Origin of the sequence: Arthrobacter sp. 18067 (assembly GCF_902706295.1) — a bacterium.
Taxonomy (GTDB): domain Bacteria; phylum Actinomycetota; class Actinomycetes; order Actinomycetales; family Micrococcaceae; genus Arthrobacter.
In genome coordinates, this window is the sequence record NZ_CACSJJ010000005.1 from 1 (window position 1) to 57,671 (window position 57,671).

Consider the following 57,671-nt stretch of genomic DNA (forward strand, 5'->3'; position numbering starts at 1 on the left):
GCCGTTGTCCCCGCACCCGTTGCCCCCGCACCCGCCGCTCCTGCGCCGGCACCTGTAGCTCCCGCGCCGGCTCCGGCAGCGCCTGCACCCGCGCCAGCTCCCGCGGCGCCCGCACCGGCACCCGGCGGTGGCGCGACAGCCCTGTGTAACGACGGGACACTTTCCTTCTCCGCAACACACCGCGGTACCTGCTCGCACCACGGCGGCGTAGCCGTCTGGTACAAATAGCTCCCGCACCTCGCCAACTACGGTCCACCATTGATGTTCAGCCTGCCTAGTGCGCTTAGGGCAGGCTGAACATCAAATTCGCTAATGATTCGTCGCGCCGTGGTACGACCTCAAACCCGTGCGCCAATGATTGGGCAGCCCACAAGGCCGAGCAACCGTCGTTGACCCAAGGGAACTCAGCGCGGGTCCTGTGATCCAAACAGGGTTCTCCACAACAATTTCCCTCTTATCGCTACACCGGGTGATCGGTGCCGCGCGGGTTTGACAGGAGAATGGACACCCACGCAAGGCGGTCTTCTGGATGGACTTCGATCGGAATGGGGTGCAGTTCCTTCCCAACGGGCTCAAGGGAACGTTCCGCGCGGTCGTCCCGTGCCTCTCGATGCAGCAGCACTGGACTCTCCCAAACCTGAAATCGGCGTCCAGACCAATCAAATAGTCTGCCTGGCTACTTCCTCAGTGTGGAGCTGGTGGTACGTCATCCACATGATCGTCACCTGTTCACTGACGGGAAAGCAGTGCTCACTCGGCCGTCGTCACTAACTATTATTCGGATGTTGGTCCGCCTTCTTGTTCCTACCATCTGGCCGACCGCATCCTTCCCGGTCGTTAACCTTGCGCGTAGCCAGCCCCACTGGCTCAAAGACCCCTTTCGAGGTGACTTCGTGTCCGACTCGATGTCAGTTGAGGCAGTAGCCGCTGTTGTCCTAAAAGGGATTCATCTGGTGGAAATTCGACTCAGTTTCCCTTCTGGTGGCTCAATCGACCCGCTTGACTGGCCGAGGTCAAGCTTGGTTGCACAAAAGTTTCTGGATCGATTCGATAGCGATCTTCTAGCATTGGGGCTTGATCCCGCGATCTGGTCCACCGCTAAAACAACTTTCCGACTCTTTCGACTCGAACCACACAGTTCTGGTCGCGAGAATCAACGACAACGAGAAATCCCTAGAACGCCGCCCCGAAACTCAACGGCCTCCCACGCAAAACGCTCGACTGGAAAACTCCAGCCGAGCGCTTACGTGACCTACTGCTAGCCACCTAACCAGCAGGTTTCGCAGCGGCCCCTCGAAACCTCCGCTATACATATGAAGTACTCGCAATCCCTGCATGGATGCACGAAGTCCACTCCTGTGATTCATTCTTCTGACGCCGCTGACTTCTCCAACAGCTCATTTAAGTAGTGGATGAGGAACTCATGTCTGTAGTGAAGTCCCATCCATGGTGAGGCGGCCAGTTCGTCAATGTTGAAAGCGTCCTGGTGTACTCGTGCTTCGTCTGCACAAGGGCCCCGCGCCAGCATCTCGGATTGGCTCGCCTCCTGAACATGGCCATTTGGAGCTGGGCGACTGAGCATGGGTCTCTTTCGTCTTCCTTAGAGTGGTTCTTTCAGAACGCGCGGAGGATGTCTTCGACGCGTTGTTTAGCGTCGCCGAACAGCATCTGGGAGTTGTCCCGGAAGAACAATGGGTTTTGCACGCCGGCGTAGCCCGCCGCCATGGACCGCTTGAACACCACAACGTTCTCAGCCTCCCAAACACGCAGGACGGGCATCCCGGCGATGGGGCTGCTGGGGTCCTCCGCAGCAGCGGGATTCACGGTGTCATTGGCCCCGATTACTAGGACGACTGAGGTTTCGCCGAGGTCTTCGTTGATCTCATCCATTTCCAAGACGATGTCGTAGGGGACTTTCGCCTCGGCGAGCAGCACATTCATGTGGCCCGGCAACCGTCCGGCAACGGGGTGGATACCGAACCGCACATCCACTCCTCTTTCGCGAAGTTGATGAGCGAGCTCGGCAACAGGGTATTGGGCTTGGGCGACCGCCATTCCGTAGCCGGGGGTGATGACCACGGACGAGGCGTTGGTCAGCATTTCGGCGGTGGCCTCGGCGGTGATTTCCCGGTGTTCGCCTTGGTCTGTGTCGTCCTTGCTGGCGGGGGCGACGATGCCGAAGCCGCCAGCGATCACGGAGATGAAGGAGCGGTTCATGGCCTTGCACATGATGTAGGACAGGTATGCGCCCGAGGAGCCGACGAGGGCGCCGGTGATGATGAGGAGATCGTTGTTGAGCAGGAACCCGGCCGCGGCGGCGGCCCAGCCGGAATAGCTGTTCAGCATGGAGACGACCACAGGCATGTCGCCGCCGCCGATCGAGGCCACAAGGTGCCAGCCCAGTCCGAGGGCGAGGACGGTGACCACGATGAGAAGCCAAAGCTGGGAGTCGTTGACGTACCAGACGGTCAGGGCAATGAACGCGGCGAGGGCGCCGAGGTTGATCGCATTTTTGCCCGGCAGCATCAGCGGCGTGGATTTCATTCGGGCGGAGAGTTTCAGGAACGCAACGATCGAGCCGGTGAAGGTGACCGCGCCGATAAAGACACCGATGAACACCTCCGCGTGGTGGATGGCTGTCAGGTCCGGGGACAGGGCGGGGGCTTCGAGGTGGCCGTTCCAGCCGACCAGGACGGCGGCGAGGCCCACGAAGCTGTGCAGCACGGCGATCAGCTCCGGCATGCCGGTCATTTCGACGACCCGGGCGCGCCAGAGCCCGATCGCCCCGCCAACCACCACGGCGGCTACGAGCAGGCCCAGGCCGGTGAGGGCGCGGCCGGTGCCCCAGGCGTCCTGGATTGTCAGCCAGATAGTGGCAGCGAGGGCGATGATCATGCCGGTGATGCCATAGATGACGCCAGCGCGGGCCTTCTCATGTTTGCTCAGCCCGGCGAGGCTGAGGATAAAGAGCAGGGCCGCGACAACATAGGCCGCCCCCGCGATGGAGTCGGCGGTAAACGGACCGGAGACGGTGTCAGACACGGTAAGGCTCCTCGTAAGTGTTGCTGCTGTTTCGGTGGCGGCGTTCATGAACGTGCCTTCCCGGCCGAGAACATCGCGAGCATGCGACGGGTGACGGCGAAGCCGCCGAAAATGTTGATGCTGGCCAGGAGAACCGCGACGGCGGCAAGGACCTGCATGATGATGTTGTCGGAAGTGACCTGCAGCAGGGCGCCGACGACGATGATTCCCGAGATCGCGTTGGTGACGGACATCAGCGGGGTGTGCAGGGCATGGTGAACTTTCCCGATCACGTAGAAGCCGACCACGATGGAAAGCATCAGGACCGTGAAGTGCTGGGGCAGCGGCGCCGGGGCAACGGCGTTAATCCCGAACAGCACTGCGGTCCCCGCAGCGAACAGACTCCCCTTGCCGGCAGGGCTGAGGCCCTGCTTCTTTTTCGGCGCAGTATTGTTGTCGATCGTCCCGGCTTCCGTCTTCGCTTGGGGTGCGGCGGAGACTTGGACCGGGGGCGGCGGCCAAGTCTTCTCACCCTCACGCACCACGGTCACCGACCGCTGGACGACGTCGTCGAAATCGATCCGCAGGACCCCGTCCTTGTCCGGCGTGAGGAGCTTAAGTAGGTTCAACATGTTCGTCCCGTATAACTGGGACGCCTGCGCCGGCAACCGGGCCGGGAGATCCGTGTAGCCCAGGATAACCACCCCGTTGTCAGTGACGATGCGTTCCCCGGCGACGGACCCCTCCACGTTCCCGCCCTGCCCGGCTGCCATGTCCACAATCACGCTGCCCGCCTTCATCCCGGCCACGTCCTCGGCGGTGAGCAGCTTCGGGGCCGCACGGCCGGGGATCAGGGCGGTGGTGATAATGATGTCCACATCAGCCGCCTGCTCGGTGTAAATCTCCGCGGCACGGGCGTCATACGCCTCGGACGTGGCCTTCGCGTACCCGTCGGAGGACTTCATCTCCTCCCCCACCTCGACCTTGAGATAGGTCCCGCCGATCGACTTTACTTGGTCAGCGACCTCCGGTCGCGGGTCCGTCGCTCGCACAATCGCGCCCAGACTAGACGCCGCACCGATCGCCGCCAGCCCTGCGACGCCGGCACCGGCCACCAGGACCTTAGCCGGCGGGACCTTGCCCGCCGCCGTGACCTGTCCTGTGAAAAACCGGCCAAATTCATGCGCGGCCTCAATCACGGCCCGGTACCCGGCAATGTTGGCCATCGAACTGAGCACGTCCATCGACTGCGCCCGCGAAATACGGGGCACCGCATCCAACGCCAGCGCCGTGATTGGCCGAACCGCCAACGCATCCACAAGCTCCGGCCGCAGTCCCGGGCTCAACGACCCGATCAGCGTCGCGCCCGGAGCCAGCCGGTTAATCTCCTCCTCGGTAGGCGGATTGACCCGCAGCACAACCTCACTGCCCCACGCCTCATCAGCCCCAACGATCAGGGCACCCGCAGCTTCATACGCCTCGTCACGGAAGGATGCGGATTCCCCAGCACCCTTTTCGACCACAAGCTCGTAGCCCAGCTCCGCCAGCTGCCTAACCGTTACGGGCGTCGCCGCCACCCTTGTCTCCTGGCCCATTTCGGCCACGATGCCAATACGTGTCACGTTTCCCTCTCTCGATCCATCTAAAGTCCCCGGCACGCCTCATGCTGCCCGGCACCATCTGGTATGTTCATTTCTCTTTTGAGGCTCACGTCGAGCTCTGCTTGCGGGTGACGAGCACATTGTCATGGTCTCCGACTACGTCTGGGCTCTTCTGTCTTCATGGATGAGGCAGCTGGCGGAAGCCGGCCACCCGCGAGCCCACCAAACCACGGCCACGCTAATCTCAGGAGCCCCAAGGGGAAGTTTGGCTGGGAGGAGGATTCCATGCGTAGCGTGTATAGACTTGTTTGCCGTCGGCTCGTTCGACCATTTCTCGGGGAAACGCGCCGTCAGCAGAAATCCAGAGAATTGAATTGTCCGGCATCACGGCTTCGACCACTCCAGTCCGGAGCGTCCGCCCGAATATCCGTATCTCCACAAACTGACCCAAAGCGCAATGCCAGTCTGATTGCAGATGTAGGTCCACAGACTCTTCCTTCCGATTGTCGGGTCTCGAACTATCCAGCCGCACGAGAGCCCAAGTAGAGACGTGGATCACGTGCGCGGCCAGCGGCGGGCACCCAATGCAGGTGTGACGCCCATCATGTTCCGCCCTCCCAGTATCAAGCATAATGTATACATTAATTACGGAAAAGACACGTTTTTTGTGTACGCTGAGCGCGTTCAACGATGAAAGGGGCGGAATGCGCGCCAGTGATCAGGCCTATATGACCCCGCGCGAAGACATAATTGGGTGGCGCCTCAGGCTCTCCATTGCCCTCGCCGAGAAGCAGTCCGACCGGGCCTGGGCGTCCGAAACGCCGGTCCGGGAGGCACTGAACCGGCTCACCACCGAAGTGCCGGAACGCTCGAAGCCCAAGCAGCCATCATTGCTGCAAACCGGTGAACGCTCTCTGTTCGCCGAACTTCACGCCCGGTTGCTGGGAAGCCCTGAGCTGCTCAGCGACAACGATCCTGCCCGCCATGACTACTACGGCCTGGTGAGTCACCTGGACGAGGCTATCGAGTCGGCGATCTCCAACTCGTGCATGGCTCAGGCGATACCCAGCCGCCGCGTCCAATTAGTCCGCGTCCGCCGGCCGGCGGTTGAGGCCCTCTGTCCGCAATCCCCGCTTGGCCGAAGCCGTCACCACACTTCATCTGAACCGCAGTCTTTTCCTCATCAAGGCAGCTAAGACGCCTCACTAGAAGGAGCACCATGGTCAAGAACAACCAAGTCCGCGTCTACAAGAGCGAAGAGAACCTCCCGCGCGAGGAGCAGTTGGCGCACAAGATCGCAGTGGTCGCCGCCGACCCCGTTCCCGTTACGGCCGAGGTCACCGACATGGTGATCAACCGGATCATCGACAACGCTTCGGTGGCCATCGCGTCGCTGAACCGGGCGCCGATCGTCGCAGCCCGCGCTCAGGCCCTGACCCACGCTCCGTCCGCGAACGGCAAGGGCGCCGCTGTTTTCGGCATCAGCGATCAGGTCTCCCCCGAGTGGGCTGCCTGGGCCAACGGTGTAGCCGTGCGCGAACTCGATTACCACGACACGTTCCTGGCCGCGGACTACTCCCACCCGGGCGACAACATCCCGCCGATCCTCGCCGTCGCCCAGCATGTGGGCTCCAACGGCGCCGACCTGGTCCGTGCCATCGCCACCGGGTACGAGATCCAGGTAAACCTCGTCAAAGCCATCTGCCTGCACAAGCACAAGATCGACCACGTGGCACACCTAGGCCCCTCCGCCGCAGCAGGCATCGGTACTCTTCTTGGTTTGGATGTTGAGGCGATCTTCCAGTCCGTGGGCCAAGCTCTCCACACCACTACCGCCACCCGGCAGTCCCGCAAGGGCGAGATCTCCACCTGGAAAGCCCACGCGCCGGCCTTCGCAGGCAAAATGGCCGTCGAAGCCGTAGACCGCTCCATGCGCGGCCAAACCTCACCGGTGCCGATCTACGAAGGCGAAGACGGCGTGATCGCCTGGATGCTGGATGGCCCGGACGCCTCCTACGAGGTCCCCTTGCCGCTGCCCGGTGAAGCCAAGCGCGCCATCCTGGACACCTACACCAAGGAACACTCCGCCGAGTACCAGGCCCAGGCGTGGATCGACCTCGCCCGCAAGCTCAACCGCGAGCACCCCGAAACCACCGATGCGGCCAACGTGAAGTCCGTGCTGATCAAGACCAGCCACCACACCCACTACGTGATCGGTTCCGGCGCGAACGATCCCCAGAAGTACTCCCCCACCGCATCGCGCGAAACCCTGGACCACTCCATCCCGTACATCTTCACGGTCGCCCTGCAGGACGGCGCCTGGCACCACGTGGATTCCTACGCCCCTGAGCGCGCCGCCCGTCCGGACACCGTGGAACTGTGGCACAAAGTCACCACCGTCGAAGACCCGGAATGGACACGGCGCTACCACTCCCTGGACATCGCAGAGAAGGCCTTCGGCGGTTCCGTGGAAATCACGCTCAATGACGGCACAGTCATTACCGACGAGATCGCCGTGGCCGACGCCCACCCGCTCGGTGCCCGGCCGTTCGCCCGCGAGCAATACATCAACAAGTTCCGCACCCTCGCTGCAGGTTTGGTTGAGGAAGCCGAAATCGAACGGTTCCTCGCCGCCGTCGAACGCGTCACCGAACTGGGCGAAGGCGAACTGGACCAGCTGAACATCACCGCAGCACCCGGCGTGATCGACCTCATCAACGCACCCAAGGGACTGTTCTAAATGCTGTACTCCAAAGTCACCCCCGAACAGAAACGCCTCAAACTGCGCGAGTTGCTCAACTCCGGGACCGTGCAGCAATTCCCTGGCGCGTTCAACCCGCTCTCGGCCCGGCTGATCGAAGAAAAGGGCTTCGCCGGGGTCTACATCTCCGGCGCGGTCCTGGCCAACGACCTCGGCCTGCCGGACATCGGCCTGACCACCCTGACCGAGGTAGCGACCCGGGCCGGGCAGATCGCCCGCATGACGGACCTGCCCTCCCTGGTGGACGCGGACACCGGCTTCGGCGAGCCCATGAATGTGGCCCGGTCCATCCAGGAACTCGAGAACGCGGGCCTCGCCGGCTGCCATATCGAGGACCAGTTCAACCCCAAACGCTGCGGCCACCTGGACGGCAAAAACGTGGTGGACCTCGACACCGCCACCAAACGCATCCGCGCCGCAGCGGATTCACGCCGTGACCCGAACTTCCTCATCATGGCCCGGACCGATGTCCGCGCCGTCGAAGGAATCCAGGCGGCCCAGGACCGCGCCAAAGCACTGGTAGACGCCGGTGCTGACGCGATCTTCCCTGAAGCCATGGCCACCCTGGACGAATTCCAAGCCATCCGCGACGCTGTGGACGTGCCCATCCTGGCCAACATGACCGAGTTCGGCAAAAGCGATCTCTTCACCGTGGACCAGCTCCAAACCGTCGGCGTGAACATGGTCATCTACCCGGTCACGCTCCTCCGCATTGCCATGGGCGCTGCAGAAGGCACTCTCGAGACAATCAAGAGGCTGGGCACCCAAGAGGTTCGCGTCGGCGCGATGCTCACCCGTTCCCGTCTCTATGACCTCGTGGATTACGAGGCATACAACCAGTTCGATACCGGCGTTTTCAACTTCGAAATACCCGGAACCCGCTAGGCCGTCAGGCCTCCATCAAGCTCAGACAAGGACGTCTTATGGACACCGAAACCTTCGAAATCCGCAAAGGCCTTGCCGGCGTCGTGGTGGACTACACCGCGATCTCGAAGGTCAACCCGGACACCAACTCGCTGCTGTACCGCGGGTACCCGGTCCAGGAACTGGCCGCCAAATGCAACTTCGAAGAAGTTGCCTACCTGCTCTGGCACGGCGAACTGCCCACCCAGAAGGAGTTGGAGCAATTCCGTGCGGCCGAGCGCGCAGGCCGCACCTTGAACCCCAGCCTGAAAGCTGTGATCGATGCCCTGCCCACCACTGCGCACCCCATGGACGTGTGCCGCACAGCCGCATCGGTGCTCGGTGCCCGGCATCCGCTGGCAGAAGATTCGTCGCCGGAGGCCAACCTGACCAAAGCAAAGGACCTGTTCGCTGCCTTCCCGGCGGTGGTGGCCTACGATCAGCGTCGCCGCCGCGGTCAGGCGGCGGTGGAACCCCGGGACGACCTCGGTTACTCCGCGAACTTCCTGTGGATGGCCTTCGGCGAAGAACCCGCGGACGAAGTCGTCGCAGCTTTCGACGTCTCAATGACCCTTTACGCCGAGCACTCCTTCAACGCCTCCACCTTCACAGCGCGCGTGGTCACGTCCACACTGTCGGACCTGCACTCGGCCGTCACTGCGGCCATCGGTGCCCTCAAGGGCCCGCTGCACGGCGGAGCCAACGAGGCCGTCATGCACACCTTTGACGAGATCGGCATCCGCAGCGAAGAATCCCTTGAGGAAGCTGCCACGCGAGCCCGTGCCTGGATGGAAGACGCTTTGGCCCACAAGAAGAAAGTCATGGGCTTCGGGCACCGCGTCTACAAGCACGGGGACTCCCGCGTGCCCACCATGAAGGCCGCCCTGGACAAGATGATCGCCCACTACGGACGCCCGGAACTGTTGGGCCTGTACAACGGCCTTGAGCAGGCCATGGACGAGGCCAAGGCCATCAAGCCGAACCTCGACTATCCCGCAGGGCCCACGTACCACCTCATGGGCTTCGATACCCAGACCTTCACCCCGTTGTTCGTCGCAAGCCGGATTACCGGCTGGACAGCCCACATCATGGAGCAGGTGGCTTCCAACTCCCTGATCCGTCCGCTGAGTGAATACAACGGCCCAGAGCAACGCTCCATCTGATTCCACTTCAAGCCCCATGAACCGGCGGTGGGGCACCAGATGATCAAACGGATCATCGACTATCGCAACGACTCGGTGCCCTACCGCCATCTTTGATCCAACTGCCGAGAAACACCCAAATCGGACTGAGCCGTATTTGATTAAATATGCGCAAAAGGCGATCCAAACGTTTGCGTGAACCTCCGCAATCAATGCAAAGATGCCGCGTCGTTCCGGATCTTTGGCCCCACACCTGCGTGCGCTGGCCGTGAGAAGAGAATGAGAAGTCGGGCAGCAAGGATGTCCCTACTCATTATGAGTCATTACGAGGGAGATACGTCCGGATCATTAGTCCCATGGTGTGCACCGCAAATACTCTTGTAAGGACGAATTGAATGAGATTGTTAATCATTGGCCCGCCAAGATCGGCGAAGGGTATACAGACCACCCGAATCACAGAAGGTTTAATTCTGTTGACAACCCGCCCACATCCCGGAGGACTAACTCAGGCCGCGACTTCGGAACTGCGATTCGGATGGAGAGATGGCCGAAAACAGCAGGCTCCCCGTAGTGACGATCACCGCCTGCTTCATCGCCACGGCGGACGCACCCGCAGCCACGAAGCATCTCGGCACCGAGTGTGCCATCGGCATTGGTTTTTCGTAAGTCGGGAGACCCAACTGAGCCCGTTGACGCTCAAAGCCCGGGCATGGCAGCAGTGCCTGTCACTAGCAGGAAAATCCAGCACCAGGACTGACGCGGCTGGTAGGAAGCTGTAGTGGGTAACAGAATGCCCAAGGATTCGGCGGCACCTAAAGGGGTTTGGACCCCAGAGACCCACATGGTCTGGGCTGCCACCCGACCAAGAGTCGGTGATGCGCTTACGACAGACGAGTGGGTGTGGCTTAATCCAAACGACAGGGTGAAAGTACAGCGCGGAAATGGTCCCATCGCGGCCGGTTTCATCGATGTTGTTGCTCCGGATGCATCCATATTCTGGATCTGGCTCGACGACGGTCGCGGACGTGTGGCACTCCACATGGGCGATATTGTCAGCGTCTGGCTCGAGAAGCGAGCATGACTAATCAAGTAAAATCAATCGCCCAGCGGAGGCGAAACCAGCGGCTTATGAGGACAAGAATACAAAAAGCAAGCAAAAGCCGTGGCATTTTTGGTTTTGAAGGAATAAATTATCGAGAAGTTGAGCGGAGTAAGTTTTTGTCGACAACATCACCAAAGTTCACTATCAGAATCGAGGGCCCGGCATCAAGGGACCGGCAACTTGAACAGGCCTGTACCAAACTCAGCAAGGAAGCCGTAGATTGCGGCATCCTGCTCATCAGAGTCAATCACGATACTTTCGAGGTCGCTTTCAGCCCCGAGGTTCCGTTCGGCCTAACCCATGAACTCGATTTGCTCTGATCCAGGAACGGCACTCATGGCCTGAGTACCCCGCTCATCAATCACACAAGAGGTCCTGCCCCTCGAAGTCGGGCTTAGCAAAGACCAAGACACTAGATCGGGGGATCCGCTAGGTCCGGAATCAGACAAGAAGATGGGCCTTGTCAGGGATGCGACGACATCTATTCACGGAGTTTCTCACGGAGACGGTCCTGCAGCGCTGAGCGCCTTCTGACGTTAAGAAATGAAGTGTGGAGGTTGAGCAACTATCGAAAGCCCCCGCCGGCATGAAAAGCAACATCAAGTCTTACGGTACCGAACGACGATGGCCGCAAGTCTCAAGCAGACAAATGGACCAGGCTGCGCCGATGACAAAGGCCGCCCACTCACGCGCTGCTCCCTCAGGTCCAGGGGCGGGCCGGACTGGTTTGCTCTCCCCCGGCCACCACACACTGGGCCCGAACTCCGCCTAACCGGCGCCAATTTGAAAGGAAACCTCGGTGACTCTTGCACCTGAATCCCCCACGACTGGCCATGTAGTCAATGTCCGATTCAGCCCCGACGGAACGCCCTTGGCGATCCGTCACGATGGCCGGATCTGGATGGTCGATCCCGACGTCCACACCGCTCACTGGTTCACTAGAGACACATGGTGGGAAACCGGAAACCGGGCAGCAAGCGGCACCGATGATCTTGTCGGCGTTGAACACTGGCGGGTTCAGGCCACACTCTCCGCCAATGCGGCCCTGCGGACTTTTCTGCTGCGCCTCGATCCCGCCGCCGACCGGTGGGTGCTGGAATCCATCAGCTGATGCCCGCCAGCTTGTACCGCTCGCCCGTTCCGGACCAGCTATGGGAGCGGATCCGTGCCGAGTTCACGCTCCCCAGCTTGGCGTAGGTCAAAGGACGACGACTATCCGCTGTGCATGAGGACCCATGGCCGGGCGCCCGGCAGCTCGTCCGGGTCTTCATTGGCTAGGAGACTTACTGTCCCATGTTCCAGTTCCAGTCCCTTCGTCGTAGCGGCCCCTCGAGTTGGACCGGTGCGCCATGGTCGAAGCTCCTTCCGCCCCCAGCACGACGGGACGGCAGCCGCTCTGGCCTAGAATCAGCGATGTGAACCAGGTACTAAAACAACCAACTCAACGCCATGCCTTTATTTCCTACGTCCATGAGGACAAGGAGAGAGTCGACCGACTCCAGGAAGCACTCGAGGCCGCTGGCGTTGCGGTATGGCGCGACACCAAGGACCTTTGGCCTGGGCAGAACTGGGAAGACCAGATTCGTTCAGCAATTAAGTCGGGGAGCCTGGCCTTTATTGCCTGTTTCTCTGAAAACTCGGAGGCCAGGGAAACGACGTACCAGAACCTCGAGCTGGCGTTGGCGGCAGACGAGTACCGCCTTCGACCGCCAACTACTCAATGGTTGCTGCCGGTTCGATTTAGCGAGTGTGAGGTCCCGGATTACGATCTCGGAGCTGGACGCCGGCTCAGCTCAATTCACCGGACAGATCTTTTTGGTTCTTCCGAGACGGTTCAGATTATCCGGCTGACTGAGACCGTCAAACGGATTGTCGCGCCGCAGGTTCTCTCAGAGCAACCCATCGCGCCAGCTGTGGCAGCAGGGTTGGCAGAGGCGCGGAAGGCCGACTCTCCGCGCGCTGTTCGGGTACAGGAGATCAAGGAGCTGTTGCGTGATCCCAACGGTGACATCGCCTTGGAAGACCTGGCCGCGGATGTGGCGAAGCCGATCTGCACGGCTCTGAAAGATCCAGAGATCTTTCCGACGTCCTTACCTGCATCGCTTGAAAGATCCAGGATCGGGGTCGCCAAATATTACATCGGGCGGATCCATGAATATGACCGGGTATTGGAGCCGTTGTTTCGCGTCGTACAGCTCGGAGCCATGTACGGCCTACCTCAGCACGAGGTTGTCTGGACGAACCTGATCGAGGCGCTCGGCAGTACCGTTCATCAGCGTTCCGGAGATCCTGCACTTCTGGAGTTGCGAGGCTACCCCGTAATCGTTGCCACCCACGTAGCCGCGATGGCGGCCATATCGCGAAAAAACTATGTCTCCCTCAGGGCTTTCGCGGCTACGCCAACGGTCCGCACCGCCGCCGGCAAAGTCCCTGTTGCCCTTGATTACAGTCCTCGCCGGGTGTTCAGCGAGATGCAGTGGGTGACGTCCGCGCTTGTCATTGCTGAAGACCAAAGGGCAGAACCCGATGATGCACTGCTGGAGGGCCTCCTCCGCGGTTCCGTGGGAAAGCGGCACACGCCCCTCTCGGATCATCTCTATCGCCTACTAGCACCGCTTTTTTCCGACTATGTCGGGGACGAAATGGACTATGCAGAACTTTTCGAGAAGGCCGAGGTTTTTCTCGACCTCATAACTGCCGATGTCGCAGCTGTGCATCCTGAGCTCTACCGGAGCTTCTACGGAGGCTACGGTCGTTATACGTGGAATCATGTCCGTTCTCCCTTGCCTCCAGAAAAGGCGCTCAGCGCTGCTTTTGAGTCCTCCCAAAAGGGCTGGTCGCCGCTTTTGGACGGGCTGTTTGACGGTTCGGCGCAGCGAGCTCAGTTAGCGTTCTCAGAAGTCATGTCCCATGCCGAGACAGTCCGCAAAGAACAGTGGCGCAGGTAGGCGTCATCGCCGGCCACTCCGACTCTCGAGTTAGAGGATGACGACATCCCCCGCGACCCGCTCTGAGGGGCGACCCAAACAACGGGCCAAGCGGCAGCCAGGGGGTCGGGAGTCCGACCCCCTGGCCCATCCCCGGGTTGGCGAGGCTTAGCTCTCAACCCACTTAACCATCAACAGTTTGTTTGAAGCGCATGGACAAACTCGCCCAGAAACGGGTAATGTTGTGTTCGCAAGGCCCTATGCGATCTCTGTGATCGACCAGAGGGTCTTGCACCTCGCGAACCCTCAGCCTTGGCTGGGGGTTCTTGCGTTAACTCCCGCCTGTCTCCTGACCTTCGATGGGCTCCAGCCAATAGACACCTTTGTCGCTGCCTTCGCCCCACCGCTCGTGCAGTCTGACATATCCGGCGACGGCTGCTGCCAAGGCTTTATTCTTCTTGCCCCAGATTTCAGGATTCCCGTCCAAGTGCGTGTGGTACGCACCATAAGCGATCAAGTCGACCGCCTGGACCAGTTGACTGTATCGACTGTCCTGCATGAAGACATCCTCAATTATTCTCCGCGTCCCGAGATCCAGATCCCGATGAGCCCTTCGATACGGAGCCGCCCCCCTGACGGCAGTTTCCCAAATGTCGTTTTGCTCGGACTGCGTGAGTTCATGTCCATCGTCCGCCAGACCTTGTTGTCCATCGTAGAAAACCATCAAATGAGTGTCACGGTCCTCAGCCCAGTCCTCCAAATAGGCAAGGAAACGTGCGTAGATTTCAGGCTTCCGCGTAGTCTTCATCGCCACCGTCAGAACGGTGAAGTGCTCAAAGCGCGCGAGTTTGGTCAAGAGCATGCGGTAGGCGGCCGCCCTGGTGCCTTTGTGGAACGCCTTGTTCTGCTCTTCGGTCTCACAAAACTCTCCGCGGTTCTTTAGAAGCTTGAAGGTGTGGAGCTCAGTATTCTTGGCTACGCCAAACGTTGAGTGAAGCTCCCGGCGGCCCTCCAGCCACGTGGAGAGCAGTCCACGCCAATGACGGTCTTCTACGATTAGGGCGGTGAGAGTCGTTCCGTTCTTCGAATCTCCGGAGTCATCGACGTAACAAAGGTGCATGGCAGCACGCTATATTGCGCAGCCACAAGCAACCAAGAACACCGCACATAGACCATTGATGTTCAGCGAAGCCACTGATGTGGTGTATAGCCGTCTAGCCCCGTGAACGCCCCGTGAATCAGATTCGTTTCCCTACGTTTGGTTGTCGCGCCCGGCATCTCGAGGACGTGGACGGGACGATGACGCTCTTCACTCCGGGCCGACTGTTGCTTCGTTCAGACGCGCGGAGGAACCAAAGAAAGCGCCCGACCACCTGAAGCAATTTCCGAGTCTCGAAGTCATCGGGTGCCTGAGCGCGGTGGATTGCGTCATTTCGGGCGATTCAGGCGTTTTAGATCATCGAAAGTCACGTCGAACTCCAGCCCCGAGAGTTCTTCAATACTGATTGAGCTGCCTGGAGTTGCACTTTCTAGGCGCTTACGTTGGGGTTCGGGCATGTGTTCGTGTCCATTTATGTGCATTTCCAGCGCTTCCGATACGGCGACAGCACTTCAGGCGGTGGAGAGTTGAACGCGACATAGCGTTCGGCCATCTATCGTGCGAGAGAATACCGAGCAGAATTTCGCACGCGTGGATCCGTGTTGGTGGCGACGAAGTAACAACGATGAGAATGACTTGCACAAACCTAGATGCTGACGACATCGGCGGAACCAGCCAAGCTGACTACTTGGTTGGTCTTGATGCCCTTTTCACTGTCTCGGAAGGGTCTGAGCTGCTCTATCGAGAGCAGGCCTTTCCTGTAGTCGAACTGGCTCGCAGCTTGTTCCTCTGGCTCTACTGCCTCCGTGCCGTCGAGGTCATCGATCAGGATGGTTTCAGTGCGGTTGCCATTGGCTGGTTGGTCTTTCTGCTAGCTGTTGGCTATTTGTCTGCTGGGCTACGTCGTTGCGCGGACACTGGCGGGCGTCCACGGCTGCCGGAATTGCGGGTCTCCCTTGCATCGCGATATTGCTCGATGTCTGCAGTCCGCCACATCGGGCCCGTGATGGCTGGGGCGGGGAAAGCTTTGTCACGGGACATGGTGACCCGAAGGGATCCAACACTTCGTAAGCCAAGGATGTCCCGGGCGCCGTCGGCGTCGACCATGTTTTCCATTCCCGGATGGTCTTTGGGATTGAGCTGTTCGGCGATAGAACGGATGCCGGCAATTTGGTCTCTGTTTGGATGTTCAATTCCGAGGTGCTTGGTGATGAGTCTGGCAAGCCACCGATCGTTCATCGCCGCCACTTCCTTCGTCGTGTGCGGGCCTCGTCCTGGGCCTTACGCTCGGTCTTGGGCCGGTGGGCGTTGAACACTGTCATCCGAATACTAACGATCGGGCTCGTCTTCAGGTCGAGCTCCTCATAGCGGCCCTTGGATTGGGAGACAAGCCAGGCCACCATGTCACCGCCGAAGTCACTTTTGATGTCTGCAAGGATGTCGGAGGCATGGTAGCCGGACTTATCACCTATGGACATGACTCGTCCCTGGCCGCCGCCTACGTCGAAAGTAGCTTCCAGTTTCACGCGCTTATCGTCGCGACGCTGGGCCTTTGTGACATTGCGGATCTGGCGTTCCAACTCGCTTACCGCTGCTGACCGGCCTTTGGCGCGGGCGGTCTTCGGCATTGTTACTTCCAGCTGCCTGCCGCCCTCGGGGAAGTCGGTGCGGGAGACTTTGAACTTGCCGCGACGAGGTACATCCTTGTATGCACCCACGGTGTCCTTCGGAACGTACGTGGCCTTCTCTGCGCCGCGTTTGGCCCTTACTGGCACGATGTGTCCGTCCTTGGCCCTACGCCGGGCAGGCAAGCGTCTTACCTCTCCGTGGGTGAACAAGTCGCTAAGTGCTTCTCGGTAAGCTTCACCGCTGGTCTCGCCTTTAGCGACCTTGCGGAGCATTTTCTCGGAACGGCCTAGGCGTTCTCCCATTTCGGCCCAGGTGTATCCGTAAGCTTCCTTGACCTGCTGGACTAGTTGCTGGGGTGTGAGCCCAGACGGATCTGCTGCCATGGTTTAGTCCTTTGGAGTGTTGAATTCGTCGTCGAAGAACGCGGCATCGATGCCGGCTTTGACGGCCTTGATGCGGAGTTTGTTGCGTTCGTCCGTGGTCAGGGGTGTTTTGACGTTGTTCAGGACGCCCTGGAGACGAAGTCGGCCGACTTTGCCGTCATCGCCTCCACCGTGACCGGTAGGCAGGGACCATCCGGGGACGAAGGTGGTGTAGATGGCGTCGCCGTTTATGCCCAGAAGAGTTTCCGAGGGTACTGTCAGGGCGCCGGCTGTGTCCGGGCCGAGGGCGGATGGTCCCAGCAGCACCTTCGCCCGTCCACGGGCCCAGACCTGCACGGCAAGTTCAGGACGGTAGTAGGGCCTGAGTTGGGATGACAGGGGCGCGGGGACCTCGTATACATACGCCTCACCTCTGCGCTGGACCGACTGCAGGTATTGGGCCGGGACGTCTTGGGGGCTCCAGGCGACGACCGTGGAGCTGCGTCCACGGGAGGCGAAGGTGCCGATGGTCTGGATCAGGATGGCCCGCATCGCTGCGGATACGGCTGCTTTGATCAGCAGCGGCATTTCGGGGTCTTCGTCAACCGCGTCCCAGATGTTGATGATGCGTTTGGCGAAGGTATCCAATGGTCGGGCAGCAACCATTTTGGGTTCCCCGTCCTTATCCTTACCGGGAGTGAGCTTAGTGAACTCCACGGATTCGATTGGTTCGACGAGCCATCCCATTTTGCGGGCGACGTGGATCTCGGACATATCTGCCCAGGATTCCCCTACCGCGCCCGGCCGGTTTGGGTAGTACCAGTCCTTCCCTGATCCTGGTTGCTGCATTCCGAAGATTCCCACGTGCCGCCAGTCGCGCGGCACGGTGAACTTCGCGTAGACACGTGCCCGGGCGTAAGGGTCTCGTTCGATCAGGTCCGCGGTGTCGGCCCGGTTCAAGCGACGCCCGGGCCCGACCCCAAGCTCACGGCACAGGGACGCGTACATGCGACGCCCGTCGACGTATGCGAACGTTTCCAGCTTCGGCATGGCGGCTGGGTCAACCAGCGGTACGCAGTCTTCATGGGTTGAGAAAGAAGGTCCCGCAACCAAATGCTCGAGGTGGTGCTGACCCGACGTTCGGTGTAACTCTTGGGCGATGTCATCTGAAACCTGTTCGGGGTCAAGACCGTAAGGCAACGACAAAGCCCACAAATTGGTCCCGGTCGATGCCGGGGTCTTGCCAAGCCTCGCCGGCTTGGTTTCACCGTTGCTGTTCCGAAGTGGAAAGGCCCTGCCAACAAGGGCCTGCGTTGCGTCCCAGGCTTGCCGGGCTTGCTCCGGATTCAACGGAACATTGCCGAACCACTCGGCCGCAGTCTTTACCTCAACGCGCTGGCCGGTGGCTTTGCGCTCAAAACGGCCGGTCACCGGCTTGCCTGTCCAATGCCCCTCCATGCGCCCATCCCTGCCCATCCACCCTGGTTCCCACCCTGGCGTCTGAACCAACAACCAGTGCCTGACCTCACGGCCGGCCGACAAGGGATCATTGTCGGGAACATTTCCCGTAAACATGATCCGCGCCGCCCCGGCAGACGCAGCTGTATCTAACATGTCCTGCAGGTTCGGGTTTTTCCGGCGCTCCCCGATCTTCGGCGGGACGAACTGACCGTTAGAGAACACTCCGCGGCCGGTGGTGTAGTCCGCGAACAATGTAGGAATATCCCCAAAGTTCCAGGGTTTCGGCCGCACTGACATTCTCCAATCATTTTGTTAATTTCTTAATAACAAAACATTAGTTGATTCGTTGATCGCTGTCCACCGTGGAAAGCTCAACAGGGCCTATCTGGTCTCAGGCAAGCCGGTCATAGCCAACCAGACCTGATCCTGGCAGAAATCTCACAATTGGGCTCGATCCTCCGGCTCCTCATCTGGTTCAAACAGCCAGTATGGATATTCTTCGATCACTTCGGGGATCAGTCCGGGATGCTGTCTTGATTCGAGCCATGCATGCCACCTCGCGCGCTGTTTCTTATAGAGGGCTTGCTGGCGGATGACGGCCTCAATTACTCCGAGCACTTCAGCGCAAACTTTCAGGCATGCCGACCCAACAACCCACCCCAGCGATTTCCATCGGGCTAGACCCCAGGATGCGAGAGTTTCCAGAGCCTGATGGATGGTGGATCTTCCGAGACCAGTTGCCTGGACCAGCTCTGCGACCCGTAGGGGGGTCTGCGCATTTTCCAGTTCTTCATATACGAACGCCGCCGGTAGACCCAACTCACGAAATGCAGGTCGAACAGCATGTACTCGACGGCGTCTGCCTGGGAGTACATTACTCACCTCAGGCAGCGTTAGTTCGTAAGTGTCGGCGTCTCGTCCACGCCCGTCAGAAATCTTTCTGATAGGTGCCCCAGGAGTTGCAGTCAGCAGCTGGAGCTGGGCGGCAGCTGTTGAAGGATGTGCCCCGGTGGCGAGGGCATAAGCCCTGACTCCGAAGCTGATCTCTCTCGTACCAGTTTTAGCCGATGCCTCCTCGAGTGCTCGAAGCATCATCCGCAGGCCCAATTTATCCTTGGAGCCCCGAAGTCTCTGCTCGAGTGCAGACCGAGCCTTGGACCAGGCTTCCAGAAAGTCTTTGTGGGCAGGGGCGGCGTGCACCCCCTGTGATTTGTTTTTGCTTGTGTCTGATCTGTGGACGTTCCTCTGGGTGCTCCGACCGCTGCCTCTCCGAAGAGACCGCGCTATAAACTCATGGGCTTTTCGCCACTCTCTGGCTAGGACTGAGGACCTTGTTCCTGGCGCGTACTTTGAATAAAGGCCAGCTAGCGCCGGCCAAGCGCCCGTGAGCATCTTCTGCTGAACGTCCGTTACTGTCATGCCCTGGCGAACGGCTCCTGCTATCACGGCCATCCTTGCCTCTGAGGGAGAACGGTAGCGAGCTTGGTCGTAAATGCCTTCTCGCGCTATCCGGAGGACCTGTGAGGACAACCCGACCAATTGATCGGAGTCAATCTCTTCGGGTACATAGGGTTCCAATTGATTCCTGGAGGTCCGTAGCTCGGTTGTGTCGGCCCAGAGTCGAGCCCAAACGACTGGAGCGTTCCTTTCGGAAACGGCAAGAATGGCTTCTCCTACTACCTGGGTGAGTTTCTGGACGCCACCTGTACGGTGCGTGCTACCTGGTACGCGGCAGCATCCGGAGGCTACGGATCTGTGAGGAGAGGGGTCAATAGTGGTGAAACGGCGTTCCAGGGCTTCTACGAAGTCTCGGGCTTCGGTGAATGGAATTGCCTCAGCGAGTGGGAGATACAGGTGTCGCCCTCCGTTTGGGGAGACGTCTTCAACCCATTGCGCCCCGTTGTGCCCGAACCATGTGCGGAGTCGTTCAGCGTCTTTTGTGACCGCTTGGACGCCGCCGCGGTTGGTGTCAAGGTCAAGGAAAATCGTCGACGCCATGCCTGCAAGTGAATAGACCATTACTGCTGCAGGCGCGGCCGGGCGCCTTGCACGAAGGTTCTGTTCGCAGCGTGCCGGATAGTTTTTGCCGCGGTCCAGCGACACCCTTACGCGGTCCCGGCCAGCCAATGCAGGTGCTAAAAGTTCCCAGGCGCGGTCCTCAGGCGACACGCCCGAATGGTACGTCCCCTGCGTGGGTGCTTCTATAACTGCTGGAAGTTGTCCTATACTCAAGCTGTGATCCTTTCGGGCACGACAAAGGCGGCGGGGTTTTGGTTTTCTCTAGCTTGCTGACATAGGCAACCGGCTCATGGTGTGACCGGTGCTAAAGATTTGGAGAATTGATCAGTTGGCGCTGATCGATCTCAATGATTAGAGGGCGTAGGATCTTGGCGGATCCGGCGCCCTCACTCTTTTAAGTGCCTGTGATGGGCAAAGCCTCCTGATAGTTCGGAGCTGCTGGATCAAGCCACCATTCAGGGAGACCGTAGGGGTCAAGGTGGATGTTGGTGATGAACGCGTTCATCACCTGGGCCATCGACGTGGATCCGCCGTTCAGCTTCCCCAGGCGCTTGACCTTGGCCTTGCGTGCCGGAGCGATCAGCCCTGTGAGAATTTCATCGCCGGTGTGATCTTTGGTCCTGTATTTCGCAGGATCCCCGTATGTACCGGGCGATACAGTCTCTGGCATGTGATCGATGATGGCTTCGATCATTCGTGACAAGGTGACCTGAGCTGCATCTGCCATCTGGTCGGCTTTATGCTTCGCGGGTCCCTCAACATAGACGAGGAATGGCATGTTTCCAAGGCCTGTTCCCCGCTCGCGTTTCGCTCGCTTCTGCTCCATGGGATTGAATCTACCCTCAGTGACGATTCATTTAACCTATTAAGTCCGGTGGCGTGTCGCGGTGTCAGAGCTGGGGCTTCTTCGCATGCTGTGAGATGACCCCGCTCAGATAAGGACCGCGAAAGGCTTTGTGGCAATTTTTCGCCCACGCCAGCGGGCCGTCACCGAAGAGTACCCGACCATGAGGGTTGGTCCGGTCAAGTATCTCGGTGCGTCCAGGATGGCTGTGGGTAGCTCGCCGGTGAAGGTGTGGCTGCCATCATCATGAACAACAAGGACTGCCGCTACGGCAGCTTCCATTCGATCAGTGGCCATTTCATGAAACGAACCTCGGCCAACGCCTTGGTAGGTCCCCGGTTAATCCTCGACGTTTCTTCTCCGGACGATCAAGACGCTCCCTGCAACGATCCCGACCGCTGCTGCGGCGAGAATGATAAGCCTCGGCAGATCCAGTCCGATTCCGGTTCCTGGAATTTCGATGAGTGCTTGAGCGGAAGGAACCATGACGTGGCTGGCCAGTAGCCAATCCCTGACCGGGTCAAGGAGGGCCCCGAACGGTATGAGGCCCATAGCTAGAGCGAGAAAGCCAATACAGATCAGCTGCATCTGGTCTGGGGTCAGGTCTCCGCTGCCGCCGTTGTTACTCATAGGTGTGCTCCTTAATCAACTGTGGATGGGTGCCGCACCATCAGTGCGGAATCTGAGCTGAGCATGATCGTTTCGGGTTCACCGGAGTCGAAGTCCCGGTAGTCGATGGTCATGGCCGAGTCGTCCCTGTAGTCGGGTTCGATCGATTCAATGACGCCCCATTGGCCGATATTCTCGTCAACGCAGAACAGATCGCCGGCGCTCAGATCTTCGGGACCCGAATAGGTCTCTGCGTCGTATCCGGTGAACTGATCTTCTTCACCCTCGGCGGACTCAACTGCTACCGGCTCTGTTTCGTCGGCCGCATCTTGGAGCGGCTGTGGTGCCTTCGAGATCTGGCTCTTGCGGGGGGTGTCGCCGGCCGGGATATGAGCATGCCGCTTTTCGTAGTCCGCGTCGTATTCCATGATTTCAGCTACAGCGTAGTCATCGAACGTCAGAGGGAGAGTTTCACCGTCGAGGTCTTCCTTGGGTTCGAGGACCTCAACCATCTTTCGCGAATAGTAGGTAACTTTCGGACGCACGGATTCAACGAAGGCCTCGTCAAAGCCGGGTGAATTGGGATCCGGGTTGGGTGAAAAGAACGTTTGCGCTTCCACTGGTCGTGATTTGTTGTCCAAACAGATCGCGCGGCCCCGGGCGGTTCGAGGAATGGCTACGCCAATCGCTGCGGAGTCCCACATCATCTGGGCTCCCTGAGGAGATAGTCGGCCCATCGACACTCTGGCGCCGAAGTTGTCACGCATTTCACCGCCCACAAATTCAACGTCCGGGCGCTGTAGGCCAACAATCATGTGGACCTTTGCTGAACGACCGAGCCGGGCGATGTCTGCAATGAGCTCAAGAATCGGCGGCTTAACCGGCGCTCCCTTGGGCTTGACCTTCTTCCACCACCGTTCAGTGCGCTTGAGGAATGTGGTGAGTTCGTCGATAACCAGCAGAAGTGGTTCGAAGTCTGCAAGGCTGGCCTGGCCGACTTCTACCTGGTTGTACCGTTCCTCCATGAGCTCGTGAGCGGCCAGAATCGCACGCACCTGATGTTCAACTCTGGCGGTAACCAGCTCAACGTTTGGCCACCCCCGAAAACCGATGAACTCGATGCGTTTGCCATCAATAATCCAAGTACGCCAACCAGCTTGCGTTACACGTTGAGTCACCCCGTGAAGGAGAACGGTCTTACCGGACCCTGTACCGCCGACCACCATGAGGTGGGCTTGAACGGCAGGCCACCATTCGAGAAGCTCGTCTTCTTCTGCCACAGCGAGGGGAACTCTGAAATCGGTATAAACCCTGTGGTCGAGCGCAAGCGGCGAGTGCTCCTCGGGCGGCCTGACCATAGTGGGCAGAGGGATACGACGTTTGAATTCCACAGAGGAGTGCTGCAGATCCCAAACCGCTTTGAGACGGCCCGGCAGAGTTGCTGCTATGACCCGCTCGACCCCGGAACGGCGAGACCCAATGGATAGTTTCGCGCTTGGCAGTCCGCTGACCCCGATGGTCTTGATGCCCTCGTCATCCTCATTGGTGTCGATGGTGACGTCCTTGCCAAAAAGTTCCGTGATGACCGATTCAGCCCTCAACGCATCAGCGGTCTTTGAAGACTCCTTCTCCATCTCGGTGATATCCAAGCGAAACTGGATGTGCTTGCGCCGCCGGTCATGGGCGTCCACCTTGTAGGTACCGTCGAAATTCCTGTCAACAACTTCACCCAGTTTGGCCAGCCAGATACCGTCATGATCGTTGACGGTCCTCCCGTACCGGACCGAAACCCTCGCTGGATAGCCCGTGAAACCTTCTCCCCATTTCGAAGCCCTAACCAGGCTGCGGGAGACCTTCCTGACCCCGAGCTGCGGAGCGAGCGCTTCAACAGCATTGTCGATGATGTATTGCCGGCGCCTGTTCCGTACAGCTGCGACAGTGGCTGCCGCAGTCGAGAGTCCAGAAAAGGTTGCCGCAGCGATCGCCCCGACGGTAGACCCCTGGATCCAAAGGATGCATGACCCGATGACCCCCAGAACAAGGCACACCAGAATGACGGGAGTCCATGGGTTGTGAGGAGCAGGAAGCTGCGCCCCGGGCGGTTCAGCTGTCTGTGTGCGGCCGAATGCTGAGCTCACAGCTCACCAACCAAAAACGCAACGATGACCCTGGACAAAAGGCGGGATGACCGCAGCGCTTCCTTGTTACGACTGTTCATGATGTCTCCGTGTTTTGCGGTGCTAAATGAGAGCGAGGGATCCGCCGCGGCGGGGGGTATACCGGCTGCCGATGAGTTCGCTGAGCCAGGCCTGAATATGTTCAGGCTCATCACCATCGATGGTGATGGCAGGATTCACTCTTCCCGCGGCCGGCGGGCGCAACCTGGCAATGGCATGGCCAGTCAGATGGAGGGTGGAATCCGGTCCCGGAATGAGTTCGTGGATACGAAGGGCGCCGGTGATGAACGTCCCCGTCCCCACTGCCAGGATCTTGCCTGTGCTGACCTCGTCGTAAGGGAAGCCACGATTAGGCCAAGGACCGAAATACTGCGAAGCCCAACGGGAGTCATCAAGGTGTTGCGACCCAGGCAACGACTGAGCAGGTGTCTGCGCTAGAGGCAGCCGCCCCTTACAACTGACCTTGGACGCGTTGAGCATCCACTGGATCTGACTGAAAGGGGTATGTCCCCTAGCAAGATAGCCAGCCTGCTCCAGCCGATCCACCAAACTTGGACCCACACTCAAAGCACGGGTCAGCTCGCTCCTGGACAAGGTCCACTGCGTACTCGTTCCTACGCCCTGACGCTTTATGGCAGGCGCATCACGCCGATGATCCAGAAGTTCGACCGATCCCATATGGGCCCCTTGTGTACTCGAAATTTGCTGGTATATACGGGGTAGGTGCCGGAGGACCGAAGATTACAAGCAGGGCAGGCTACGGATCCGTCTATGAACTGCGCGGGGACCTGAAGTGCTCACTGACCGGCCAACCCGCCCGGACATGACGACGAACCCAAACATCCGACCCGGCAGAGTCAGGCGCTCGCAGGGGTTCAGCGCTTGGCTCGGGTTCGGCCAGCCACCCTGAACCAGGAATCCAGGTGATGTTGGAAGGGGCCGGGTCCGGCGCCAGCGCCGGGTTGACGAGGGCAGCTACGAGTTCCTGCGCTTCCGCCACATCTGTTATTCCACCGGTTGATGGCGTGGACTTCGCCAGAGCTTGGTACGTTCGCCCCCATCCTTCGGGAACTGTGAAGGTGGAGACTTCGCCGATTTGGGACATTAGTCGTTTGGCGTCTATCGCGCGCTGGAGCTCGCGAGCGTTGAGCCGTTGGGTTCGGGCGATCACGACAAGGTCAATCAAGTCTTTTGTTCTGCTGCTGGGGACTCCGGCATATCGCGAGAGCGTGGCGCACACCTTCTCGGCGACCTGGTCGGCCAACGGGTATAGGCGGTAGGGGTGGGTTGGGATAGGACGCGGCAAATGGATTCGGTTCGCGGGGTTCACCACTTCCGGCACCCCGACCGGTGGAGGTCCCACAACGATATCGACTGGTATGTCCCCGATCTTCTTCCCTGTGTCTGCGTCGTAGGCAGTGAATTGAGCCCTGCGGGTTTGGGTGCCCGGCTGGTTGTCCCCTTGTCCGGTGTCGGTAGTGCGGGCGAGCTCGAAGCGAATGTGATCGCCAAGATCTACTGAAGCTCGTTCTTCCAAGGCATGGAGGGCTTCGTCAAGGTCGGCGGCGCTGGCCGCCAGGTCGAGGTCTTTGGTGCCTCTTGTTAGGGGCACGCGTGCGAGCATGGCGCCTCCGCCCTTGAGCATCCATTCTGATTTCTCGCCGTCGGCGAAGACCCGGGAGAGGAAACGGTCAAACCTAGCCTGAATCAGCTGTGAGTTGATGTCGTGGGCTCCCCCGTCCTTGACGGACTTGGCTGCGGTGGCTTTGAAAGCTGCGACCAGAGCTGTCCAGGAGCTGTAGCCGGCTTCAGACACGGGGCGCCCATCCCGAAGGGCTGGTGCCGGCCAGGTCGAATAGTTCCTGCGCCAGTGCTGCGCCGTCGTTGACGTCGTGACCATTGGCGGCTGCGAGAGGTGCAAGATGTTCGACCAGTCGTTGGGGATGGACAAGCCGGCCTTGGGCAATGGCGTCGCGAATGGTGTCGGAGGTGAGCGATCTGTCCGTCCAGGATTCGACGAGATCGGCAATCGTTCGCTCGATGGTCAGCGTGGGCAGAGCTTGGACGTAGGTGACTTCCTCGGGAGCGAGGGTTCTGATTTTGATTTTCACCCCAGGCAGGCGCGTGCCTTTACGGGTCGGTGAGATAAGGGTGTGACCCTCGGGGTAGAAATCGCCTATACCGTGCAGGAGGGTTGCATCGACTCCGGCAACGACGAGTCCAGGTGCCCCGGTGGTAGTCCGTGCTGCGCTGTCGCCACCGGTGGCCAGCCAGGTTGCGATGATGTCTTCGTGTTCCAGCATGGGCGCACCCGCCATCCGGTAGACGCCTTGGAGGACGCGGGTTATTGCTCCGGCCGCTGACAGCCGGGAGAGCTGCATGCGGGAGATCCCAGCGCGCTCGGCTTGTGAGGTAGTCACAAGCCCCCAGCGCTGCTCGGCAATTGTCCCTAGAAGGGCGACAGTCTCAGCAGTCATGCATCAATTGTATCCATAATAGATACAAATGTTGTAGCACAGATGAAACCGTAATTGGTGCGTCGCAAGCCTGCAGGGCCAGTTGCGTCGCGTTTCGTTGTTTCGAGAGTGAGCCGATTCAATTTGGTCCCAAGTTTTACCCTCGAAAGGTAAACGCGTTTATCGGGCGAGGGTAAAACTCGAGACCCCGAATCAAGAGAAGTGATCCAGAGTGTGGAGGTGGGTGTTGTCCTTCCAATATGAGGGCACACGCGGTTTCCATCAGCTTGACCCACTTGGCACTGAGCAAGCCTTCCCTCCAGCCGTATGGCCTTATCGTCGGCGCTGCTGCAGCATCGCTTACCGTGCTAGCTGATGTGGGGTGTTCTGCGGATGGTCTGCGACCACTGGCGTTGGTCTGTTCACCTGTCTTTTCCCCACGCGGGGTGAGCTCTCCGTGATGACGTTGCGATGGAATGTCGTGGTCACGGTGAGGCTTCCGGGGCGCCTATGCCAGATAGCAATGAGCACACCTGGGGAGCGTATACGACTGGTTGTACAAGTGCGGAGGCTGGTCGTGTTTGGCTTGAAGGTGTTCCCGTGTGCTTGTGGGGTTAGGCGTGCTCAGTGGCTGCCTTGGCCCGCGCTGGTCGTTCCCGCTAGGCCGTGGGCTCGCCTGAGAGATTTGCGAGGGATTCAGCTTTCCAGCCGTCTCCTACTCTGACCAGTTCTACCGTCCGCACGTACGGAGTATCGGCCGCGGCGACCATTGGGTCCTGGCTTTGGGTGGTGACGGTGTAGTCAACGATCATCGTCATCTTGCCGGCGGGGAATTCCTCGGTCCGTCCAGGTTGTGTTCGCAGGATCCGTGCCTCAGTTGTTGAGCGGCCTTCCACGTAGCGGGTCCACTGAAGTCCACCGTCACCTGAAAATCTTCTCGTCAGTTCTGCACCGAATTCCGGTGTGCAGTTGGTCAGGGCGTTCGTCAGCCATGACGAAGCACTGGGGTCCTCGAATGAGCGGCGGTGGTAGGAGATGACGAAGTCCCTGGCCGCTGTGTCCAGCTCCGCTATCTGTGCGGTGCTCAGGACGGGATCTTCAGGTGCTGGAGCTTCTGGAACAGATGCCTGGGTTCCTTGTGTTTCCGGGGTTTCCGGGCCGTTTTGTCCGCCGGGGGTCGGTGGTGGTTCTGGAGCCCGTGATGGCTGTTCCAGACGTGCTGGTGGCTCGTTGCTGGCTGGTGAGGGCGTCTGGAACAGCCAGATTCCCAAGGCTGCGAGGGCTGCAGCTGCCGCCACAATGCAGCTCGTTATCAGGGTGTGCTTGGTCATGGGGTGGCCTTGAGCAGAGTGAAGTATTCGGTGTCGGTCTCCCACGTGGTGGCATGTAGGAGCGTCCCTTCCTGAGGGTTCAATGCGCTGTACATCTGTCCGTTGCCTGCATAGATTCCGACGTGTTCCCAGCGCCCGGGGCTGCTTTGCCGCTGCACGACGAGATCCCCTGGCTGGGGGTCGGTGGTTTTGCTTCCGGCCGTCCACTGGTTGACGCGTGGAAGTTTGATGCCCGCCTGGTCATAGATCCATTGGACATATCCCGAGCAGTCCCAGGCTTTGAAAGTTGTTCCAGCCCAAACGTAGTCACCTCCCACTCCTTGCTTGGCGGCATCGATGACTTTGGTGCGGGTGCCGGCGTTGTCTGCGGCCGTAATGGGCTGATCGGCCCCTGGAGTGCATTGGGTCGGGATGGCGCCACCGGCGGATTCAAGGAGTTGCTGGGCAGTTGTCTGCCATTTGGCGTAGGCGTCCGGGAAGGCCGAAACCTGCACTGTCTGGGCGGCTCCGGTAAGGCTCATTTGTTCCCAGCCGGGGATATCCAAGAGTCCTCTGGGGGATCCGTGGTTTGGTCCTTCTTTCCCACCGTAAAAGGCCCGTGCCGCGTAGGTGGGGTCCATCAGTTCCTCGACGGATCCCCAACTGGCCGCGGGGCGCTGCTGGAAGGCATTGACGGAGTCGTGGTCACTTCCGACTTTCATGTGCGGGTACATCAGAGATTCAGGGACTCCGGAATTGGCGTAGGTGTTGATCCCTGACTCCTGCGAGGCAACCATGAGCGCGATGAGGATTCCGTTGGTCGGAACTCCGGCGTTTTTGCCTTCTTTGACGATGATGGACACCAAGTTCATTTGGTCACCGCTGAACGTGAGGGGCAATCCGTTGGGGCCTTTGACCGTCAGCCCACCACCTAAGACAGGGGCTGCTTGGGCTGGGGCATCGCCGCCAGTGGCTCCGCCGGCGCCGAGGGTGATCCCTCGTTCTTTCATGTACGTGTTGGGGTCTACGTGTTGGCCGTTGACGTGGATCTCGAAGTGAAGGTGCGGTGCGGTTGAGGCGCCGGTCGATCCGACACCGGCCAATTCGTCGCCGGCCTTGACGGTCTGACCTGCTTTGACCTTGGAGGTGCCGTCGGCGGCGTGCCAGTACCAGAATTCGGTGTTGTTTCCGGCATCAATGATGATGCCGTTGCCGCCGGCGTTGCCGCCTGAGTCGACTGCCCGGACAGTGCCTGCGGAAGCTGAGTAGAACGGGGTACGTTCGGGGACGCCGGCGACGTCTTGGCCCGCGTGGAAGGTCAAGGCTGATTCATCAGGAAATCCGGCTGGCACAACACCGGGGCCGAAGGGGTTGGGGCGTGGACCGTAACCGGAGGTCAGCTGGCCAACCAAGGGGCTGGCGTACCCTCCGGCGAAGGTAGAGGGGACGCACTTGGTAGAGCCTGTTTGGGAATCTGGTCCGCCTCGAGCGAGCACGGCGCCGGAGCCTGACAGGAAGAAAGCGGCCCCGCTGAAAAAGACAACAGTAACGAAGAGTAGAACCGCCGCCGCTAATGCGGCGACGGCGATTACTGCCTTTTTCATCTGCTGCCTACCGGCCGTACTGAGCGGAGGTGGGCGAGTTTGGCCGAGAGCTCGACCGAGCGGGCACTGCGCGGGGCCGGTGGGGCCGCCGGGGCGTCAATGATCGTTCCTTCGAGCGGCCGACTAACGGATCCGTTGCCCCTGCGGTCAACGGATAGGCGTGGGCTGACTGATCCATGACCTTGCGAGTCCACAGTGATACGGCGGGTGAGGTTCTCGTGGGCGGGGCCCATGGTGCGGCCGTGTCTCGGGGCCTGCGGGCCGGGTGCGGCGGCTTCGATCGCGGCTTTGGTGCGGGCGGCTGTGGAGCCGATTTTCGCTGCGGCTCCGACGGCCTTGGCGGCCGGGTGGGGAATGAACTGTGCCGCGGTTCCAACGAAGTCCAGGCTAGCTGCCGTTTTGGAGGATGCTGACGGAGTGCCGTCCGTCCCGCCCCCTCCTGGTCCTCCTGGAGTAGGCGAGGGTGGATTGGCCGTGGGGCCTGCGCCGGGGCCGGAGGTCAGAGCGGGCATGACACGGGATCCGAGGGTTGGCGGAGGTGTGATTTTCTCCCCAAGGTCGGTGAATGCGCCTCCCCCGTTGGGAGCCCACCCCAATCCGGGTTGTGGTTGCCGTTGTTTGGGTTTGAGGTTCTTGGTCAGACGGGCATCACGCCAGGCATCTCGAACCCAGGGCTCCACTCGGTTGGTTAGTTGCTTGATGGTTTGGCTTCGGGGTTTTTCGTCTGATCCGAGGCCGAGTTTCCCCAGCCGCTGGGCCAGGGTTTCTCCTGCTTTTTTCGCGCGGCGGTGCAGTCGCCACAGGCCGATGAGGAACACGAGGACGGCGATGTTGACGAACGCCATTTGGAGGACGATCCCGAATCGGCTCATAAGGGCGGTGATGGAAACCAGTACCTTCATGTAGCCGGCAAGGAAGATGAGGGCGACGACGATCATGACGCAGGAGGAGTAGATTCCGATAATCGACCGCCACAGCCCTGTTCTTGACGTGGACGGCAGGACGGCCCAGAGGGACGCGAACATGGCTTTGAGCCCGTTCCAGAGGGATGAGAACACGGAGCTGATGATGTACAGGGACAGGCCGAGGATCAGCAGGTTCATAAAGAAGCTGCCGGACTGGATGTTGGCCATCACTCCGATCTTCGTGATCACCGGTGACTGAACGTATTCCTTGGCGTCCTTGTCACATTCCCCAACTCTGTCTCGAACGTTGGTTTCGGCGACGTTGATGGGGTTCCGGTCGTTGAATGCTTTGTCGAAGACTTTGTCGCAATCTCCGATCAGAACGTGGCCGAAAGTCACGGTTTGCGCCGGAACTCTGACGAAAGTGTCCACGAGCTGGGCGATGACGTTCTCGGCAAGTACTTTGTCCGCGGACATGGTCGCATCGGCGGTGGGGCGTGGGCAGTTGCCACCGGGCATGCACGGTTGCTGGTCTGTGGTGATGGCGACGGAGATCTCACCGCCCCAGATTTTGGCCTTGTTTAAGATCCCGTCGGGGCCGGTAATGGTGGCGACGGGGTTTGCCAGGACACCGGTGGCAGCGATGGCGATGACCACGGCGACTACGCATTCGATGAGTCCTGACGAGAATTTACCTCTAAGGATGTAAATACCGGCGACGAACGCGGTCACCATGAGGGCAAAGGGTATCCAGTAGATCTGGTTGACCAGAGCTTGGAAGGAGACAGCTATCCCGTTCAGGGGTGAGGCGATGAATTCGATCCATTCAAAGGCCAGCAGGAACTTCACCATGGCAAAGAGCATGGCGATGTAGAAGATGTGCCCCACCCAGAGGAAGTCCAGAATGCTGGTGATCCACATTTTCTGGGGTGTCCAAGCGTCTCCGCGGTCCAAGGGCAAGGACATGTATTTATCGATCGGGATGCCGTGCGTGTCGTGGATTCCTGCAGTGGGCAGGAACAATCCGGAGCCTTGGCCGGTGCCGTCGGCAGCGAAAGCGGCCGTGGCTCCGGCATGAATGAGGACAGCCCAAAGAAAGAGAACGCTCATGGTTCGGCGGGTCCGTGGGTGCTGATAGAGCCACAACCGTGCTTCTGCGCCGATCCTGGTAAGGATGTTGACCCGGAACACTGCTGGGCGGTTGAAGAGCGACAGGAACCAGGTCACGCTGCCATCTCCTTTTGCCGATCGATTTTGGGAGGCGTTGTCAGTACTGCTTTGGCCCGGCGGGGTTCGCGGGGGATCTGGATTTTGACGGTGGAGATCCGGTTCCTGGCGTCGCGGTACAGGCATTCACCACGGCGTTCCAGCGGCACGCCCTGGGCTCCTTGTGGAGATAGATGCTTGGTGACGGTTTCAACCCATTCGTCCGTGTCCATGGAGGCGAACCATCTCAGGTTGTTTCGGGCGAGGGTTTCATCACGGTTCCTGAAGACGAAGCGCTGCGGTATGAGCCCGCGGAGCACTTCGGATCCAAAGTCGTTGATGGCGTCGTGGCTTCCCAGTCCGAGTGCGGCTTTGTGCTTGCGTCCGTAGCGGATGAAATCGACGATCTCCTCTTCCCCCTCCGGGGAGGACGTCATGTGGTGGCACTCGTCGACGATCATCAGCGCTTCGCGGGCGTCGTCAGCAAAGCAGATCGTTTTACCGATGCTGGCCAGCAGCGCGTACATGGCACGGCCGAAGATTTTCTCTATGCTCATTTCCTTCTTCAACGATTCGTTGAAGAGCTCATCCTTGCTGGGCAAGTCCAAACCATGGGTGCAGAACACCACTGCTTGGGATGCCATGGACAGTGCCGGCAGTTCGTCGTTGAAGAGAACATCTCCCAGGTCGATCGTGGCGATGTTCTTCAGGCGTCTGGCCATGCGGTCGCAGACGTCGCGGTTACGTGCTGGAATGCCTGTGTCACCTTGCATGTGATCCAGAAGCTTCGACAGGGAAGTCACCCCGTGCTCGATCATGTAGTTGGGTTCCAGGAGAGAGCTGATGAGGTCTCCGTCATCGCTCATGGTCTGGATCGCGAAGAGCTGAGCGAAGAGTGTTTTCACCATTCGTGAGCCAACTTTCGGACCGAAGATCCGCAGCGGGTCCATGGAGTATTTCGGCGCCATCAGGTCAATGATCGAGGTGCGTTCCGGGTTCAGTGACTTGGCGAAAGCGGCCCATTCCTGGTTGTCTGAACGGTCTACGACAACCAGGAGCCCGTCACGGTCGAAGGTGTGCCCGGCAACCGTTTTGAGGAACGTCGATTTCCCGGACCCGTTCTCCCCCGTGGCTCCGAAGGAACCGGAAAGGTCTCGTTCCATGTTTCCCCCGATGTTCATCAAAAAGGGAGAACGACGACCTGATGAGATGTTGTACCCGGCCAAGAACCCGGTGGTTTCGCCTATTGCGTTTGAAACGACCGGCACACCCATGGCAAATTCGCGCCCGGTAGTGATCTGAGCGAGCTCGTTGACAAGCCGGGAGGCGGGGATCCCTGGGAGCATGGCCCACCACAGTTCTTCTTGTCCACCGAGGGGTGCCTCGAATTTGAATTCCTTCCGCTTGTAGAAGTCCGTAATGAATTTGGCTTTTGCCTTGGCGTCCTCCGGGTTGTCGGCTCCGACGGCAATGATGGTCGTTGCCTGTACTTCGACTTCACTTTCGGACTGGTTCAGCGATGCCTGGTAATCCGCGAGCACTATTGCGACGTCATCCAGGTCGTTTGTGCTGCCGGTGATGGGATTGCTTTGGCCGCTTTGCTGCTCGTACTGGTCGTTGAGGGTAGATTCAGCTCGGGCATTGCGCTGTTTCGCTTTCTCGGCCTTCTGGATTGTCATCCTGACGGCGAAGTCGGCATCTACGGGCAGATCGTCGATGGCTTTGATGAATTCAACGCCGGGGAACACGAATCCGCCCTGGGGTGTCCCGGTCATAGCCATCAACACTTGGTACGAGTCAGTCTCGCTCTCGACGTGGCCGACTTTGAGGTAGCGGCGTTTGAAGGGCACCGCACGGGCCGCTGCCGATGTTTGGTCAGACTGTCCGCCTTCGTCGATCCAAGGCTCAGAGAGCAGGGTTCCGGAAATGACCCGGCCTTTCGGGGCGTTGCTTTTAGGTTCCGGTACGGCTACATCGAGGCTGAGGCCACGCTGCTGCATGTGGTCGTTGATCCATGCCAGTTCGTCTGGTGTTGCCGGTTTTGCCTGAAATTCGCGAGGTATGGCTTTTTCGATCTGTTTTGCCGCCTCCAGGGCGTGCGCGATTTCCGTCGGCGTGGGAACGCGTCGAGGCAGAGCCAGGTGACGCCGGACAACGGCATCTACTGCGTGGAATTTGGTTTTGACGGCTTCTTTGATGCCGAGATCTGCGATGGGGGCCGCGAGCCAGAAAGCACGCGTGCCGACGGGGTTGTTTTCCAGTTCTTCCAGACTCAGCTCAACCTCGGTGAGGTACTCGGGGCAGCGATCCATGGGGACCCCGTCCATCATGTTCTCGATGACCACGGCGGGATCGAGGTTGGCGCTGAGCCCGAGCAGCAGTGATTCACCGGTCAGGGACTGGTACATGGCCTGGTGTGCTGCCTTGACGAGCATTTTCGATTCGTGCTTGCCGTACCCGTAGGCCAGAGGCTCCAGTCGCCACATGGCCCAGATCATGCCGCCAGTGGTCCACATGAGATGGCCGGCCAGGGACGAGAACGGGATGCGCTGCATTGGGGTTTCCTCCTACTTGGTGTTCACCTGTGCCAGCAGGCGTTGAACGGCTGATCCACTCATGGGGAGGGGATCCGGGGGCCCTACAGGAGCCTGCGACTCGGGTTCAACTGGAGTAGGTGGGATTGGTTCTGCTATTTCAATGGCTTCGGTTTCCGGCCGTGGAAGTGAGCGCGGCGCAGGCCGTGTTCGGGGCTCTCGAATGCTGAGAGATTCTCCGCGGTAGCTTCCGGTGGCAGGCCGGAACACGGCACCTGAAGCGTCGACCATCACCAGGGCTGGGTTGCGGTTTGTTGAGGGCAGCCGCCCGGTAAACCAGGCAAGTCCCCAGACCACAAGGCCACCGAGGATGATGTCCACGATGGCCATGCCGGTGGTCCATAGCCAGTTGGTATTGAGAATCGCGAAACCAGAGACGACCCCCACGCCGGCTTGTGTCAGGGTGTAAGGGCCACCCCAGATTTTGGAACCGTCGTGAAGGCGTCCCAGCATTTTCTTGACCCTGCGGGCGCGGGTGTAGAACCGGCCTACTTCAGTCGCTACGGGGGTAGGCAAGGCTCTATTCCAAGGTCAGAAAGATCTCGGACCCGGACTCAGTGGATAGCTCGGTGGCCTGACCGGAGGCTGCAACAGGCAGTTCGCCACGCATCTGGGTTTCCATCCATCCGATGCCGTTAAAGACACCCCAGAAAAAAAGACCGCCCGCGGCGATGCCCATGACGATGCCCGTGACCTTGAACTTCTTCATCAAGGAGATGAAGAACACCGCGCCGAGGGACACCAGAACGGCCCCGGTCTTCAACAGGTTAATCACGTCCGTGATCTTTTGGTTTGCGGTGTCGACGACCCCAGCCGGAACGTGGGTAACAGCGGCCTGGTGGATCTGGGAGGCGGTCCCGACAAGGTCAAGGGAGGTCTGCAGGTCGATGGTCATGGCGTGGGCCTTTCAGTTGGTGTCTTCGTTGATGAGGGCTTGCTGGTCTTATCGATGTCGGGGGTGGAGTTGAGAGCACTGACTTCCCACCGGCCGGCACGTGCATTGAGCGTCATCGCGTACGTGGATGCGCCGCCTTGGTTCTGAGTGGTCTTGAAGGTCACGCCAACAAGGACATGCAGCGTCTCGCCGTCCTTGGGCGCAGCAGAAGGAGTCTTGTCAGCGTTTAGGGATCGGAGTGAGGCACTGCTGAAGGGGGCAGGCGTAATGGGGGCGATGATGCTCCCGGGGGTCGTGTACCTTTCCAGCCCGCCGGCTCCGGTTGCGTAAGCGGTGATGAACGAGCTCACGGTGGTAGCAGCGTCGGCACTGGTCGAGACCGCTTCGGGGTATCGGAGGGTGATCTCTGATGTGGCTGGGACGGGTCCGGATACCGGAGAGGGAAGCCCAACGGGACTGAGACCGCCGTCGGAGTTCACCACGGCCCGGAAGTATCGTCGCGGCCAAGACTCGGTCGTCTTGCCGTCCACAACGGCGGTTTCTTTGACGTTGGCGGCCACGGTGACTGCCGTCAGGGTGGATCCTTCCGGTGTTTCCGTACCCGCCAGGCCAAGATCCCGGTAGACCCATCCGGTAGCCGGAAGCATCCCGACGCTCGAAGCATCAAGGTAGGTGTCCAAGGCGGCATGGTCAGTGCTGGAAGCCGACAGCCAGGCACCAACGAAACCCTCAGCGTAGGCCGCCGGAGCGTTGTCAGTTTGAGGTTGCTGAACAGTGGAGGCATCGGATGCGACAGTGATGTCTTTGCTGAGCGACAGCGCCAACGCAGCGAAGGCAACCACAACGGTCAAAGCCATGACGAAGTAGAAGCCACCAACCAAAGCCTTGGTTCCCAGTGAATGGACCCGGGTCATGGACCCGGCCACGCTCGGGACTTTGACGTCCTCGGAAACATCAACATCGGCCTGGCGTTTCCATAGCCGCTTCATGAGGACGATCCCCGCTCTGGAGAATGAAGCCGAGCTGCAGCCTGATTGGCCGCTGCCATTGCCGCGGAAGTCAGAACCTCCGCAAGCTCACATTGCCGGGAAGCATCAAAGGGGCGCTCCAGCAGATCGGCTATGCCCCGAAGCATCTTGTCCTCGGCACTAATCGTGACGGCAGCGTCACCAATAAACCCCGCCAGGTTCTCGTCGGAAACAGATTCAGGTAGTGCGGCGGAATCCTGCATCTCATCGCCCATCGAAGCTCCTCATGGATTGTCAGTAATCAGTCCCCCAGTCTGGGTCGGGGGTGGTCACTGCATGTAGGTGCCTGGATCGATGGCTTTGCAAAAAAAAACTTTGAAAACTTTTCGCTGGGCCCTGTTCCAGAAGCGCGAACCCAGCTCTCACCTACGCGAAGGCCACTTATTCCAGAAGGCCTTACACCGCGCGAAAGCACCGCCTGTTCAGCGCGCAGGGAACTGATCCAGAAGCTCGTCCAGAGCTGCTGAGGAGCGTGGTTGGTACCACCACCAACCACCTCCCGAGGAGCCCTCATGAGCATCAACGAAACAACAACCCGCGCCCGCCGGACCATCGGCCTTATCGGCCGGATGAACCACGAATGGGACACCGTCATCGCCCCATCCCGCAAGCACTACGGCGCGCTTGGATACATCACGGGAGTCCAAGCCCTCTCAACGCTCACCACCGCCGGCATACAGGACCGCGACGGGATCTACTGGGGAATGCTCTCCGAAGTCCAGGAAGGCAACAAAGACGCCGAACGACTCCTTCTCCAAGCCATGCTCGCCAAAGCCGTGAACCTCAGCCGCAACTGCCGCGGACTTATCGCCATGCCCAGCCAGGACGCCCTCTGCGTCGCCGTCGGAGCCATGTGGGAATCCATCCGCACCTTCCCCCTGCACAAGACAGAAAAAGTCGTCGGCAACCTGGCCATGAACGCCCTCCAGATCATCACCCTGACCCACCCCGCACCAGCAAACCTGCCCGACGCACACGAAGACTCCGAACTCGACCGCATCATCGCCGCTGAACGCGAAACCGACGAACACGTCATCCACTCCGCCACACCCCTGGAAGAACTCCTCAAAGTCATCCTCTGGGCCACCGAAACAGGAACCCTCACCCAAGAAGAAGCAAAGCTCCTCGGCAGGTTCACAGTCTCAACACGCGAAGAAAAATACGCGCTCGCAGAGGAGCTGGGATTGGGCCGATACAGCCTTACGACTTACGCCAGCCTGATCAAGGCCAAGCTTCGTACAGCCCTGGCAGCGAACAATCTTGAGCGTGGATGCCTCTAGGAACAGGAAGTTCGGAGGGGCCTAAAAGTGGCCGCGATTCGCGATTCCCACAAATCCACAACCCGGGCTCGAACCACTACATGGGGAGCTACATGTTTTTTAACACTATATGGGGACCCCTCTGCTTCCCAGTGCTGGCGCGGGAAAACGGAGCATGGCCGTCACAAGATGCACGAGGTCAGGCGTCACAAGATGCACGTGGATAACTTCCGGTTTATTAATGCACGACTAACAAACCGTCACAAGATGCACGTGGCCTGACCTGCGGAAACACGCGGAATCGCATGTTTTCTCTGGACCGGAAATGGGTCAAAACCCCTGCGTCACAAGATGCACGTGGAAAACCTCCGTTATCCACACCCAAAACCACCCAGCAGAAGGCGATGGCAAAACGACGGCTACAGGCACCTGCTCGCAAGGATTGTCGTCTAGAAAGGTTGGTCCACGTACATGACAACGCCAGCGGAAGGGCCAGCTGCTTTGATCAGCGAAAGAGAGCTGCGGCTCCTGAACGTCGGTGCGGGTCTTGAGCTCTCTCCCGACGGCTCTGAACCCCTGAGCTATTCCGCACGGCTCTGGGCCCAGCTTTCGCTGCCCTACAGGGATCCCGGCCCTGTCCCGGAATGGGTCCGGCGCAATAACAGCATCACGTTGAGCATCAGCCCCGGAATGACCACGGCCAAAGACGGTTCCCGCCGTCCGGCGTATCCCTTTGGTGTCATCCCGCGATACCTCATGACTTGGATGACAACTGAGGCTGTCAGAACCGGAAGCCGGCAACTCCACCTGGGGCCGTCCTTGTCGAAATTTCTTCGGAGCCTTGGAATGAACTCTTCAGGAGCGTCCTCGGCCAGAGCACTGGACCAGTTACACCGCCTGGCTGTAGCCAATATGAACATTGAGGACCTGAGAACCAGCGGAGACCGCTGGGGTATCACCGGGGCAAATTTCAACGTTGCGAGCCGATACGAGCTGTGGTTCTCCAAAGATCCCGCCAAAGCGCCGAGCGACATTCTGGGATCAACGATCACACTGTCCGAGGACTTCTACCGGTCCGTCCTTGAAGCGCCCGTCCCGCTCCGCCCGGAAGCGCTCAGGGCCCTCTCTGGATCCCCTATGAGGCTCGATCTCTACGCATGGCTGGTGTACCGCCTGAAGTACCTTGAACGTCCCACGACGGTCTCCTGGGGTCAGCTGGCAGGCCAGTTCGGCGCGGATTACAAAGTGAAGCGTCAATTCAAGGCAGCCTTCGAAAAGAATCTCCGCGAGGTCCTGGTCCTGTATCCGCAGGCCAAAATCCTCGTCACTGGAACGGGGATCCGGCTCCTGCCCTCCGCTGAGCACATCCCCGATCGGAAGCTCCGCGCCATCTAGGCAAAAAGAATGGGTGGCCGCCGTGCTGGCGCGCCACCCATTAGTTTTCCGTGCTCTAGGCTCAACCTTCTTCAGGGCGGAGGAACAGCTCGAAGACATACGAAACGAACGCGCTTCGGGACGGCGCCCCCGACCAGGCAACCTTGTCAGAAATCCACTTTTCCTGGACCTTGTCCAAGCGGAGCTGGATCTGAATGCTTCCCGTCCCTCTCTTACGCCGGACCCTCCGATGAATTCCAGACGGGCCTACGCTCAACTCAGGACGGAAATGCTTCCGGACCTCCTCGAAATCAACGGCATCAAACGCATCGAACAACAAATCCGTATAGGTGACGTCGTCATTTGTCCTGGCCTTGACCAGCTCCAGCAGATCCGGAGGAAGGTAGGTTCCTTTGCTCCGAGCCGCCCCCATGACCAGCTCAGAAGCAACGACGCCCTCTTCCACCTCGGCCAGAGCAGGCTGCGGAACCACGGCAGCATCTTCAGTGCCAGCCTCCACAAGCGTTTCCGGAGCGGCCGCCGATTCCACAGGATCGGCGACAACGCTGATATTGGGCCCACCCGACTCACGCCTGGTACGGGGTCTCAGAAGCTTGGCCTTGTCAGCCGATGGTGTTTTAACAGGGGCAAAGATGTCCCCAAAACCCTTCTGCGCGTCGGGCATGGCTACTCGGCCTCTCCCTCAAGCTCGCTGACCCGAATCAGAATCTCCTGGGTCAAATTCTCATAGTCGGCTGCCAGGCCCGACGCATTCGACGTGTGGAACTTCGGCGAATGCTTGATCCCGCGTTTGAAGTCAGCAAAACGCGTCTTGTTCGCCAGATCCACCTCACCCTCAAGCTCATGGATCAACCTGCCGTGCTCGCGAGCATCACGAGCGGCTCCCTCGGAGTGACGAATACGTGTAGCAAACACCGGCGCCGCTGTCTCCAAGAGCTCCGAAAGCTCCTTGCGCAGGTTCCGTTCAATCTTCCGACTGGTCGACCCCACGTCGAAGAGCACCGCACCCGCCACGGCCAAGCGTGGATTGCGCTCACGCACGGCTTTGAAGCGGTCCGCTACACCCTCTACGGCATCCGTCGAGCCTCCATCGGATTTTGAGGGGATCACCACTGCGGAAGCGACTGTGAAGGCTCCCTGGACGATGCTGGCCTCTCCGGGGGAAGTGTCCACGATGATCAAGTCATAGTCCTCGGCAATTGGTGACAAGCCGGCGTAGAGGAGGTCTGCGAATTCGCCCGACTCCGGGTTGGACATCTGTCGGACCAGCAGCATGCCGGCAATATCCTGCATCGCTGCCCCGCCGGGTACGACATCCAAGTTGGGGCGCACGTCCTTGAGGATCGGCAGCGGCTTAAGGTGTACCAGGGCATTGAAAAGGGCCGTGCCGTCTTGCCTCTCGTAGCCGAGATCGCGGTGCAAACTGCCCCTGGGATCCAAATCGATGACCAGGACCTTGAGGTCCCCCGCTGCTTTACCGGCGACGTTGGCGGCTATTGAGGTCTTGCCTACTCCGCCCTTGGCGCTGGCAAGTACCACTACCCGGTCAAGGTACCCTGCCGTCCCCCGTCCTCCGGGGGACGTAACGGCCTTTGAAAGCGTGTTGGACATGGGAACTCCTACTGTTTGTGCGGTGAGCACTGCTGACAATCGTGTAGGCGATCCTACGGGCCCTGACGTAATTTCAAGGTAGGCGCGCCCATGGTTTAACAAACGTTGTCTAAAGCGTTTTAAACCGCTGTTGCCTAAGTAGTGGGCAAAGCTGCTTGTCCCGCGTGTCAGACAGTATGAGCAGTTGCGGTTTCAAACGCAGTTCTTGACGTGTGTTTTCAGGTAGTAGAGAACGTTGGTCTTACAGCATCTGAGGCAACGGGCTAAAACGTTGGATGACTTGCGACTGGCAACGCAATGGGACCAACATTGCGACACGTATGACGTACCGCATGGCTTAACGCCTTATCTACTTGACTATTGCAAAACATGGCACCCATCCACGTACCTCTGTTGATCCCGCCCAATCAAGAGCCGTTGTAGGTGGTCGTTTGTGCAGGGGTAGTAAGAATCGTTGTGTTTCCAGAGGCCTTAAGTCGGTGGTGCTAAACGCCGGGTAGATCGCGGCGGGCAACGCGGTTGATCCAACATGGCGACACGTATGACGTACCGCATAGCATCACGCCTTATCTACTTGGTTATTGCAAAACATGGCACCGATCCACCTACCTCTGTTGATCCGCCTAATCAACGAACTTTCGGGGAAACGGAATATGGTGATTCAGAGAGGTAAATCCTGGCTTTGGCGACAGGTTGTGCACTTCCGTGCCACTAAGCAGTGTCAGGTGTCTAAAGGTGTGGGAGGGCGCGCCCCTATTCGACCGACCCGTGGAGTTCCGCCAGGGGATCCGGCTTGTCGCTCGTACGACAATGGAACATTGGGGAAAGTTGGGGGTTAGGTGACATCCAGTGCGCTTCTGAGCGCTTTCAGTAGGGCGTCAATTCGCGCAGCGTCTGCACTGTACATGACTCGTTTTCCGTGCCGCTGGTCCATGGGGGAGTCGCCAATGATCACACCCAGTTCTTCCAGTGCAACCAATGCTGCGGCAACAGTGGTCCGGGAAACGTTGAGGTCCTTAGCGATTGTTCCCGTCTGCGCCGGCCCGTTCTTGCGGAGATATCCCAGGATTCCCAGGCGCGTCGTTGTGCCGAAGACGGCGGCAACTTCTACCAGTTGCTCGCTTAGACCCGCATCGACCACTTTAACCACGCCCTCAATCATGCCGCATCGAAACACCAAACACGCCAACTCATCATTTGACTTGTTGAGTTGGGATATGTTCAGATTACCCCATCGACTAGCTATGGGCACACAAAGCCACAAGGAGGCGCTCCGGTGAGCACCGTTAAGACTCGATCAAGCCGCAGGGCAAGCAGCACCGAATCGGCGCCGCCGGAGCCCCCGGCTTTTTCCGCGCCCTCAAAGCTGGCACGAAAGAGGCCAGCACTTGTGGCTCTTTGCATCGCCTTGGCTTTGGTCGGTGGCCTCGTGACATATTTCGGACTATCGGCCAACAACCAAGTGGCAGTGCTCGTTGCTAAAGACGGCCTAGTCAGAGGCCAGGAGATCACCGCCGCAAACCTGACCAGCATCGACATCGCATCTGATGCAGGCAACGGCGCAGTGCCAATCGAGCAATCCGGAACCGTCGTCGGTCAGCAAGCAACGGTAGACCTGCCCAAAGGCTCCCTCATCACCAAAAACAACGTCGGTCCCAACCTCGGGATAAAGGACGGCACTTCCGTTGTCGGTGTAGGCCTGACCACTGCCCAGGTCCCCTCACGCCAGCTCCAAACAGGCGACCATGTACGAATCATCAGGACCCCCACACAGGGCGGCCAGATCGACACCAAGGCAACGCCCGTGGCCGGAGTTGTCGACTCCACACGAGCTGACGATGTCAAAGGTTTGATCATCGTCGATGTCGTCGTCCCTACCGATGCTGCAGCCGAGGTCGTTGCCTGGTCAGCGTCGGGCAACGCGGGTCTCATCCTGGACCCCCTGCAAAACAGCGAGTCGGGGAAGTAAACATGGCAGCGATCTTCCTATGCAGTGTTACCGGCTCACCAGGAGTAACAACGACTGCGCTGGGTCTTGCAGAAGTCTGGCCCCGACCAGTCATCCTTGTCGAAGCCGACACAACAAAGCCCAGCAGCATAATCCCCGGCTACATGCAGGGCGCACTGGACAACAGCCGCGGCCTACTGCCGCTAGCCGTCCGGACTCAACACGCCGGACTCACCAACGAGGCGATGTGGGATCAACTGGTCCCTCTCGCCGCAGATCCCAACCGGGCAGACCCAGCGTCCGGAAAGTACTTACTCTCCGCAATCTCGAACTCAGCGGCAGCCCGAAACATGGTGGGACTCTGGTCAGACTTGGCTGTACTGCTGTCCCAACAATCTGACAGCGGCGTCGACGTCATCATCGACGCCGGACGATACACCCCTGAAGACGCCCGCACACCGCTCCTGCAAATGGCAGACGCGGTCCTCGTGCAGGCATGCCCCGTCCTGCCAGACATTGCAGCCCTGGTGGATCCGTTGGCCTCAATACGCGCGATACTCACCCGGGTCGGACACGAAGACTACCTAGGCCTGATCCTGAGGAAAACCGTCGTCGGTAACTACGGCGTCGGTGACATCGAGAAAAACCTGAAAACCCCCGCCGTCGGCAAACTCGGATGGGACCCAACAACCGCCGCCGTATTCTCCCAAGGAGCTCCCAAACCCAGATCCTTCAAACGCTCGGACCTGCTCTCCGGCCTCGTCGCACTCGCGGCTGCCGCTGACACGCAGATCCGGGACCGGGGACAGCGTTTGGGAAACCGTCCTTCCCAACATGAGGAGGCACGTCCGTGAATAACTTCGACGACACCCACAGCTTTGACCCGACGGCAATTCCCTTCTTCCAGTCCAACTCAACGACCCAGCCCGATGTACCTGCTACGCCTTTTCAAATTCCCGACGCAGCCAGAGCCCACCTTGGTCGGGCAGGTCGTACCCGGGTGAGCCCACCCAACCCGACGGCAGACATCCCCGCGGACGAGGTCAATCGACGAGTCGCAGCCTTTGAAGATGAAATCCGCGACGTTGGGCAGCCCTCCATCGGGGATGAGTCCTTCTGGCTTGCTGTAGCCGAATTCCGACGCAAAGCTGCAGACCGCCACGTGCAATCCCTTGAAGGCCGGCACGGACTCAACGAGGAAGCCCGCGAAGAGATGGGCCGGCAACACGTCATCGACGTTGTCTCTGAACACGTGGCCGAGCAGCTCCGTTCCGACGGCCAGCGCAGCGTGTGGTCGGACAGCTATCGCCAACAGGTCATCAAGGCGACCTTCGACCAGATGTTTCGACTCGGACGGTACCAGGAACTGCTCGATGACCCCAAAGTAGAGAACGTCCACATCCATGGCCACGACCTCGTGTTTGTCGAATACAGCGACGGCGAAATGGTCAAGGTTGCGCCAGTGGCATCCTCCGACGAGCAATTGATGGAGGACCTGCAGTTCTTCGCCAACCGCAACGGCGATGAGGCCAGGCCGTTCTCCTCAGCTCAGCCTGACCTGGATATGGATTTGCTGGGCTACGTTCGCCTCGCGGCTGTTGCGATGCCCATCGCGGAACGTCCCTCAGCGGTTCTGCGTATCCACCGGTACATCAACATCAGCCTTGACCAGCTGGTGGAATTCGGGACGCTCAGCCATGACATGGCCCACCTATGCGAAATGATCGTGAAGGCAAAAAAGACGGTAGTGATATCGGGTGAAGGCGGCGACGGGAAGACGACCCTGATGCGTGCCATGGCCGGGAAAATCGGACCGATGGAACAAATCGTGACCATCGAGAAAGAACGAGAGCTTCACCTGAAGCAGCTCCACGGACGCATCGTGCCACCCTTCGCGCTGCAATATCGCCCCGGCAGTGGAGAGCGGGACGCCTACGGTCATTCTCCCGGGGAGTACACCCTCGAAAAGTGCATGGAGAAAGCCCTGCGACTCAATTCCCGCCGCATCATGGTGGGTGAAGTTCGCGGTCCGGAAATCGTCTCCATGATCCACGCAATGCAGGCCGGCGCCGGAACCATGAGCACCACCCACGCGGACGGGCCAGATGACTGCATTGACCGCCTCGCAGGGCTCGGCATCGAGCGCTACGGAAAGTCCTACATGATGGAGCAGCTCGGCCGGCACATCGACTTTGTGATTCAGATGGGCAAGGGCGTCGATCAAGACGGAAACGCCGTGCGACGTGTGACCCACATCAGCGAAGTGCTCCCGGCAGAAGGGGAGCGCGGCGTTGCAACACAGGATGTCTTCCGTCTGGACCCGGGGGACCGGCAAGCACATTTCCGCCGGCTGCCGTCCAACGAAAGATTGCTGCAGGACCTCATCCGGGCAGGACTTGATGTGTCCCGGTTCAGGGAAGGCCAGCAATGACCCCGGCAATCCTCACAGCACTGGGCGTAGTCCTGGGACTCGGCGGGATCTTTGCTGCCTTGCTGACCTTGGTTCCATCTCCGGAGAACACAGCAACGAAGGCGCCAGGACGGCTTCAGATTCGCCTCCAGAGAATGAGGACAGGAGTTTCCCGCAGGACACGCATCCTCCTGTTAGTGGGAGCTGTCACCGGCGTTGTGTTCTGGTTCGCTACAGGCTGGGTAATCTTCATCGTCGCCATCCCATTAGCCATCCTGGGAATGCCCGCAATTTTCTCGGACCAAGGTGAAAAGACCCAAACCGACAAGCTGGAGGCCATCGAAACTTGGACGAGAAGCTTGTCCGGGTTGATTGTTACCGGCACCCCACTAGAACGGGCCCTGACTTCGTCCCTGTCCAACGCCAAACCCGAAATCTACCGAGATGTGTCCAGACTGGTGGCTAGGTTGGAGGGTCGCTGGCCGACGATGGACGCCCTCCAGGCCTTCGCCGACGACCTAAATGATCCAACGGGCGATTTGGTGGTCATGAATTTGATGCTCGCCGCCAAGCAGCGCGGGCAAGGGCTTGTAAACGCCCTCAATGACTTGGCTCAAACCGTCTTCGAGGAAGTCCGGGTACGCCGACAGGTCACATCGGACCGCTCCAAGCCGCGATGGAACGCCAGGGTCGTTACCGGCCTGACAATCGGGCTGCTGCTGGCCATCCCGTTTATGTCAGCGTTCTCCGAACCATACAAATCCCCCATTGGCCAGATCATGTTTGCCGGATGGCTCGGCATTATCGCGCTGATCCTCGTGGCCATGAAACAAGTGGTCGCCGCCCGACCAATACCGCGAATGCTTGTGAACACCGGAAGGAGGTCCTGATGATTATCTTTGTTGGCGGTGCGTTGATAGGCCTCGCCGTATCTCTGGTGGTCGCCCAGGCCTTTCCTTCCCGGCCCAAACTGAGTGCTGCCCTGGACCGTTTGGGAACAACCACTGCTGCGACTGACGGTGGTCGTCGCACCCTCGAAACGCGCGTCGCATCATGGGTTATCCAGCGGCTGCCAGCCATTCCAGGGTTTAGCATTCCCGAAATGGACTTGGCCCTTGTGGGCACGACTGTCCATAAGTTCATCTACACCAAGGCCCTGTGGGCCGTAGGTGGATTCACTTCGATGATCCTCATGGGACTCTACGTCCAAATACTAGGCATTCTGCCCTTCGCGATCCCTGCCGTATTCGGGCTCGTTGCAGCGGCTACGGCCTGGTTCCTTCCGGACATCTTCCTCAAAGACAAGGCTGCTGCGGCCCGCAAGGAGTTCGTTCGGTGTGTAGCGGTCTACTTGGAGCTCGTCGCTGCTGAACGCCGCAGCGGTAAGCCGCCGGCAATTGCCTTGGAAAATGCTGCAGCCATCGGCAAAGCCTGGCCCTTCATCCGAATCAATCAGGAACTAACACGGTCCCGGTACGACCACACTCAGCCGTGGGACGCATTGGTTGCTCTATCCAAGGACATCTCCGTGCCGGAACTGGGGGAGGCAGCGAAGATCGTCCGCCTCTCTGGAGACGACGGAGCATCCGTATACGAGGCGCTCCGATCCTCAGGACAAGGCCTGCGAGTCAAGATGCTCAACGAAGAACACACACGAGCAAACAAGGCCTCCGAAAGGGTCACCATCCTGATTTCGGTACTGGCCCTCATCTTCGGCGGCGTTCTTATGACACCGCTCATTCTCAAAATCATGTAACGCTGGCCCCTTCGAATGAAGGCCAAGGATACGAACTCAACAACCAACAATTTAGGGAGCAACAGTGAACACCGTAATCAAGATCTACCTTCTGGCCCGAATCCTCATCAACGGGTTGCGTGAAGAAGCAGCAGAACGCTTCGGCCGCCTACGCCTTCGGGCTGAAGCAGGCGACGGTGCGGCCGGGTGGGTGCTGATTCTGATCGGCGTAATCGCAATCGCAGCTATCGTCATTGCCGCCGTCACCGCCTTCGTCCAGTCAAAGACTGCCCAACTCCAGTAGAACGAAACCAACCCTTGAAGAAGACGAGAAACCACATGACCGAAGGCAGAGAACGCGGCAGCGCGCCCGTGGAATTCGTTCTCATCATCCCGGTTGTGCTCTTGATCTTCTTCGGCATCATCCAGGGATCCCTGTGGTACCAAGCCCAGAACGTCGCCCACGCGGCGGCGGCCGCCGCCTACAACGATGCACGGGTCAGCAACGGCTCATCCGGTAGCGGACAAGCTGCCGGAAGCCAAGTCATTGCAAACCACGGCGGCTCTCTCAAAGGGGCCTCCGTATCGGTCAGCCGTACAGCCGACCAAGTCAGTGTCACCGTCACGGGAAGCGCCCCGACCATTGTTCCAGGGTGGGGCGGCCCCTCAGTGACACAGACAGTGTCCGGACCTACAGAACGATGGGTGAACCGGTGAAGATGATCCGTGAATTGCTTAGACGATCCGAGGAGGGGAGCTCCTCGGTGTCCTTCGTGATCATCGCTCCCGCCATCGTCTTGGTAATTGGGTTCTTGATCTTCGCGGGGAGGGTATCCGTGGCAGGGAATGTTGTGGAAAGCTCGGCAGCGGCTGCTGCCCGTGACGCTTCTCTGGCCCGCACGGAGGCAGGGGCCCGGGCCAATGCGTCCGAAGCTGCTCTGCGAGTTATGACCCAGCAAGGAGTGACCTGCTCCAGCCTGAATGTGGACATTGATACCTCCGGGCTTCGCGTGCCCCTGGGAGAAGTAGGAACCGTGAAAGCCACGGTGACATGCCAGGCCAATCTCAGCGACATCGGGATCCCCGGGATCCCTGGAACCAAAACCCTAACCAGTGCTGCGTCGTCCCCCGTGGATGCCTTCCGGCAGAGATGAGAAACCACTTGATTATTCGAATCAGGAAGACGCTTCGGACGGCCAAGGAAAGGGGCGACGCCGCCGTGGCATTTGTACTGCTGGTCCCCGTCCTGATCCTGGTCGTCGGCCTCGTCGTGGACAGCGCAGGGCAATTCCAAGCAACTGAACAAGCAACAACGATCGCCCAAGGCGCCGCACGAGCCGGAGCCAACGGGGGCGTAAACGCCAAGCTCCCAAGCAGCGGGGCGGTCAACATCTCAGCAGGCCAATCCATCGCCGCCGCGAACAAGTATCTGGCAGCTGCAGGCGTATCTGGTTCCGTTGAGGTCAGCGGCCAGACAATTACCGTCACCGCGCAAAAGGAATACAAGCCAAAATTCCTATCACTCTTCGTCGGCACCCTCCATGGAAAAGGGACCGGGTCGGCGCAGTTACTGAGCGGGCCGTGAACAGTCATGCAGCAGAAGCACTTCAAAACTCCGGTCGTCCCCTCCGATGCCGCACCTGTACCACCGGGAACGATGCTCCGAGAGTGTCGGACCCTTCTACTAGCGTTGGCCTCGTGAGTATCCGGCAGCGCCTCTATCCATGCCCGGACCAGAGGGCGGTTTTGGTCGAACACTGCCACCATCATCGTTTTGTCTACAACATCGGGCTGGAGCAGCGTTCGCTGTGGAGGCGTGACAAGCATCTGCGGGGTGAGCTGTCGTTACCGAAGGTTTCCACGCTGACGCAGATGCGGGAGCTCGCTGAGCTGCGCGGGGAACTCGACTGGCTTCGCGCCGGCTCTTCCAGTGTGCAGCAGGCCGCACTGCGAGACTTGGAGCGTGCATTCCAGGCCTTCTTCTCTGGTCGGGCGAAGTATCCATCATTCAAGCGTCGCAACGACCGCGAGGGGTCATTCGTCGTCCGAGACCTGGCTGTGAAACGGCTCAACCGGAAGTGGGGAGTGGTGAACGTCCCGAAGATCGGGAAGGTCCGGTTTCGTGTGTCCCGGCCCTGGTACTGCATCAAAGCCGCAACCAGTGCTCGGGTCACCCTTCGCAACGGCCACTGGCACATCGCCTTCACGACGCCGCCTGCCGCGAAGATAGAAGCCCGAACAAATGCTGTCGTCGGAATAGACCGGGGTGTGAAGAACACACTCGCCACCTCGGACGGAAAGATGCTCCAAGCGCCCGCCTTGACGGACAATGAGCAATTGAGGTTCCTCGCCCTCCAGAAGCAGCTGGCCCGGCAACCCAAGGGGTCCAACCGTCGTGGGCGGACACTCGACAGGATGGGCGTACTGCGGACTCGTCTGGAGCAACGCCGCGGAAATTGGGTAGAGCAGACAACCACAACCCTCGCGTTTGCCTATGAATTCGTTGCCGTTGAAGACCTCCGGATCCGCAATATGGTTAGGCGCCCGCAATCGAAGCCTGACCTAGACACAGATAACCCGGGCGCGTTCCTTCCCAACGGGGCACGAGCGAAGGCCGCGCTCAACAAGGCGATATTGGCTTCCTGCTGGGGCCGGCTTTTAGACCGGCTCGGACACAAGATGCCCGACGGGGCCGTGGTCCGGGTGGATCCGAAGAACACAAGTCGAACATGCGCCGTTTGCGGGCACTGTGCACCTGGGAACCGTGAGAGCCAAGCGGTCTTTGAGTGCATAGCCTGTGGTCACGAGGCGCATGCCGACTTCAATGCAGCCGCAGTCATCCTTGATCGCGGATTAGCAACACTGGCCCCGGGGCACGGGGCGTCAGGACGTAGAGGTCCAGCGGTTCACGCTGGCAGCGTCAACCAATCGGCCGCGATGCAGCCGAGAATCCCCGACTTTCAGTTCGGGGAGGATGTCAAAGGAAAAGGAACCGGGTCAGCGCCGTTATTGAGCGACCCACGAGAGAGGAACAGATCCATATGCAAACCAAGAGTTTGAGCGCCCCTTCGATTGGCCTCGCAGCCCTTACGGTTGGCGTCTTGCTCCTCACCGGCTGCACGCAACCTTCGCCCACTCCATCGGCGACCGTTACAAGCAGCGAGACACCTACATCCACGTCACCTACCGCCAGCGCAGCGGCAACCGTGGCCGCGCCGAAGGACTCTGCTGAAGCTATTGCCGCCGCGACGGCTGTCACCAAGGAGTACTGGGCGATCACGGACCAGATTCTCAATGACGGTGGAAAGAACCCGGAGAGAGTCGATGCTGTCTCAACGGGGGCGGCACGGACTTATGTCCACGATGCAGCTGCTCAGGTTCTAGCAAAAGGTGTGAGCGTAGGGGGAAGCCGGGCCGTGTCTGTAACTCAGTCCTACGCATCTGATGCGACGCCTCCGGGGGGTGCCACGATCAAGAACGGGTTTGTTGGGCTCACGGTATGTAACGACATCAGCGGCAGTAAACCTCTGAATGCTGATGGAACACCGGGCAACAAAGGGGACGTGATGAGGGCAGCGGAAAACATCGAAGTGACCTACGACCCGGCGGCCAGCAAGTGGACGGTCAGCAACTACATCTTGCCAACGGGGGCGGTCGTCTCATGCTGAAAAAATTTCTGACCGCCTTGACGGTCGCACTCATTGCAGTAATCGTTCCATTTGTTTCGGTGCCAGCAGCTTTTGCAGATGGTGTTCGGTGCAATCTGGGGACTTGCTCTGTAACGCCTCCTCCGACGCCGGGGACGCCTGGTGGGGGAACTGTCGTGGTTGCGGATCCAGTGACCGGGTTTACTCCGGGGCCGACGTCGTGTTTCCGCCAGGGTGCGGAGGCTACTAAGGAGAATGAGATTCCTTGTAGTGATCCTGAGCGTGGGGCATATCAGCCTGATCGCGGTTGCTACATGAAGTTGCAGGATCCTCAGGCTGCTCCGCCTGCCGGTGACACTGCTGGTGATGGTGCCTGGTACGTGTGTGTGGATCCGCCGTGTAAGGCTGCTCCTGCTGGTGGGGGTGGCTTGCCGTGTGTCACTTCGGTTTCGGCTCCTCGGTGGTTGACGACTCCGCCGCCAGGGATGAACACGCTTACCCCGGGACAGGCGGCTGCCGCTCTGATCAAGACTTTCCAGTTGAAGGGTGTTGAGATCGGGTCGACCACTGAGGAATCAGGCAAGGGCGCAGTAGGTCTGCCCGTGTGGCTGTGGGTCAAGAACCAGGGTGACGCCCTTGCATGGGGTCCTTACGAGAAGACGGCAACGCTTGGCGGTGTGACGGTGACAGCCACTGCACGGGTGGCCAACGTTGCCTATTCGATGGGGGATGGGCAGACCGTGGTTTGCGCGAACCCTGGCACTGTTTACCTCGAGGGCAACGGCAATACGGACAGTCCCACCTGCGGGTACCGGTACGCGACGATGTCGCCTTCTAACGGTGTACAGCCGTATACGATTACCGCGACGTCCAACTGGGAAGTGTCCTGGACTGCTACAGGAGGCGCCAGTGGTGCGATCGCTACCACGACTCAAGGCCAGATGCAGGCGAGGATCGGCGAGTTGCAGGCCGTCAATGTAAAGCGCTGAGCGAAGCGCGAAGTTGGTTTTGAGGTCTGACAGCAACGGATAAGTGACCATGGAGAGAAGAGCGTTGGGGAAAAGTAAACGTCTGCGGAACCAGGGAACACGGGCGGAAACTGTCACGTACTGGCATGGTGGTACGGCCGGAAGGGCGGTCGGTGAGGTGCTCGTGCCTGGAGTGCAGGTCCCAGGGTACGGTTCGGTGCTCGCTGGGATAACGGGATCGAAGAAGCGCTTCCGCGATTATCGGCCTGACTACGTGTACGTCACGACAGACCGTGATCTGGCGTTCGATTTCGCAGTCAGGCATCTGACCCTGGGGCTGGATTCCGCGCTCTACAGAGTCTTCCCCCAAGGCAAGCCCTCTCATGATCCTGACTACCCAGTAGGTGTTTCTTTCCGGTGCAGGTCCGCAAACGTCCTAGCTGTGGAGCCGGATGACTTCGATGCTTCCTCGGTGGAATCAGGGGCGGCCCGTAAGTATATGACGTGGGACGATGGCACGCCCCTGTATGACCATGAGGGGTACGCGCTGCCTAACCAACTGCAGCACCACTTTGGGATGCGGCCACAGCACCTTAGATCCTTGGGGAAGGCCGCTGAATTCCCACTGATCCACCGCCGCTGCTCTGAAGTACTGCAACAGCTGGTCCCGGGCTTTTCTCAAGCGCACGTGGACCGCTACTTCCAGCTCGCTAACCGAGCCCGCCCCTGAGAGGACCCCATGACGACGATCCTGATTGTTCTGGTTTGTGCCGCGTCCGCGCTGTCACTCATAGGTGGCTGGCGACTTCTCACCTCCTCTGAAGCCCGGCGAGAGCTCGGACTGGGCCTTGTGGGCGCTGGTGCAGTGGGAGCCGCTTCGCTGTACCTGCTCGCGGGCTAGGGCCCGTGGACAGCCAGGGAAGTTCGGCAAGCCCACGAGAACAAGTTCAAATGTGCCGGGCCACGGCCAAAGGACCAGGTCCGCAAGACTTTGGGGGAATTCATTTATGGAGAGTGCCAAGAGCCTGATCGACGGGCAGGAATGGGACGCTGCCGATTTCTGGGCGCAGAAGGCCCTCCACGACGATGAATGGTTCGCCAAATGGACTAAGCGAAACAAAGCCTGGGTGTGCATCGGCAACGGATGCCAGGCCATCGCATACTTCCGCAGCCCAGCACGCAACAACGGATCCCCAGCGTTCGGATCCCGGCATCACACACCCGAATGCGACTTCCGCACGCGCACCATCCCAACCGAAACAGACGAACCGGAAGACGCCGCCGAGGTCGACGCCGTCTACAACGACGGCACGGAGCTGACCATCCGCTACGACCGCCCACGAAAAATGTCAGTGACCGGCGTCATCGAAGACGAGGGCGGAACTGCCGGACCGACGGGAAGGAGCCGTCGAGCCTACGTCCTGGAAACCTCCAACCCCACCAACCAGCAGCGCACATCCGGCCTCGCCACCCAACTGAAAAAACTGCGCAACAGTGAGAACTACCCGGCCCCGAACTTCAGAATCACGGTCCCGGGCCGGGGACGGGACGTCCTGGCGACGGACTACTTCTGCCGGTTCGAGGACGCAACCGATCAACACACAATGCTGCGGGCCACCGGTGAGGCGCCCCTCATGGCGTTTTGGGGGGTCATTGCACGCCCAACCCTCACTGGGGATGGGACCCTTTTCCTGAACCCCGGACAGCCCAGCGAAGAACTCATGACAGTCCTGCTGCCGCCGGTCGTCGCAAGCGAATGGCTTGGATACTTCACGGACCTGACCGACCCGACCCAACTCACCGGCTGGCATCTCATCGTTGAAGGCAGACTGCGCAAGGGCAGGCATCGGCTCCATGTTCGCCTCGAAGAGATCGCGAAAATCGACGTCCTACCGCCACTCAAGTAAAGGGCGGTTTCCAATGATCGCCGCGACAGGTTTCCTGTGAACATACATGGAAAACGGCCAGATAGAGGATCACCGAGGGTGGCCGCTTGAGCGGATTCACCTATTTCGGACGCGACACGTGGTGGTGTTGTCTTGCCGGCCGTTGCGCAGGCTCCGACCCATGAAGACGCAGCTGTAAAGCCGGCGGACAGGACAGTAACCCGCTGCGAGGACTAATTCCATGCGGAGCTCCTCATCGAGACACGAGGAACATTCAGGTTGAGGAGACTATCCACTGAACTCAGCTATGAAAAGCGGCGACTACTTTGGAAGCGAGAGCGAGGTTGCCATTATCGCCGGGATGGGTGCCGTCGACGAGTTGATTCGGTTCCAGGGTACGTTGCCCTGATGAGGACAGACTTCTTTGAGTCACCAATCTATGCGGGAGCCAGCCAGTGCGGGCTACCCGGAGTGATCGTTCTCCTGAAGCTTGTACTCCTCCCAAAGGATACTGAGCCGAGAGAGGCTTGGTAGAACCACGTGGGCGCCCGCGGTGAGAGAGAGCCGTATGTGACGGGATGGGCGCCCGTCCGAACGGAAGTCCCCGCCGTACCCGACCAAGACGTTCCGAGCGTATGCAAACCTTACAAAAGACGCAGCGTCTGCCAAGGGCAGCCGGATCCACATTGATGGACCAACATTGGCGCCTTCGACCCGCCAGTCTTCAAATGACTTTTGGATGAACTCCGCCGCCTGGTGGCGTGCAGCCTCAAGAAATGCTCTGCGCACGTTTGCAACCTCACGGTGCTGCCGAAGCAAATCTGGCAAGGACCAGTTGGGCCGGGATGGAGGATCCTGAGTCGATTCTGCCTTTAGCCCGCACCAGCGATCCGACGAGAGATTCATGGACGCGGACCCATCCCAGGCGTAGTCCACCCCAATAGAGTTTGTTAATGAGCCCACGGCGACGATATTTGGGCTGTGAGAGAGCCGTCCGATGGCGTGCGGCGATGGAGAAGGGTGGAAGTCAGCTAGTGCACGGTCGTCCACGACAGTGACGCCCTGTTCCGCAAGTTGCGCCAGAGCCCCCCGATCGCCTTTTGACAGACTGTGCCCGGTGGCTGCATTGCACGTGGACATTACGACGACCATTGCCGCCCCGAGCTGCAGGGCTCGACGGTACATCCCTTCAACATTCGTTGTCCCGTCCTCAGAAATGGGTGCTCCGACGACACGAACTCCGGCGCCCCGAAGGAGGCTCACAGCTGTCGGGTAGGCGTAGGCATCGACGATCACCACGTCGTCGGGTCTGAGGAAGAAATCAAGGCTAGTCGGTCAGGCACCTACGCAGGAGAACAAAGGCCGTTATACCAGCAGCACCGAGATTTCGGAGCACGTGCTTCTTGTCGGGAACTCACCACTGACCACGGGAAGGTCAGGAGGGCACACGAAACTCAAAGCTCGCGGGCTTCGTCGGCGGACGGAAAGATCATCGGATCCAGCCCCGCCTCGGATACTAGCTAGCTGAGCATGGACTCAAAAGTACGGTATGCCGGGAGCCGTCTCATCGCTATCTGACTCAGTGCACCTAAACCGTCGCCCTGTCGAAACCCGGAAGCGGTCCTAAACTTTCGCCGGCCTTCTCTTCATGAATACCTGGAAGTCACGCTTGCCTTGCGTCTTGTCCCAGTTGTCCGAGCTGGCGCGCCCAAACTTCTCGACATAGGAAGCTAGGACTCGATGGGAAGTGGTACGGGGAAGCCTGACTGGTCCTCCGAATTCGGTTAGCTTCCTGTACGGGGCACCCATGAGCTCCAGGAATTCCGTCACCACGGCAGTGCCCAGGGTCGTCAAAGCCGGTTCCAACACGTCGATGAATGTGATCGGGTCAGCTTTCCCGGCTGCAAGGACCCGGAGGGACGCTTCGTCAAGTTCTATGTGGTTGCTGTGCGCGTAGCTAGCTACCTCCGTAAGGGCGGATCGGCCTGCCCCCGGAGCGAATTCGGGCAGGCGTCGTATCACCGCCGTTTTAACGTGCTCAGGTACTGTGTCGCTTGTCATCAGAGGTCCAAGGTCCCTTGAAGGTAGGTGCGCGGGACTCATGTACTTGGGAAAGTTTTTTGACTGACGGATTGCGAACTCTCGCGTGTCCCAGGCGAGGCCCACAGCGGAGTCAAACGATGTGACCGCATCTACAACGATCTGGTCCCGGATCAGCACACCAAGAAGTTGGCCCTCGGCAACCTGGACTTGTGCGATGGAGATATAGTCTTCGAGCTCGAGGCCTCGGACCAGACGACTCTTGGCTTCTGGCTCCAAGAGGGTTTCCTTCGCGTTGAGGATGGTGACGGCGAGCGCCTCTTTGTCGTCTTCCGTTTCTTCTTCGTAGTCCTGAATTTTGTCTGAGGCGTTGAGGAGGGTAGCCAGAGCCTCATCGACGACACCGACAGTGTCGCAGTAGTTTTTGAGATTGGCGAAAGACGGAATGAACCGAGCTTGGGTCGCGAGTGTTGGCCACAGGCCGCTGCTGACGTTTTCGAGACTGATGATGCGACAGTCCGGTGATGCACCAGGAATCAGAGCTTTAGCCGATGTGCCATCTACTGCCAGGGCTTCCTCAAGGATTTCAACGAACCGGTCCGCAGAGCTGATCGTGTATGCGGGTGGGTTGGTGTTGGCTATGAGTTGTGCGTACTTGGTGGCGTTGTTTAGGACGTGGTTGTAGACGGTGACGTCGCTGTCTTTGATGGCATTCAGTGCCAGATTCGTCTGTCCATCAAGTGCAACTCGCAGGTTGGTTCTTGTTACGTCATAGAGGCTGTGTTCTACAGCGAGCTGCTTGAAGTTCTTGTTCAGGGTCGTGATGGTGGGGAACGATATTCCAAGGGAGACCATGATCTTCACCAGCGCATTGGTCGGTTCAGCGGATTCGTCTTCTGTCGTGAAGACGTTCATTGAGGTGTAGTTTTCCTCTATGAACGGTTGGAGTCCATCAAGGTTGTAGTCGATGTACTTTTCTGTCCCGGACAGGGCCGCGTTGATCAACGTAGCTTTCACAGCAGTTGTCGCATGCAGCTTGAAGATCCGCTGAAAGATGTCGGGTGCGTTGGGGGCCATCCGTTGGCAAAGGGCGGCCGGGTGTTTTCCGCCTCTTAGGTAAACCTGCAAGAATTTTCGCTCGTCTTGGCCAGATGCGGCGGCAAGATTGCGAACAATGGGGTCGCATCGGGAGTCGCCTTTTTCAAGGAGGTAGTCGAGGATACTCAGGCTGTACATGCTTCGTTCACCCAGGTTAGCGGCGGCATCGCTGAGTACCGCTTCTATGTCTTCCGGCTTCGAAAGCTCGTAGTAGATGCCCAGGGTGTTGGGGTGTACATGATGGATGATGAAGTTCATTGCCTGCAGGCTGATGTGAACTCCCTGGAAGTGTGAAGTGTAGAGGGCAAAGTTCCTGTCGATATAGCCGTGGGCGACTAGGTCAACTGCCAAACGTGATTCCAGGAGCTCGTTGCAAATTTCATTGAAAGCCCATTCCTTGCTTCGCCGGTCAAGCTTGAGCTCAGGGTGCTGGATGAGTTTGGCCATATCAGCGCTCATCAGCACGTTGCGGGTATGCTCGATGGTTTTGAAGCGCATGTCGAGCTTGAAGCGGTTGTGCTTTTCCCATTGACCGGGGGACAGGTCCTCACCTAGTGCCTCGCTTACGTCCTCGAAGGTGAAGAAGGCATTATGCCTTCCCCGGGCTGTGACGGCGAGGGTTTCCCTTGTTTCGGTGTATTTCCGCCAGAAATCAGGCGTGCGGACCGTGCTGATGGGGAGGGCACCCGACTTCCAAGATACGGATGTGACCATGTCGTACGGTTCGCTCATATTCTGGTTCTGATGCCGGAAAGTGCGCTCGAAGTATCGCTCCAAGGCCTCGCCCAGAGATTCTGCCATCGACTCTGCGGATGCTTGGCGGGAGCGCTTGGCGCGGATATCTTCGGCTTCCTCGTCCAGGTTGGCCACGTTCTCCTCTACCAGGGCCCGGCTGGCAGCATAGAGTTCATCCAACTGGCTGGTGCCAGCCTTAATCCGCTCAAAATCGGAAAGATGGATGTTCTTGTAGACAACCATGGCGAACAGGGAATCGGCGTTCAGCCCCTCCAGCCGATCTGTGGGCAGCAGCAATTGCTCCCGGAAGACTGCGAACTCGTTATGGATGTTTTTGAGAAGACGCATGTCCACGATGTGCCGTGCAACCAAGTTGGTCAGGTCCCGTGAGATCTCGAAACCGGACTTTTCGAGCATGTCTGTCAGGTGGTCGCGGGAACTGCGGTGCGTGATGAAGGGGACCACCGGTATGACGATGTCAAAGAACTTCGTCCGGTTCGCCCGCTCGGTTTCCGCTTTGGCGGCGTCAAAGGTCTGAGCTGTGCCCTCATTCTTTGAAGACCCAGCCCCCTCGGTGCCGAGCTGCTCAAAGATGCTGTCTTTGATGGCGTAAATGAACCGGATGTTCCGATCGAGCTGCGTTGAGTTGTTCAGGATGGTGTTCAGTTCCCGAAGTGTTTGGAAGATGTGCGGATCCTCGAAACGGTCAATGTCTTCGAAGATCACGACGTCGTACTTCGTAGCTTGGAAAAAGTGGACGATTTCGTCCAGGTACTCATCGAAGTAGCTGCCGGCTGTGTTCGATAAGGAGATGGTCGCCGGGCCCGCGACGAACTTATCGACCCAGAGGCGGTTATGGAAAACCCGTCTCACCCCGAAGAACACCAAGGCGACGAACACAAAAAGTGCCAAGTGCATCCCCAGCCGCCCGGCAGGTAAGGTGCCAGCGAAGTTGATCCATCTATCAGTGAAACGGGTGATATATCCCAGAACGACCAAGACTGCTGAGCCCATTAATGCTGCACCGAGCTCTCGCCGCCACTGGAAGGACCCAATGCGCCGGTATCGGGAACCGGGAACTTTCTCCTCACGATAGAGGAGCTGCTTCACCAGTTCCTTTTGGATCCGGTTGGTCTTAGAGACCGGGGGCGTTTCCTCGTTGGAGGGCTCGTCGCCCAAAGTCGATAGCGCAAGGCTGATGATCCTGTTCTGAGGACTTTGCTTTTCCCACAGTTTCCAGGAAGCCTTTCGCGCTGGTTCACCGCCGTCTAAGGCCTCCAAGAT

Annotated in this window: 51 protein-coding genes and 1 pseudogene (1 of these 52 running past the window's edge); 25 read left to right on the forward strand and 27 right to left on the reverse strand. The window is 59.4% G+C overall.

Annotation, left to right across the window (positions count from 1 at the left end):
- The coding region (locus GVL04_RS06380; protein ID WP_159701275.1) for a DUF3761 domain-containing protein at positions 1-228 on the forward strand (228 nt) is incomplete at its 5' end.
- Positions 229-1,614: 1,386 nt separating this feature from the next.
- Here GVL04_RS06380 and pntB read toward each other — a convergent pair.
- Positions 1,615-3,090 (reverse strand): Re/Si-specific NAD(P)(+) transhydrogenase subunit beta, encoded by a 1,476-nt coding sequence (gene pntB / locus GVL04_RS06385; RefSeq protein WP_235036199.1) that lies wholly within the window; start codon positions 3,088-3,090, stop codon positions 1,615-1,617.
- On the reverse strand, positions 3,087-4,643 hold the full coding sequence (locus GVL04_RS06390; RefSeq protein WP_159701281.1) for a Re/Si-specific NAD(P)(+) transhydrogenase subunit alpha: 1,557 nt from the start codon (positions 4,641-4,643) through the stop codon (positions 3,087-3,089). The genes pntB and GVL04_RS06390 overlap by 4 nt, the downstream gene beginning before the upstream one ends.
- Positions 4,644-5,326: 683 nt before the next feature.
- Here GVL04_RS06390 and GVL04_RS06395 point away from each other — a divergent pair.
- The 8 genes from GVL04_RS06395 (at position 5,327) to GVL04_RS06425 (ending at position 13,478) form a co-directional block, all read left to right on the forward strand.
- Complete coding sequence (locus GVL04_RS06395) at positions 5,327-5,818, forward strand: hypothetical protein (protein ID WP_327785613.1); 492 nt, start codon at positions 5,327-5,329, stop codon at positions 5,816-5,818.
- A 23-nt stretch (positions 5,819-5,841) separates the two neighbouring features.
- Positions 5,842-7,362 carry an MmgE/PrpD family protein gene (locus tag GVL04_RS06400; RefSeq protein WP_159701284.1) on the forward strand — a complete coding sequence of 507 codons (1,521 nt, stop codon included), beginning with the start codon at positions 5,842-5,844 and terminating at the stop codon, positions 7,360-7,362.
- The gene (gene prpB, locus GVL04_RS06405) at positions 7,363-8,268 is read left to right on the forward strand and encodes a methylisocitrate lyase (protein WP_159701287.1); all 906 of its coding nucleotides are present in this window, start codon (positions 7,363-7,365) and stop codon (positions 8,266-8,268) included.
- A gap of 38 nt (positions 8,269-8,306) precedes the next feature.
- Positions 8,307-9,449, forward strand: coding sequence for a bifunctional 2-methylcitrate synthase/citrate synthase (locus tag GVL04_RS06410; protein ID WP_159701290.1), 1,143 nt, complete (start codon positions 8,307-8,309; stop codon positions 9,447-9,449).
- A 522-nt stretch (positions 9,450-9,971) separates the two neighbouring features.
- On the forward strand, positions 9,972-10,094 hold the full coding sequence (locus tag GVL04_RS24815; RefSeq protein ID WP_268825364.1) for a hypothetical protein: 123 nt from the start codon (positions 9,972-9,974) through the stop codon (positions 10,092-10,094).
- 411 nt (positions 10,095-10,505) lie between these two features.
- Entirely contained in the window at positions 10,506-10,850 is a 345-nt protein-coding gene (locus GVL04_RS06415; protein ID WP_159701293.1) for a hypothetical protein, read from the forward strand.
- 479 nt (positions 10,851-11,329) lie between these two features.
- Complete coding sequence (locus tag GVL04_RS06420) at positions 11,330-11,641, forward strand: hypothetical protein (RefSeq protein WP_159701296.1); 312 nt, start codon at positions 11,330-11,332, stop codon at positions 11,639-11,641.
- A gap of 304 nt (positions 11,642-11,945) precedes the next feature.
- On the forward strand, positions 11,946-13,478 hold the full coding sequence (locus tag GVL04_RS06425; protein ID WP_159701299.1) for a toll/interleukin-1 receptor domain-containing protein: 1,533 nt from the start codon (positions 11,946-11,948) through the stop codon (positions 13,476-13,478).
- 310 nt (positions 13,479-13,788) lie between these two features.
- Here GVL04_RS06425 and GVL04_RS06430 read toward each other — a convergent pair whose 3' ends face one another.
- The 20 genes from GVL04_RS06430 to GVL04_RS06525 all read right to left on the reverse strand — a co-directional run bounded on the left by GVL04_RS06430 (position 13,789) and on the right by GVL04_RS06525 (position 35,870).
- A complete protein-coding gene (locus tag GVL04_RS06430) occupies positions 13,789-14,577 on the reverse strand; it encodes a DUF3800 domain-containing protein (RefSeq protein WP_159701302.1) in 789 nt (262 codons plus the stop codon).
- Between the two features lie 861 nt (positions 14,578-15,438).
- On the reverse strand, positions 15,439-15,795 hold the full coding sequence (locus GVL04_RS06435) for a hypothetical protein (protein WP_159701305.1): 357 nt from the start codon (positions 15,793-15,795) through the stop codon (positions 15,439-15,441).
- A complete protein-coding gene (locus GVL04_RS06440) occupies positions 15,792-16,568 on the reverse strand; it encodes a hypothetical protein (protein WP_159701308.1) in 777 nt (258 codons plus the stop codon). Before GVL04_RS06440 ends, GVL04_RS06435 begins: the two co-directional genes overlap by 4 nt.
- A gap of 3 nt (positions 16,569-16,571) precedes the next feature.
- Positions 16,572-18,305, reverse strand: coding sequence for a hypothetical protein (locus GVL04_RS06445; protein ID WP_159701311.1), 1,734 nt, complete (start codon positions 18,303-18,305; stop codon positions 16,572-16,574).
- Positions 18,306-18,446: 141 nt separating this feature from the next.
- Positions 18,447-20,027 carry a helix-turn-helix domain-containing protein gene (locus GVL04_RS24930; RefSeq protein WP_159701315.1) on the reverse strand — a complete coding sequence of 527 codons (1,581 nt, stop codon included), beginning with the start codon at positions 20,025-20,027 and terminating at the stop codon, positions 18,447-18,449.
- Positions 20,028-20,421: 394 nt separating this feature from the next.
- Entirely contained in the window at positions 20,422-20,853 is a 432-nt protein-coding gene (locus GVL04_RS06455) for a hypothetical protein (protein WP_159701318.1), read from the reverse strand.
- A gap of 105 nt (positions 20,854-20,958) precedes the next feature.
- Positions 20,959-21,168: a hypothetical protein gene (locus tag GVL04_RS06460; RefSeq protein WP_159701321.1), complete on the reverse strand. Its 210-nt coding sequence runs from the start codon at positions 21,166-21,168 to the stop codon at positions 20,959-20,961.
- A gap of 42 nt (positions 21,169-21,210) precedes the next feature.
- Positions 21,211-21,501: a hypothetical protein gene (locus GVL04_RS06465; RefSeq protein WP_159701324.1), complete on the reverse strand. Its 291-nt coding sequence runs from the start codon at positions 21,499-21,501 to the stop codon at positions 21,211-21,213.
- An 11-nt stretch (positions 21,502-21,512) separates the two neighbouring features.
- Positions 21,513-23,618: a type IV secretory system conjugative DNA transfer family protein gene (locus GVL04_RS06470; RefSeq protein WP_159701327.1), complete on the reverse strand. Its 2,106-nt coding sequence runs from the start codon at positions 23,616-23,618 to the stop codon at positions 21,513-21,515.
- A gap of 102 nt (positions 23,619-23,720) precedes the next feature.
- Positions 23,721-24,071: a hypothetical protein gene (locus GVL04_RS06475; protein ID WP_159701330.1), complete on the reverse strand. Its 351-nt coding sequence runs from the start codon at positions 24,069-24,071 to the stop codon at positions 23,721-23,723.
- Between the two features lie 355 nt (positions 24,072-24,426).
- The gene (locus tag GVL04_RS06480; RefSeq protein ID WP_235036200.1) at positions 24,427-25,473 is read right to left on the reverse strand and encodes a nucleotidyl transferase AbiEii/AbiGii toxin family protein; all 1,047 of its coding nucleotides are present in this window, start codon (positions 25,471-25,473) and stop codon (positions 24,427-24,429) included.
- A complete protein-coding gene (locus GVL04_RS06485) occupies positions 25,466-26,134 on the reverse strand; it encodes a type IV toxin-antitoxin system AbiEi family antitoxin domain-containing protein (RefSeq protein WP_159701336.1) in 669 nt (222 codons plus the stop codon). Before GVL04_RS06485 ends, GVL04_RS06480 begins: the two co-directional genes overlap by 8 nt.
- A gap of 638 nt (positions 26,135-26,772) precedes the next feature.
- The gene (locus tag GVL04_RS06490) at positions 26,773-27,444 is read right to left on the reverse strand and encodes a hypothetical protein (RefSeq protein ID WP_159701339.1); all 672 of its coding nucleotides are present in this window, start codon (positions 27,442-27,444) and stop codon (positions 26,773-26,775) included.
- Positions 27,441-29,027, reverse strand: coding sequence for a peptidoglycan DD-metalloendopeptidase family protein (locus tag GVL04_RS06495; protein ID WP_159701342.1), 1,587 nt, complete (start codon positions 29,025-29,027; stop codon positions 27,441-27,443). Before GVL04_RS06495 ends, GVL04_RS06490 begins: the two co-directional genes overlap by 4 nt.
- Positions 29,024-31,159, reverse strand: coding sequence for a hypothetical protein (locus tag GVL04_RS06500; RefSeq protein WP_159701345.1), 2,136 nt, complete (start codon positions 31,157-31,159; stop codon positions 29,024-29,026). Before GVL04_RS06500 ends, GVL04_RS06495 begins: the two co-directional genes overlap by 4 nt.
- Entirely contained in the window at positions 31,156-33,693 is a 2,538-nt protein-coding gene (locus GVL04_RS06505) for an ATP-binding protein (protein WP_159701348.1), read from the reverse strand. The genes GVL04_RS06500 and GVL04_RS06505 overlap by 4 nt, the downstream gene beginning before the upstream one ends.
- Positions 33,694-33,705: 12 nt before the next feature.
- Positions 33,706-34,248 carry a hypothetical protein gene (locus GVL04_RS06510; protein WP_159701351.1) on the reverse strand — a complete coding sequence of 181 codons (543 nt, stop codon included), beginning with the start codon at positions 34,246-34,248 and terminating at the stop codon, positions 33,706-33,708.
- A gap of 4 nt (positions 34,249-34,252) precedes the next feature.
- A complete protein-coding gene (locus GVL04_RS06515) occupies positions 34,253-34,627 on the reverse strand; it encodes a hypothetical protein (protein WP_159701354.1) in 375 nt (124 codons plus the stop codon).
- Entirely contained in the window at positions 34,624-35,616 is a 993-nt protein-coding gene (locus tag GVL04_RS06520; RefSeq protein WP_159701357.1) for a conjugal transfer protein, read from the reverse strand. Before GVL04_RS06520 ends, GVL04_RS06515 begins: the two co-directional genes overlap by 4 nt.
- Positions 35,613-35,870, reverse strand: a complete 258-nt coding sequence (locus GVL04_RS06525; protein ID WP_159701360.1) for a hypothetical protein — start codon at positions 35,868-35,870, stop codon at positions 35,613-35,615. The genes GVL04_RS06520 and GVL04_RS06525 overlap by 4 nt, the downstream gene beginning before the upstream one ends.
- A gap of 297 nt (positions 35,871-36,167) precedes the next feature.
- Here GVL04_RS06525 and GVL04_RS06530 point away from each other — a divergent pair, with 297 nt between their 5' ends.
- Both GVL04_RS06530 and GVL04_RS06535 read left to right on the forward strand, forming a co-directional pair.
- Positions 36,168-36,935 (forward strand): hypothetical protein, encoded by a 768-nt coding sequence (locus GVL04_RS06530; protein WP_159701363.1) that lies wholly within the window; start codon positions 36,168-36,170, stop codon positions 36,933-36,935.
- Positions 36,936-37,385: 450 nt separating this feature from the next.
- On the forward strand, positions 37,386-38,309 hold the full coding sequence (locus GVL04_RS06535; protein WP_159701366.1) for a replication protein RepA: 924 nt from the start codon (positions 37,386-37,388) through the stop codon (positions 38,307-38,309).
- Positions 38,310-38,370: 61 nt separating this feature from the next.
- On the opposite strand, the gene GVL04_RS06540 is transcribed toward GVL04_RS06535, so the two are convergent.
- From GVL04_RS06540 to GVL04_RS06550, 3 genes are all read right to left on the reverse strand, one after another.
- Positions 38,371-38,973, reverse strand: coding sequence for a hypothetical protein (locus GVL04_RS06540; protein ID WP_159701369.1), 603 nt, complete (start codon positions 38,971-38,973; stop codon positions 38,371-38,373).
- A 2-nt stretch (positions 38,974-38,975) separates the two neighbouring features.
- Positions 38,976-39,920, reverse strand: a complete 945-nt coding sequence (locus GVL04_RS06545; protein WP_159701372.1) for a ParA family protein — start codon at positions 39,918-39,920, stop codon at positions 38,976-38,978.
- Positions 39,921-40,755: 835 nt separating this feature from the next.
- Positions 40,756-41,070, reverse strand: coding sequence for a helix-turn-helix transcriptional regulator (locus tag GVL04_RS06550; protein WP_159701375.1), 315 nt, complete (start codon positions 41,068-41,070; stop codon positions 40,756-40,758).
- A 240-nt stretch (positions 41,071-41,310) separates the two neighbouring features.
- Between GVL04_RS06550 and GVL04_RS06555 the strand changes: the two genes are divergently transcribed.
- From GVL04_RS06555 to GVL04_RS06620, 14 genes are all read left to right on the forward strand, one after another.
- A complete protein-coding gene (locus GVL04_RS06555) occupies positions 41,311-41,889 on the forward strand; it encodes an SAF domain-containing protein (protein ID WP_159701378.1) in 579 nt (192 codons plus the stop codon).
- A gap of 2 nt (positions 41,890-41,891) precedes the next feature.
- Positions 41,892-42,722, forward strand: a complete 831-nt coding sequence (locus GVL04_RS06560; RefSeq protein WP_159701381.1) for a hypothetical protein — start codon at positions 41,892-41,894, stop codon at positions 42,720-42,722.
- Entirely contained in the window at positions 42,719-44,299 is a 1,581-nt protein-coding gene (locus GVL04_RS06565) for a CpaF family protein (protein WP_159701384.1), read from the forward strand. The genes GVL04_RS06560 and GVL04_RS06565 overlap by 4 nt, the downstream gene beginning before the upstream one ends.
- Positions 44,296-45,168 carry a type II secretion system F family protein gene (locus GVL04_RS06570; protein ID WP_159701387.1) on the forward strand — a complete coding sequence of 291 codons (873 nt, stop codon included), beginning with the start codon at positions 44,296-44,298 and terminating at the stop codon, positions 45,166-45,168. The genes GVL04_RS06565 and GVL04_RS06570 overlap by 4 nt, the downstream gene beginning before the upstream one ends.
- Complete coding sequence (locus GVL04_RS06575; RefSeq protein WP_159701390.1) at positions 45,168-46,034, forward strand: TadC protein; 867 nt, start codon at positions 45,168-45,170, stop codon at positions 46,032-46,034. The genes GVL04_RS06570 and GVL04_RS06575 overlap by 1 nt, the downstream gene beginning before the upstream one ends.
- A gap of 64 nt (positions 46,035-46,098) precedes the next feature.
- Positions 46,099-46,317 (forward strand): hypothetical protein, encoded by a 219-nt coding sequence (locus GVL04_RS06580; protein WP_159701393.1) that lies wholly within the window; start codon positions 46,099-46,101, stop codon positions 46,315-46,317.
- A gap of 35 nt (positions 46,318-46,352) precedes the next feature.
- Positions 46,353-46,730 (forward strand): TadE family protein, encoded by a 378-nt coding sequence (locus GVL04_RS06585; RefSeq protein WP_159701396.1) that lies wholly within the window; start codon positions 46,353-46,355, stop codon positions 46,728-46,730.
- A gap of 2 nt (positions 46,731-46,732) precedes the next feature.
- Positions 46,733-47,167 (forward strand): TadE/TadG family type IV pilus assembly protein, encoded by a 435-nt coding sequence (locus GVL04_RS06590; RefSeq protein WP_327785616.1) that lies wholly within the window; start codon positions 46,733-46,735, stop codon positions 47,165-47,167.
- 65 nt (positions 47,168-47,232) lie between these two features.
- Positions 47,233-47,598 carry a pilus assembly protein TadG-related protein gene (locus tag GVL04_RS06595; RefSeq protein WP_159701402.1) on the forward strand — a complete coding sequence of 122 codons (366 nt, stop codon included), beginning with the start codon at positions 47,233-47,235 and terminating at the stop codon, positions 47,596-47,598.
- A gap of 113 nt (positions 47,599-47,711) precedes the next feature.
- Positions 47,712-49,073, forward strand: a complete 1,362-nt coding sequence (locus tag GVL04_RS06600; protein WP_159701405.1) for an RNA-guided endonuclease TnpB family protein — start codon at positions 47,712-47,714, stop codon at positions 49,071-49,073.
- Positions 49,074-49,219: 146 nt separating this feature from the next.
- On the forward strand, positions 49,220-49,681 hold the full coding sequence (locus GVL04_RS06605) for a hypothetical protein (RefSeq protein WP_159701408.1): 462 nt from the start codon (positions 49,220-49,222) through the stop codon (positions 49,679-49,681).
- A gap of 464 nt (positions 49,682-50,145) precedes the next feature.
- Positions 50,146-50,649 (forward strand): hypothetical protein, encoded by a 504-nt coding sequence (locus GVL04_RS06610; RefSeq protein WP_159701411.1) that lies wholly within the window; start codon positions 50,146-50,148, stop codon positions 50,647-50,649.
- A gap of 718 nt (positions 50,650-51,367) precedes the next feature.
- On the forward strand, positions 51,368-51,529 hold the full coding sequence (locus tag GVL04_RS06615; RefSeq protein ID WP_159701414.1) for a hypothetical protein: 162 nt from the start codon (positions 51,368-51,370) through the stop codon (positions 51,527-51,529).
- 106 nt (positions 51,530-51,635) lie between these two features.
- Complete coding sequence (locus GVL04_RS06620; protein WP_159701417.1) at positions 51,636-52,535, forward strand: hypothetical protein; 900 nt, start codon at positions 51,636-51,638, stop codon at positions 52,533-52,535.
- A gap of 441 nt (positions 52,536-52,976) precedes the next feature.
- Here GVL04_RS06620 and GVL04_RS24935 read toward each other — a convergent pair.
- Positions 52,977-53,828: pseudogene (locus tag GVL04_RS24935) on the reverse strand (aminotransferase class I/II-fold pyridoxal phosphate-dependent enzyme); the annotation flags it as partial.
- Positions 53,829-54,137: 309 nt separating this feature from the next.
- Positions 54,138-57,671: the 3' portion of a hypothetical protein gene (locus GVL04_RS06630; protein ID WP_159701423.1), read on the reverse strand. Its footprint extends 261 nt past the window's final position; 3,534 of the gene's 3,795 nt are visible here — the last part of the coding sequence; its start codon lies beyond the right edge, outside the window; its stop codon occupies positions 54,138-54,140.

What these genes read in the sequence shown, in the direction of transcription:
- pntB (WP_235036199.1), bottom strand. Translation starts at nt 3,090, where the DNA reads ATGAACGCCGCCACCGAAACAGCAGCAACACTTACGAGGAGCCTTACC.
- GVL04_RS06395 (WP_327785613.1), top strand. Translation starts at nt 5,327, where the DNA reads ATGCGCGCCAGTGATCAGGCCTATATGACCCCGCGCGAAGACATAATT.
- GVL04_RS06400 (WP_159701284.1), top strand. Translation starts at nt 5,842, where the DNA reads ATGGTCAAGAACAACCAAGTCCGCGTCTACAAGAGCGAAGAGAACCTC.
- prpB (WP_159701287.1), top strand. Translation starts at nt 7,363, where the DNA reads ATGCTGTACTCCAAAGTCACCCCCGAACAGAAACGCCTCAAACTGCGC.
- GVL04_RS06410 (WP_159701290.1), top strand. Translation starts at nt 8,307, where the DNA reads ATGGACACCGAAACCTTCGAAATCCGCAAAGGCCTTGCCGGCGTCGTG.
- GVL04_RS24815 (WP_268825364.1), top strand. Translation starts at nt 9,972, where the DNA reads ATGGCCGAAAACAGCAGGCTCCCCGTAGTGACGATCACCGCCTGCTTC.
- GVL04_RS06415 (WP_159701293.1), top strand. Translation starts at nt 10,506, where the DNA reads ATGACTAATCAAGTAAAATCAATCGCCCAGCGGAGGCGAAACCAGCGG.
- GVL04_RS06430 (WP_159701302.1), bottom strand. Translation starts at nt 14,577, where the DNA reads ATGCACCTTTGTTACGTCGATGACTCCGGAGATTCGAAGAACGGAACG.
- GVL04_RS06435 (WP_159701305.1), bottom strand. Translation starts at nt 15,795, where the DNA reads ATGAACGATCGGTGGCTTGCCAGACTCATCACCAAGCACCTCGGAATT.
- GVL04_RS06440 (WP_159701308.1), bottom strand. Translation starts at nt 16,568, where the DNA reads ATGGCAGCAGATCCGTCTGGGCTCACACCCCAGCAACTAGTCCAGCAG.
- GVL04_RS06445 (WP_159701311.1), bottom strand. Translation starts at nt 18,305, where the DNA reads ATGTCAGTGCGGCCGAAACCCTGGAACTTTGGGGATATTCCTACATTG.
- GVL04_RS24930 (WP_159701315.1), bottom strand. Translation starts at nt 20,027, where the DNA reads ATGGTCTATTCACTTGCAGGCATGGCGTCGACGATTTTCCTTGACCTT.
- GVL04_RS06455 (WP_159701318.1), bottom strand. Translation starts at nt 20,853, where the DNA reads ATGGAGCAGAAGCGAGCGAAACGCGAGCGGGGAACAGGCCTTGGAAAC.
- GVL04_RS06460 (WP_159701321.1), bottom strand. Translation starts at nt 21,168, where the DNA reads ATGGCCACTGATCGAATGGAAGCTGCCGTAGCGGCAGTCCTTGTTGTT.
- GVL04_RS06465 (WP_159701324.1), bottom strand. Translation starts at nt 21,501, where the DNA reads ATGAGTAACAACGGCGGCAGCGGAGACCTGACCCCAGACCAGATGCAG.
- GVL04_RS06485 (WP_159701336.1), bottom strand. Translation starts at nt 26,134, where the DNA reads ATGACTGCTGAGACTGTCGCCCTTCTAGGGACAATTGCCGAGCAGCGC.
- GVL04_RS06490 (WP_159701339.1), bottom strand. Translation starts at nt 27,444, where the DNA reads ATGACCAAGCACACCCTGATAACGAGCTGCATTGTGGCGGCAGCTGCA.
- GVL04_RS06495 (WP_159701342.1), bottom strand. Translation starts at nt 29,027, where the DNA reads ATGAAAAAGGCAGTAATCGCCGTCGCCGCATTAGCGGCGGCGGTTCTA.
- GVL04_RS06505 (WP_159701348.1), bottom strand. Translation starts at nt 33,693, where the DNA reads ATGCAGCGCATCCCGTTCTCGTCCCTGGCCGGCCATCTCATGTGGACC.
- GVL04_RS06515 (WP_159701354.1), bottom strand. Translation starts at nt 34,627, where the DNA reads ATGACCATCGACCTGCAGACCTCCCTTGACCTTGTCGGGACCGCCTCC.
- GVL04_RS06520 (WP_159701357.1), bottom strand. Translation starts at nt 35,616, where the DNA reads ATGAAGCGGCTATGGAAACGCCAGGCCGATGTTGATGTTTCCGAGGAC.
- GVL04_RS06525 (WP_159701360.1), bottom strand. Translation starts at nt 35,870, where the DNA reads ATGGGCGATGAGATGCAGGATTCCGCCGCACTACCTGAATCTGTTTCC.
- GVL04_RS06530 (WP_159701363.1), top strand. Translation starts at nt 36,168, where the DNA reads ATGAGCATCAACGAAACAACAACCCGCGCCCGCCGGACCATCGGCCTT.
- GVL04_RS06535 (WP_159701366.1), top strand. Translation starts at nt 37,386, where the DNA reads ATGACAACGCCAGCGGAAGGGCCAGCTGCTTTGATCAGCGAAAGAGAG.
- GVL04_RS06540 (WP_159701369.1), bottom strand. Translation starts at nt 38,973, where the DNA reads ATGCCCGACGCGCAGAAGGGTTTTGGGGACATCTTTGCCCCTGTTAAA.
- GVL04_RS06545 (WP_159701372.1), bottom strand. Translation starts at nt 39,920, where the DNA reads ATGTCCAACACGCTTTCAAAGGCCGTTACGTCCCCCGGAGGACGGGGG.
- GVL04_RS06560 (WP_159701381.1), top strand. Translation starts at nt 41,892, where the DNA reads ATGGCAGCGATCTTCCTATGCAGTGTTACCGGCTCACCAGGAGTAACA.
- GVL04_RS06570 (WP_159701387.1), top strand. Translation starts at nt 44,296, where the DNA reads ATGACCCCGGCAATCCTCACAGCACTGGGCGTAGTCCTGGGACTCGGC.
- GVL04_RS06575 (WP_159701390.1), top strand. Translation starts at nt 45,168, where the DNA reads ATGATTATCTTTGTTGGCGGTGCGTTGATAGGCCTCGCCGTATCTCTG.
- GVL04_RS06585 (WP_159701396.1), top strand. Translation starts at nt 46,353, where the DNA reads ATGACCGAAGGCAGAGAACGCGGCAGCGCGCCCGTGGAATTCGTTCTC.
- GVL04_RS06590 (WP_327785616.1), top strand. Translation starts at nt 46,733, where the DNA reads ATGATCCGTGAATTGCTTAGACGATCCGAGGAGGGGAGCTCCTCGGTG.
- GVL04_RS06610 (WP_159701411.1), top strand. Translation starts at nt 50,146, where the DNA reads ATGAACACGCTTACCCCGGGACAGGCGGCTGCCGCTCTGATCAAGACT.
- GVL04_RS06615 (WP_159701414.1), top strand. Translation starts at nt 51,368, where the DNA reads ATGACGACGATCCTGATTGTTCTGGTTTGTGCCGCGTCCGCGCTGTCA.
- GVL04_RS06620 (WP_159701417.1), top strand. Translation starts at nt 51,636, where the DNA reads ATGGAGAGTGCCAAGAGCCTGATCGACGGGCAGGAATGGGACGCTGCC.